The organism is Bacteroides sp. AF39-11AC (assembly GCF_003474285.1).
GTDB lineage: Bacteria > Bacteroidota > Bacteroidia > Bacteroidales > Bacteroidaceae > Bacteroides.
Genome location: NZ_QROH01000010.1, coordinates 230,686 through 278,505, shown reverse-complemented (window position 1 = coordinate 278,505; position 47,820 = coordinate 230,686). Strand labels below are relative to the sequence as shown.

Below are 47,820 nucleotides of genomic sequence, written 5' to 3'. Positions count from 1 at the left end.
GTGTTAATATTTCGCTCAAAATCATCAAAATAATAACGTTTACCTGCGGCAAAAGGAAGCGTGGAAGAAGAAACAGTCAGTGCACTATAATCGCGTAAATTGTCGGCTCCATACTCATATTCGCGGGTACAACCGGTATGTACTATCGCAGAAGGGAGATTATTCTTATAGTAATTTACCTGTTGAAGAGCAGACGAGTATCCTGATATCGGAGTTATTGCCGATAGAGGAGCACCTGATGCATTGTAACTATAACTTCCGATATCCGACTTTGCCTTAATGGTACGTCCACTATTGTAAGACACAGTAACCGGAGTCTTTCCCGAAAGAGTAGAACTTAGCAGACATCCTTCTGCATCATAGGCAAAAGTTTCAGTAAGCCCGCTACCACCGAACTTTTCGATGCGTTGCGTCAGCAAGCCACCCTGGTTGTATTGATAACTGAAAGTAGCCAGAGAGTTACTGATACCTTTATACTTTCCTAACTGATCATAAGTATAAGTAGTTTGTTTATTTCCGCAATTCACATCGCTGGTCAACAATCCCTGATCATTATAACTTTTAGCTTCCCACAATTTGACGGAAGTTGCATTGTCAGCGATGGAAATAAGATTGTGAGAAGCATCATAACCAAATTTCTGCACAAGGCCCGACGGACTGGTATATGTAAGCAAACGTCCTTTACTGTCGTAGGTATAACTTTTAGTGAGTGCCTGATCCTTAATAGTCTTCACTTCTTTCTGTAATAACCCTGCAGTCGTATAGGTATAAGCAGATTGATGACCGGAGACCCCGTTATTTATCAATTGCCCTTTATTATTATAGGTATAAGACAACGTACGTTCTCCATCTGCCACACTGACAAGACGCCCCGCCAAATCATAAGTATAAGTCGTAACGTTATCATTCGCATCTCTCTTTGTAGCCAGTTCATCAAAACCATTATACGTATAAGTCGTAGTACCCGAAGCAGCGTTGCTGACACTGGTACACAAGCCATAAGTGTTATAGGTAGAGGTCACCGGATAGCCGGGCGAACTTACCTTTACCACACGACCGGCTGCATCATAAGTATAAGTCGTGGTGCCTGTGGCGTCGCTCTGTGACACAATATTCCATTGAGCGTCATATACGAAGGTTTCCGTACTCTCTTTGTCCGTCACAGTACGGTGCGTTTCGGTCTGTTTGTTGTAAGTATGATAAACCTGTTTGTTCAAAGCAGTTCCGTCTGCCGAACGATGGTCTTCCTGTGTCAGACGTTGGTAACCGTCGTAAGTATAATCTACAGTCGCAAGCAGACTCAAAGCACCGTTGCCACACAACGTTTCCTCTTTCACCGGCAGGCCTATTGCATTATAGCTACTGCGTAAATGCTGCCACTTACTTCCGGGTTGCAATTCGCTCTGCAGCAATGTACGTCCGTAGCAGTCGACTGTAGTTTCAGAGGTCAGTACTCCGTCATAGAACTTTTGCTGACGATACAAACTGGCAGATGTTCCCGTCACTGAATGACCGGTCCATGAATACCGATATTCCGTAGGCACCTGCTCGTGGGAAAGGGATTTTTTCAGTCGACCGAACGTGTCGTACTGATAAGTAGCGGTTCGCCCGTCGGGAGCTGTTTCCGAAAGCGGATTTCCATAAAAGTCCTGCACAACCTGCGTCACCAACCCTACGGGATCGGTATCCTTTTTCACATAGCGGGCATCATCATATTCATAGCTATGAGTACGCGCTTTCCCGTCGGCTGATACGGTTTCCGAAGTCAAGAGCCCCAAAGTGGCATCATAAGAATATCGTTTCGTCATGCCGTGCTCGGTTTCAGTCAATAAATCGCCATAACTGTTGTAGCCAAATGTTTTCTCTTCACCCACAATAGAGACGCCAGAGCAACTGAAGGTTTTCTTATAACCGCTCATGCGGCAAGGGAATGAAGAAACATTAGCACACGACACATAGCTCATGGTTTCGGAAACATCGCGAGAAGCTTCCGTTCCTCCACGATAAGAGGTGGAACGGCTAGTCAGGTTACCCGACGCATCGTAAGCATAACTTATATTCGTATCTATCCCTTTCAATCTATCCGCCACACTGCAAACTGTGATATAAAAAAAACCGTATTTCCCATATGTGCTTTTGAATGACGGCCAATAGCTGCGACCTAAATACACAGCCTCTGATTCGCGCCGATCAGATGACTGATAATAATACGGATATCCCGAATAATAAATCAGATTATATTCATCAGTCACCTTATCTCTTGAAATAAGATCTTGACAGATAATCGTCCTAAAACCCTGAAATGCCCAACGATCTTTCATCGCATAAACCGGCGAGGTATATGTGTACTTCTTGTTTTCCACCAATGAAGTATCAAAGAGACTCCCCAGCTTAACAGTACTTACCGTATTGAAAGTAGGTATATCCTTATTCCAGCTTGCATAGTTCCCATTGTAGAATTTCGGGTCACGTGAGGCAGTGGTTACCAGCTGGTAATCGATGTCCCGCTTCGTACCGTCACCATTCTTTATTCCGGTAACCACATCCGAAGTACTCTGATGGGAAGGACACAGTAACTTCAGAGAAGTAGATCCTGTCAGCCAGGAAGGATGACTGGAATCAAAGGGATGAGAGCGGAACTCACAAACATTCACAAGATCACACTTGCCATCACCTGAAAAATCGGCAGCAATTGGATAGAAGTAAGATGGGTATATATAGTACTTTCCATCACGGGTATATACACCTTCCTTCCCGGGTGTTCCGCCCGTCTCCTGAGAGAGATAGAGATCATACTCCAAGCTGGAACTTCGTGTATTGAAATCAGGAGCATAGTTTATATACACCCAGTCTCCTCCCGACACGTAGCCTGTCTGGCTTTCTATACATGACGCTATATTGTCACTCCCCACGCAGATGACATCTGTCAGTCCATCACCATTGAAATCTCCCGTCCTAAATGAGTTGTATTTATTGTTGGTAAATTTATTGGAAATATACTGATATGTGAAATTCTTCCCATCACCAGTATTATAATAAATATTCGCCTGACTATTGTTAGGCTGAACTTCATTATATCCTTCCAGCAGAAGAAAATCCAAATACCGGTCGTCATTAAAATAACCACATAGTAACACACAATTGGGACCAAGCATATAATTTCTGGCAAAACTGCGTTCCAGTATCACGGCATTCTTTGCCGGACTGCACACTTTAACCGTGCCCCCATCGTCGCACACAATGATGTCCTGACATCCGTCGCCGTCCACATCACCTATCATATAAGTATAGAATACACTGAACTGAGATAACGCATACCTTGTTCCGGTAGTATATCCATCTTCAAAGTAAACATTGTCTATCACCAGTTCGTCCTTTCCATCACCATTCACATCGGCCATAGCCACAATATTAGGAGTGCCAACAGTACTGACGGATGGTTTATAACTCTGTTTGGTAAAATTAGGAACATTGTTATTACTCAAGGAAGCTTGCCAGTATTCGTACCCCGATGATGTACTAAAAAAAAGGTCATCCAGCCCATCGCCATTAAAGTCACCCGCAACAGCCTTCAGAGGTTTATATTGATTGGAAAAAGTCGCCATGGTCAGTTCATTGGAGAACCCGTTAGGATTGCCGTAGCGATAAACCACCAGATAATCTCTGGGAGCTCCGGCTGATTTATTCTCTGTAGAAAGATCATAAATAGTCAGCAAGTCCATACAGCCGTCGCCATTAAAGTCGCCCTGCACAAACTCCGAGTTCTGCGAATAAGTATAGGAAGCATTAAACAAGCGTTTACCCGTATCTCCCCATTCAATGCGCATAGGATTCAGTGCTTCAGTACCGCCTTCACCATACTCTGTTATGGTATAGAGCCGTGGATACTGATTTGTGTATTCATCTGTTGGTTTCAGGTAATCAAACGTATAGCGACGCATAACTGTAGCATCTGTCTTTACTGTTATTTCTCTCAAAATCTTATCTCGCTTCACTTGGCAGCCAGAAATATACCCACTCTGGGCGTCCACATATCGCTGGTAGTTGAGCAAGATTTTATTTTCATGCGCGAAATTATGGCTTGCATGAAGCGTATAAGTAATGGAAGTAAGCCAAACATCTCCGTTGGTCAAATCTTGCTCATATTGATAACTGATATAATTTCCATGTACGTCTTCTTGTGCAGCCAGATACCAAGCAATATAAGCAGTATTTGAAGATGATTTCTGAAAAGCGTTTGTACCATTATAATCACCATAGTAAAGCCGACCTCCATTTTTCTGTTGTACCACAAAATATTGAGGGTTACCCGTAGTACCATTGTGCAGAGTGATACGTGAAAAGTCATCGATTTCTTTCAGATAATTGTTGGAACTGCCATTTTTTATCAACCGTATGCCATCCAGTTCAAATATGGCGTTAGTAAAAGATACAGCACTGTTTGAACCATCGTAGAAACTGCGCTTTCCATTTCTTGTAATAGAAGAGATGCACGACAGATTCATACCATACCCCAAGATTCCCTCACCGGCTAAACTATTATAAATAATACTTAGTTCAGGTGTCATTCCTGCCTGCCCCTGAGGTAAAGATAACGGAATGGTAAAAGCAGAAGAGCCGTTGGCATTCACTTTAAAGGTATAAGGAGTACTTCCTACAGGCAGACTTTCATTAAGTGCATAGTTACCGGGAGTAGTATATACAAGATTTCCGATACTGCTAGAATTAACAGCGGAACGCTCCCCACTAAAAGTACGAGGAATCGGTGTAATCGATGATTGCATACGAAATGTACGATTGCCTGCATTATCATACGCATAATTTATACTTTGTGATACTGCAGTAGCAGATATCAAAAACAAAGCAATAATAATAAGTAAAATTTTATTCTTCATAATTTCTTGATTTTAATAAATATCCTGATGTTTAAAAGAGACCTCTCTGGATTGAATATCTTTGTATTGGTCGAGACAGCCGGATATTTTATCCGGCTGAATGAGTAACTGAGAGGACTCTTGTATGACAACACCCTTTACAGTGTCATCGCATTTGCCCCCAACGCTCCCGCAATAGCTGAAGCCACCGCGATAACCACTTTCAGGATCATATCCCATACTGATTTCTTGATTGCCATGTTTCACACCTCCTTTCGTGTTCTTTTTTGGATGATTTCAAGCATGATCCGCCCTGGTGGCGCTACAATGCACCACAATTAAGTTGATACTTCTCATGTGTTTCTGATTAAATAGTTTAGTTGATAAAAATAAGTAACTTACCGGTAAAAAAAGAAATAGTTTAGTTAGTCTGTAATGGTTTAGTTCCGTGTACGTGTTTGCGTTGTATCTTTAACCCAGCGGATCGTCCTCTATGCCCCCGTCACCGCCGGAACCACCATTACCGGAGCCGCCGCCGGAACCGCCTGCCTGACTTGTTCCGTAGGGAATACATTTCACTCCGGTCACCATCGAACGGGTAGCTACGGTACGGTCCGGATTCTTGGTGTAGCAAGGCAGGAAGCGCACGGTCATGGTGGCTTGCGCAGCCGATACCTTGTCGGCGCTTTCCACACCTTTGCCGTTCGACTTCATGGTCATGCGAAATGTGCCGAAGCCGTCCAGGGTTACACTTTCCGAGGATTGCAGGTGAGTGGTCAATACCCTCACCAGGTTGTCGATAACATTTTTCGTGTCGTCTTTGGAGAGGGAAGAGTATTCTGCAATCTCCTGGGCAATCTGGTCTGTTGACACGTTGCCTTTCAGCACGACGCGCGGATAGAATAGTTTTTTGCCGTCCTTATTTGCCAATATGGATTGGGCTGTTTTGTAAAGTACTGCCATAATTTAGTAAAGTTTTAAATGTGTTGATGAATGATTTATTGTTTGTGTCTTAAGCTTAACCACATTGCAAAGATAAGCCTTATTGTGTGAACTGAAAAATAAAAAAGGCCGTTTTTCTTCATGAATTTCAGCCTGTGCTATTCACGTTTCGTGGCTTCCTTTTGCTTGATACATAAACTCAATAGATATCTTCCGGGCTGCCGTATTTTGCCATGACTTTCCCGCAGATCGAAGAATCCCTTCCATATGGGATGCCCGATAATGCCGAAGTTACTCTTCAGGACAATGACATATTGCTCCCCCGGAGGAATATGAAACTGGCGGAGATTGAAAATAAGACCGTCCGGATTGCGAGCCAGGCCGTCAGCCGGTGGTTGCAGGCGAGCCACGTCTTCATCGGTCCATTCCCTCCGGTGAGGCTTGTCGTTACCGGATGTAGTTTGTGTGTGAACGCCGGGAGCTCCCCCGGAAGAAATTAATTCCTCCTCCTCTTCCTCCGCGGACATTTCGTCCGCGTTCTGAGTTCCCCCGGCGGGGGAACTATTGAGGAGGGGTTTTTCTATTCTATGCTGTGCTATGCTATTCTGTGCTATGCTATGTGTACCGGATGTTACATTTTCGGGCTTAATTGTTACACTTTCGCCCTTGGATGTTACATTTTCAACTTCAGACTCCGTGTTCTGCTCTGTGAATGAATCGGGAGCGTCGTCAATAAGATTATACCGCTTTTCTATTGCGGAAGATTTCCGGCGTTTGGTGCTGAAAAGGTATTGCCTTTGTATCTCGCTGCTGGTGAGTATGCCGAACTCGTTGAAGAGCCCGGGATGGAAGATGCCGTATTCGGCAGCAAGGGTAAGGATGCGTTTTACGTCACCGGCTGTTTGGTTGTAGAGGCTTGTGGAAATGTCTTCGTAGAAGAGTTCGTCTGCACGGACGTAGTAACCCTCTCCGCCGTAGATGCAGGAGAGGGCGCCAAATAATGTGGCAAGTGAGCCTTCGCCTTCGCGCTTCATAATGCGGCGTACCAGGCGGTTTTGCATGAAGTCTATATCGATGGGGAAATAATCGAGTCCCCGTTTTTTTATTCTACACATGTGTTTGGGTGTTTAGTTTTTAGTGAAAAATGAATTAATCTATGGCTATTTCTCTAAGACTCCTCCGTTTTCGGGCTATACTTTCTCTTACCACTTGGCGGGCGTGGAGGATGAGGGTCATACGGAGACTGTAGTCATTGGTTTCGGTTATCACGGGGTAGTTGCGTGTATCATTTACTATCTGTGTATGATGGTAACGCTTCCTACAGGTTGCCTTGCGGCATTCTTTGCAGTAATTATCCGGATTCTGTGTACGTTTGTTGATGTAGAAGGCTTCAAGTGGGAGTTTCTTCAGGCAGCATCCGCAGGTGCGGAGAGATTTTTTGTTTTTCTGTTCCATAAATGAGTATGATTTAGATGATTTGATTTAGTTTCTTGGATCTATATATCTGTCGTGCTGGATCTATATACCTGATGTGTTGCATCTTTATGTCCTGTGTGTCGGATCTATATATCCTGTACATTGGATCTATATGCCTGACATGGAGGCTCTCTACTTTTTGGTTTAAAAGATTGGCTTTTCATAATTTGATTGCATTTATTTGCGTTTTAAAAACAGAATGATTGTTTTCTCTCTTGCAAATATATTTGATTTTAATATAGCAAACAAATGGTTTTAGATATTAATTTTATGAAAATACGTAAGTGCATGTCAATGAGGTATCAATGTAGTCTGATTTATTTACATCGATAAGTTTGGAAGGGAAAAAGGAATGTTTTGTGTGGTGCAGGGAAGATTATACCTCGCTTGGGCGCAATCCGAATGATCTGCAACTCATCTTCTCGACTTTTACTTCCCACACTTTTACGTTGCGCACAGCAGGTTCGCTGTATTTGAATTCATCGCTCGTATATTGTTGCATGATGATGTCGAGTATACGTCGCTTTTCGTCCATATCTTCGATGAAACGGACGTTTCCGTGGCACATCACGCTACGCGACTTCATGCTGTAGCTACATGCCACATGGCGGTGCATGTATACCAGCTCGTGTCCTTCGCAGAAGGTGATGCAAACGCGCGGGTGGCGTTCTGCCATTGCTACTTTGCCGCCTTCGGGACCGGAATGCAGATAGATGATGCCGTCCCGGTAAGCAAAGTTCATGGGGACTACGTAGGGATTACCTTCCGGATCGGTGATACCTACCGTACAGTAAGGGCATTTGCGGATGATTGCTTCAATCTCCGCTGTGTCGGTGATTGCGATTGTCTTCATAGGGCTGAATAGGAGTTTTATTCGGCGCAAAGGTAATCATTTTATTCACAAACGCCAGCCGGCGGTTGAAGAAGCGTGCGAAAAGCCCGACAATCAATGCGGCGATGATTGTGCCTTCGCGTACGCCCTCTATGGTTCCGGCTAATAGCAGGGAAGCTGCACAGGCCAGAAGTGCCAGTGTGGTGTCGAAGCCGATTTTGGTAATTCCGAATTCTTTTCCGGTGCGCAGGGTGATGGCTTTTACAAAGGCTTCACCGGACAGCATCACTACATTGGCTATCACTTCCATACTCACTCCCAGTCCGAGTATGGCGCAGCCGGTCACCAGTGATAGAATCTGTGAAGCGTATCCCGCAGGGGTGAAACCCGACAGCAGTGCCATCGAACAGTCTATGAAGAAACTGAAAAGTATCGCTACGGGGATTTGCAGAAATTGTTCTTTCCTGAAATCCTTTTTCAGCAGTGCTATTTGTCCGGCTATCAGCACGGCATTCAGCAACAGCGTGAATTGCCCCAGTGTAATGGGGAATTTCAGACTGAGCGTATAGGGAAGGCTCGATATAGGTGAGGAACCCAGATTTGCTTTAATAATCAAACTAATACCGAATGCATTTACAAATAAACCCGCGATGAAAAACAGATAACGGGCTGTTAATTCTCTTTTTGCCATTTTTAATAAATTCCTTCAACAAGTAAAAATTCTCTTTTTAAACTGCTGCAAAGTTACGGCAACTATCTGCCGTTTCACGGTTCAAAAATCGAAGCAGGTTGTTCAAAATGTGGGATTTTCTTGTGTCAGAGCTTTTCATATGCTATCTTTGTACTTCAAAAACGGAACTTTATGAGTGAAGAATACCTGTTCCATACCCGTCGCCGGACGGATCTTCTTTCCTATCCCTGCAGGGCGGAGAAGGGAGAATTTCTGTTTTGTCTGCAGGGAGAGGTGCAGATTTATATAAACCAACAGAAGTATGCGTTGTCTGCCGGAAGTGTGATACTGGTATTTCCCGGACAGATTACGCTTTATAAAGATGCTACAGAAGATTTGGAACTGACGGTCTTTGCCTTTTCCAGTCAGTTCAGGCATGAGATTTTCTATTCGTTGCCTTCGGATAAAGTGTCTTTTATGCGCGAGCATAATTACAGTTCATTCCAGGGTGAGGAGTGGGACGGAGTGCGAAATCACTATCTGGAACTGTTACGCCGGAAGTCTGCGGATGATGGGAATGTGTACCAGCGCGAACTGATTGTTTATTGTTGCCGGATGCTGTTTTATGAGATTTGTAATCAGTCCGAAAGACTTTACCGGGAGACGAAGCCGAATCATCTGCGCTGGCGGTTGAAGGACCGGTTTATTGCGTTGGTAATAGAATCTTTCAGGGAACAGCGGTCGGTAGATTATTATGCAGATAAGCTTTGCGTCACGGGCAGGCATCTGAGTAAGACGATACAACAGACAGTGGGGTGCACAGCGAAGGAATGGATAGACGATTACGTGATACTTGAGCTGAAAGTGACGCTTCACTCTACAGCGCTTTCCATACAGGAGATAGCGAATCAGTTTAATTTTCCGGATCAATCATATTTAGGAAGATACTTCAAGCACCATACGGGGATGTCGCCAACGGCTTACAGGGAGAAGAGGGAAGACTTTCCGTCCGCAGATGAATAAAAAAGAAGGTGTGCTTCACGATAACGAAGCACACCTTTCTGCTATTTATATGAACCTGATAACATTACCAGCCCTCATTCTGCTCTATTACCGCACCTGTATTCGTATCGATTACTGTCTGTGGTATCGGGAATAGGTTCCATTTCGTAACCTTGGCCTTGTCCGACTTGAAGTACCCGCCCCAGAAAGGCTGGTCTGCTATGTACATGGCATGACTGTTGAGGCTTTCGATGCCGTCATTGCCCATGCGGAGCAGAGTTACCCATCTTCTTTCTTCACCGAATAACTCACGCACCCGTTCATCGAGGATGTATTGCAGCGTCATATCGTCTGCCGTAGCCAGTTTTGTACATTGTGCACGGTTTCTCAGCTTGTTGATGTCGGTGGCAGCAGCACCTTTGTCGCCTGCACGCAGGTTGGCTTCGGCACGGAGCAACAAGGTTTCTGCCGAACGGTGTGCATACTGGTCGCAATACATGTTAGAGCGGTTACCGCCGTCGGCCAGGTCGTCATATCCCCAGTCGTCAATCGGGGCCAGCTTGGTCCAGACGGGGAAGAGCTCTGTGATCTTTTGGGTATTGTAATCCAGCATTTCGTAAGGAACCGATTTGCCATACATGCTATGCTTCGTATCCATGCACACAAACTGGCGGCGGATGTTGCAGGGCGCATTGCGTATATCATCTTCGTAATCGCCTTCCCAAACATCACTGATCACATAAGTGGTAGGAGCCATATTAGCCACACCGCGTCCGCCTACGTAGGCCGATACGTTTCCGCCCGGATATATGCTTTCGTCGATATTGCCTGCCCATGGTCCGGCTGCTGCTCCGGCTTCGGCATATTCAGCTTTCCATACCACATCGCGGAGAACGGGAGACATTTCACGCGGATAACCTACGAAGTTGTTTCCGCCATATTCATGATAAACTGTATAATCGTTCTGCAAGGTCCACAATGCTTCCGTATTTCCTTCGGCGTAGTCATAGTTGCCTTCCTGGAAGAGGTCGAAAAATACATTGCCGTCTTCATAGTAAGCAGCCACACCATTCTTTGTTGTTCCCCCTCCCGGGATGCTGCGTGTACCGAAGCGCTCCGTCATCAACGGATGCAATGCCATCACTTTGTCGGCATATTCGATGGATTTCCGTAGGCATTCGGCGTCATTGCTCTTGATGGTGGCCAGTGCCAGATAGGCTTCGGCCAGGAAATGGTAAGCGACTCCCTTTGACACGCGCCCGGCTTCCGATGGATAATCGGGCAGTGCCGCAGCGGCAGCTTCCAGGTCGGTAATAGCGAAGTTATACGTTTCTTCGCGGCTGGAACGTACAAAGTCCAGTTTCAATGTCTGATAGAATTGATCTACCAAGGGCACTCCGCCAAACAATTCACCCATTGTCAGGTATCCATAACCGCGGAAAAACATGATTTCACCGTAAGCTTCATTGCGCTGTGCCTCGCTTTCCCAGGGCAGACCTTCCTTATTATAACCTTCTAGTGACTGGTTGGCATAATTCACCATCTGGAACATGGCGTCATAAATCTTGTTGGAATTGCTGTTGGTGCTCGACCAGTTGGCAAAGTTACAGTAGCCATTGCCCGTGCTGCGGAAGTAAGGAGTATCCAGCACATCAGTGCCCAGTCCTTTCAGAAAGTAATCTTGTTGATACCAGTAGCGGATGTGGATGTACAAGTTGGTGATACAAGCCTTCACCTGATCAATCGTTTCGTACGAGTTGTCGGTGGTGTAGATTGTTTTGGGCTTTTCCGTCAGGAATCCCTCATCGTCACAAGACGTCATCAGGCCGAGCATGGAAGCCGCGGCAGCTATGAATATGTATTTTTTTGTTTTCATCTTTAGTGTTTTTAGTAGAGTTAGAATGTTAAATTCAGACCAAACGAAACGGTACGCGACAACGGGTATCCGTAAGTGTAACCGCTACCCAGCGTTTGTTGAACTTCAGGGTCGCCGCCTTCCCATCCGGAGATGGTGAAAAGGTTCTTGCAAGCCATGTAAACCTTCAGATTCCCGATACCTGCTTTCTGTACCCAAGGCTGGCGGAAAGTATAGGACAGGCTGAGGTCTTGCAGACGCACGAAGCCATATCCTTGTAGCGGAGTGTAGCGTCCGTCGGTGTAGTTGATACGCGGATATTTGTTACTCTTGTTTTCGGGAGTCCACCAGCCGTGGTTGAAGTTATTGTCGCCCTGCACGTCGGAAGAAGTACGGAAAGCGTAGTAGTTTACAGCCTGTCCGTAGCCGTTTCCACCGAAGATGCCGGTGAACAACATATACAGTTCAAAGTCCTTGTAGCGGAATGTATTGCCGAAGCTCATGCGGAAGTTTTCTTTCTTGTATCCCAGGATGGTACGGTCGTCGGCTGTAATTTTACCGTCTTCGCTACCGTCCAGGTTGGCAAACTTCACGTCACCCGGTTCTGCACCGTTGGCTGCGATGTATTCGGTATCATCTTCTTGTACGATGCCGATATTTTTGTAGCCATAGATGGCACCCAGCGATTTGCCCAGGAAGAGGGAGTTCACAATATCGTCCTGTCCGTCACCGTAGAGTTCTTTCAGCTTGTTGCGGTTCATATAGAAAGTCAGTGTGGAACCCCAGTTGAAGTCCTTTGTCTGGATGTTGGTGGTATTCAGGTTGACTTCGATACCCCAGTTGTCTACGCGTCCCATGGTAGCTTTCATACTGGTCAGACCGTTAATCATTACCGGGATGTTACGGTTAAATATCTGATTGGTAGTCTTGGAGAAGTATCCATCGAATTCCAGGCGGATACGGTTGTCGAGTACACCCAGGTCGAAGCCATAGTTGAATGATTCGGTTTCTTCCCATCCCAGGTCGGTGTTACCCATGGAGGTGATGCGTTGTCCCCAGCTCACTAATGAAGTGTTACCGAACGGATAGCTGTAACCGCCCGATTGCCCCAGGGTAATTTTTGAAAGGGTTTCGTAAGGAGAAAGGCTTTGGTTGCCGTTCTTACCCCAGGATGCTTTCAGTTTCAGGTAGCTGATGGCTTTGATGTTCTTCATGAATTCCTCGTTGGAGGCAGTCCATGCCACACCTACTGCGGGGAATGTACCCCATTTGTTGTTGGCACCGAATACGCTGGAACCGTCACGGCGTACGGATACGCTCAGGTGGTACGTGTCGTTGTAGTTATAGTTGGCACGGCCCAGATAACCCACGTTGGTGTGGCGTGTATAGCTCAGACCGTTGATTTTCTGTGTGGTTGCCAGGTTCAGTCCGTCGTAGCTTAGATTGGTGTTACCCAGTGCGGCAAAGTCGGAACCGTCGAAGCGGCGGTAGCTGTATTCGTAAGAGTCACGCGTATATACGTAAGTAAGGTCTACATAGTGCTTGCCGAACTGGCGTTGCCAGTTGATAATATTATCTAATACCCATGATGTATTCTTTGTACGTGCACTGTAGCCGTTGGCTGAGGCCAGATAATCGGATACCGCAGATTCGGAATAGCGGTCATCGCCCGTACCTTCTTTCACATAATATCCTTCGTGCGTGAAGTAGTCTCGTTCGATGTTTTCTACGGAGTAGCTGCCGTTCAGGCGGTAAGTCAAACCTTCTACCCAGGGACATTTCACCAATACGTGTCCTTTCATAGAGGTAGTGGCATACGTGTCATGGTCGTCGATAGTACCGCTCTCTACATTCCACATCGGATTGATACGGTAAATACCTTCATTACAGGGGAATTTCTCCAATCCACCGCCATCGGCACGTTCGGCACGACCGTATGGGCTTAAACGGATGGCCTGGTAGAGGTCGTATACGCTGGCTCCCGAATAGTCGTTGTAGGCATAGTTCACTTGTCCGCCCACTTGCAACCAGTTGGTGATGTCCGTTTGGATACGTGCGGTCAATACGGTACGGTCATAGTCGTCACCTTTTACCACGCCTTCCTGGTCGGTATAAGTACCTGAGAGGTAGTAATTCATCTTTTCCGTGGCTCCCGAAACGGATGCTGAATAGTTTTGCATGATTCCGGTACGCGTGGAGTAGTCAAACCAGTCGATGGTATTTCCATTTTTGTAGTTCTCGTATTCGTACTCGCGCATCCATGTAGGATCGGCATCCTCTGCCAGACCACTCAACAGGTTTACTTTCTTTACATAATCTTCGGGACTTAACAAGTCTGGTTTTGCTGCTGCTGTAGAGAAGGCCCAGGAAGTGTTGACGTTGATGACGGGCTTACCCAACTTACCTTTCTTGGTAGTGATCATAATTACACCATTGGCAGCTTGCGAACCGTAGGCGGCGAGTGAAGTAGCATCTTTCAGGATACTCATGCTTTCGATAGTTGTCGGATCAATGTCGCGGAAGCTTCCCATATAGATCACACCGTCCATTACGATCAGTGGATCGGAACCACCATTTACCGATTTCTGACCACGAACCTGCAATGAAGGTGCCTGTCCTGCTCCTTGTTGCTGCGATACCGTGATACCGGTAGCCGTACCACGCAGAATGTCCATTGCGTTGGAGGTGGGCATCAGTGCCAACGGAGTTTCCGAGGCTTTTACGGTAGAAACCGAACCTGTAAAGTTCTTGCGCTTGGTAGTACCATAACCTACCACTACTACTTCATCCAGCATTTCGGCATCTTCTTTCATCTGTATGTCCATTACCTTTCCGGCAACAACAGGTAATTCCTGTGTCTGATAACCGATGTACGAAATAACTAATGTTGCGTTGGGAGTGACACTTAGGGTGAATTTGCCATCCAAATCAGTGATTGTGCCGTTCGATGTACCTTTTTCCAATACGCTGGCACCGATAATGGCTTCTCCTGTTGCATCCTTGATAATACCTGTGACGGTTTGTTTCTGTTGCTGAACTGCATGTACGGAAGTTACACTGTCTTCAGCCATTACTGCGAGGGGCTGAGCTGCGATGAAACCAGTGCAAAGCAATAAGGCTGTGAGGGCCTTCCGGTTTCTTTTGAACGAGTTTTCTTTCATCGTTTTTCTTTTTTTATTAGACTAAATAAGGTGATTGAATTAGTAATCCGGATAAATCGGCTCCCTCAATGAGAGGCCGGTTACCTAAAAAACTTGGAGAATTTCTTCTTTTCATTAATATTAGATTTTTTAGTTTTTATACTTTTGTCATTGCAAAATTAGATGCTAAAAGGAAAGCCATAGATAGAAAAATAGGCAAGTAGAATACAAAAATCGTTCAAGACGAATTATTGGTTGGTTTATGTTGAATTTTTAGTGCATCTTTGGGACTACTTCGTAAGGAACTATATACAGGTTTCAGGTTATTACTTTTAAAATAAAACAGATTCAAATGAAGAACACTCTGCTATTTCTGGGGCTGGTTATTCTTTTGGTTGCAAAATCGGAAGCACAACCCTATACGATTAAAAGACTGGGGGTAGAAGACGGGCTATCCAGCAATTACGTGGTGGGGATTACCCAGGATAAACAAGGATGTATGTGGTTTGCCACCGAGGGTGGGTTGAATAAATTTGATGGCAGGCAGTTTACGGTTTATAAAAAATATACCTCGAAGTTGAGTGCCAATGAACTGAACTGTGTGTGTGCCGATCCGCGCGACAATAAAGTGTGGATAGCTACCCAACGTGAAGGCCTGTGCGTGTTCGATTGTGATGCGGATACGTTCACTGTATACAGGGCGGGGGATGGCACTATTGCAACCAATGATATTACCAATATCATTCCTTCCTTCGATAAAAAAGGGTTATGGATTACCACTTATCATGTAGGTATCCATTATTATGATATCGAAACCGGGAAATTCACTCATTACTATGAACACAATGTGAAAGGACTGGGTGGATTGAAAAACTATATAGCCTGTGATGACGGTCGGGGAAATCTGTATGTCGGGCATGATGGCAAGGGGATGAGTGTCATTTCATTAAAAGATCATACAATAAAAAGGTATCAGCACGTTTCCGATGATCCGGATAGCCTTCCGGGAGGACTTGTCGTTGCCTTGTGTGTAGATGAACAAAGGAATATATGGGTAGGTACTAACAAAGGACTATCCATCTTTAATCCTGTAACCGAGAAGTTCACCACTTTCAGGCATATTCCGGGCGATGAGAACTCGTTGCTTTCCAATCAGGTGCTGGATATAAAACAGATGAGGGACGGGCGGTTGTGGATCTGCACCAATATGGGTGGTGTCAGTATACTTGATATGCAACAGAATGCATTTACTTCACCAACCCATATACATTTTCAGAATATACCTGCTACCAATGATGTACACGGTCTGTCGGGGCCTAATGCCAAATGTGCTTTTCAAGATAGCTTCGGGAACATCTGGCTGGGAAATTACCGGGGAGGAGTCGATTTTATAAGTTATGCACAGCCCATTTTTAATATGTTGCCCTACACGGTGGAAAGAGACGGTAAACAGAGTAGTAAGCAAGTTTGGGGATTGTTTGCAAAAGATGATAAAGTGTTGGTTGGTGGCGAAGGTGAGTTTGCTGTTTTTCAGAAGAATAAGCTGATAGATACTTTTTTATTGCGTTCTTATCAGACTCAATCCAATACTCATATTAATGTTGTGTACAAAGATTCTCAGGACCGGCTGTGGATGGGGACTTATCTGAACGGCATTCTTTTGTATGACCCGCAAAACAGGAAAATGACCCGTATCGGTAAAACGTCTCACGAGGAAACCCTGAATGTTCATTGTTTCTATGAAGATAAAAACGGGAGTATCTGGGTTGGGACGGAGAGCGGACTTTATATCTATGAAAACGGAAAGCTGGAAGTGGCAGGTTTCATTCAAAGTCAGCTGCCGGATACAAAGATACATGGTATCTTGCGGGATAAAGAAGATAAACTGTGGATAGGAACATTCGGCAAAGGTATTTCGGTATTCGATCCGAACAATAAGCTTATATATAATTTCGTGGTTGAAAATGGTTTCTGTTCGAATGCCGTCAACCATATGATGCAGGATTCCCGACAAAGGATATTAGTTGCTACGCGTGAGGGAGTGGTACTTTTCCATGATACGGCCAACCCGGAGGAGTATGAAATCTTTAAAGAACGGAATGGCCTGGAAAACAGTCAGGTGCGTGCTATTACTGAGGATAAGCTTCATCAAATATGGATCAGTACGAATGGTGGAGTCTCCCGGCTGGATGAGGCGAAGAAGGTGTTTTATAATTATAGCCATCACGACGGAGTGCCTATGGGTGATTTTATGAATGGGTCTACCTGCATGACTTCTGATGGCACCATGTATTTTGGTTCACAGAATGGTGCGTGTTATTTTAATCCCAAGGATATTCCTACTAATCGTGAGGTATCTTCTATTGCCATTACCCGTTTTTGTACGTATCACCGTATGAAAGAGAGTCATGACGAGGAATTGCCGATGCCTATTGCCGATGGGGAGATAAATTTGCCGTATAATCAGAATACATTCAAGATATCTTTCAATGTACTGGACTATACTCAAAGCCCGCAAGTAGAATTTACTTATATGCTGGAGGGGTTAGAAAAAGCCTGGTATAATACGCAAGGAGAGAATCAGGTAACTTTCCGTAATATTTCTCCCGGTACGTATGTCTTTAAAGTAAAGACACGTATTCGCAACCAGGAATGGGATGAGAAAGAGGCTTCGCTGGTGATTCATATACGGCCACCGTTCTGGCTCACATGGTATGCCAAACTGGTTTATGTATTGCTCTTTGTCCTGGCCCTCTATGGATTACTTAATTTCTATAAGCATAAGATAGATTTGGAAAGCTCATTGAATCTGGAACGCAGAAAAAGTCAGAATGACTTGGAACTGAACAATGAAAGGCTGCGTTTCTATACCAATATCACGCACGAGTTGCGTACACCGCTGACACTGATTCTGGGGCCATTGGAAGATCTGCTGAGTGACGGTACTCTGTCTCCCAAGCATGCCAATAAGATCAGTATCATTCACGATAGTGCTACCCGCCTGCTGAATCTAATCAATCGTATTCTGGAGTTCCGTAAAACAGAGACTCAAAACCGGAAACTGACAGTGGCAAGGGGAAATCTGGCGCAACTGGTACAGGAAATCGGGTTACGTTATAAAGAACTGAACCCCAACAATAAGGTGACTTACCACATCCATATTGAAACCGAAGATGCCGAGCTGTTCTATGATGTGGATATGATCACCATCATATTGGATAATTTATTGAGTAATGCCGTCAAATATACTTCGGAAGGAGAGATAACACTGACCTTGCGTTCGGTAGAGGAAATGCAGATAAAATATACGGAAATCAGTGTGAAAGACACCGGGCATGGCATTGAGCCGGAAGCATTGCCGCATATCTTCGACCGCTATTATCAGGCTAAAAGTAAGTTTCAGGCATCAGGTTCAGGTATTGGTCTGGCACTGGTGAAAGGGCTTACTGATTTGCACGAAGGTACGCTGAAAGTGGAGAGTACACCGGAAGTGGGAACCACCTTTACTTTGCGCCTGCTGACGGAAAACACTTATCCCAATGCCATTCATGTGGAGAGCAAGGTGAAAAAACTGCCCATTCCAACGGAGGATATAGCCGGAATGGAACCTGCTTTGGACGGATGTCCCATTGTGCTCGTGGTGGAGGATAACTCTGATATCCGTGAGTATATAAAAAGTTCGTTTGCTGATATTTATGAAGTGATTACTGCCAAAGACGGACAAGAGGGTTGGGAATTGGCACAAGCGCGGATTCCGAATGTTATAGTATCGGACATCATGATGCCGATTATGGATGGAGTGGAGCTTTGTAAGAAAGTAAAAGAGGATATGCGTACCAGTCATATTCCGGTAATCCTGCTGACGGCCAAGGATTCTTTGCATGACAAGGAGGAAGGCTATGCCTCGGGTGCGGATGCTTATCTGACAAAACCATTCAGTGCAAGACTGCTACATAGCTGCATTAATAACTTGCTGGAAACACGCAAGAAGATTGCTTCGCAATTATTGCTGGCCGATGTGAAACCAGCTCAGGAACAAGCTGTAAATTCATTGAACAGGCTGGATAATGAGTTTATGCAGAAAATTACGCAGATCATCGAGGAGAACATAGAGATGGAAAAGATGGATGTGGCTTTCATTGCAGACAAAATGTGTATGAGCCATTCTACCCTATATCGAAAAATTAAAGGCTTGGCAGATATGTCGGCCAATGAGTTTATTCGTAAGGTAAAGATGCGTAAAAGTGTGGAGATGTTGATATCCGGTGAATATACAATTTCAGAGATTTCCTATATGACGGGATTTAGTAGCGTGGCTTATTTCCGGCAATGTTTCAAGAATGAGTATGGGGTGTCACCTTCCGGATATGTAAAGCAGAAACAATAATAATGTATGAAGGCGCGGATTCCGCGCCTTCATACATTATTTAGTCTACCAAAGCAAAGTCCAGTTGTTTCTTCTCCAGGTTGGCACGTGCTACCTTGATGGTAATTGCATCGCCCAAGCTGTATGTGCGGTGTTTACGGCGTCCGCGCAGGCAGTAATTCTTTTCATCAAACTCGTAATAGTCATCATCGAGGTCGCGGATAGGTATCATACCTTCACACTTGTTTTCGTTCAGCTCTACGTACAGACCCCACTCCGTTACGCCGGAGATTACACCGTCGAATATCTGTCCCAGACGTTCCGTCATAAACTCTACCTGTTTGTACTTCACAGAAGCCCGTTCGGCATTGGCGGCTATCTGCTCCATGTTGCTGGAATGGTCGCAAAGATCTTCGTACTTAGTTTCGGAAACACTGCGTCCGCCATCCAGGTATTTGGTGAGCAGGCGGTGTACCATCATATCCGGGAACCGGCGGATGGGGGAGGTGAAATGTGTATAGTAATCGAATGCCAATCCGTAGTGCCCGATGTTATGCGTGGAATAACGCGCTTTCTGCATGGCACGGATGGATACGGTTTCGATAAGGTTCTCTTCTTTCTTCCCTTGAATATCATCCAGTAAGTGGTTGATGGACTTGGATACATCCGTCTTCGTACCGCTGGTGCGCAGTTTGTAGCCGAATCGGGCAATGAATTGCGCCAGGTTATCCAGCTTTTCCGGGTCCGGAAGATCGTGGATACGATAAGGGAATACCTTTGCTTTCTTGTTTTTCGGTACGCGACCGATCTTCTCGGCTACGGTACGGTTGGCAAGCAGCATGAACTCTTCTACCAGCTTATTGGCATCCTGGGACACTTTGAAGTAAACGCTGATGGGTTTGCCTTTTGCGTCTATCTCGAACTTCACTTCGTAGCGGTCGAAGTTGATGGCTCCGGATACGAAACGCTTTTGGCGTAATGCCTTGGCTATGGTATCCAGCATCAGGATTTCTTCCTTGAAGTCACCTTCTTTAGTTTCAATCACCTGTTGTGCTTCCTCGTAAGTGAAGCGGCGGTCGGACTTGATTACCGTATGTACTACGCGTGAATCCTTCACATCTCCTTTTTCATTGATCTCAAAGATGACCGAGTATGCCAGTTTCTCTTCATCGGGACGCAGGGAGCAGATGAAGTTACAGAGGCGTTCGGGAAGCATCGGGATGGTACGGTCTACCAGATAAACAGATGTGGCACGCTTTTCAGCTTCTTTATCGATGATGCTGCCCTCGGTGACGTAGTGGGTGACATCGGCAATGTGTACACCTACTTCCCACAAGCCATCCTTTATTTTACGGATAGAGAGAGCATCGTCGAAGTCCTTGGCATCTTTCGGGTCGATGGTGAAAGTAGTCACATTCCGGAAGTCCTCGCGCTTGGCAATCTCTTCGGCAGAAATCTCGGCAGGGATTCTGTCCGCAGCTTTTTCTACGGATGAAGGGTAAACGTAAGGTAAACCGAATTCGGCGAGGATAGCGTGCATCTCGGTGGTATTGTCGCCTGCTTTACCCAGAATGTCGATGACTTGCCCGATGGGGTTTTTGGCTTTGTCGGGCCATTCCACCACTTTCACGATGGCCTTATCACCTGTCTTTCCGCCTTTCAGCTTCTCTTTCGGGATAAAGATATCGTTGGCAAGCGTACGGTTTTCCGTTACGAGGAAAGCATATGAACTGCCTACTTCCAATGTACCGACAAAGGTATCGTTGGCGCGTTCCAGTATTTCGATGACTTCCCCTTCGGCTTCACGTCCACGACGCTTGGCATAGAAGGAGATGCGTACTTTGTCATTGTTCATTGCGTGTGCCGAGTTACGTTCGGCAACGAATATCGGATCGCCGCCACCTTCGGGAATGAAAGAGTTCTTTCCGTTACTTTTGCGCTGGAAGGTACCCACCATTTCTACACCGTGGTTGTTCAGTTTATACTTGCTTTTATCCACTTCGGTGATGTAGTCGTCCAGCAACAGGTCACTCAGGATATCCCTGCACAACATCTTCAGTGGATGCGTGGTGAGGTGAAGTTGTTCAAATATGTATTTTAGAGACAGTACTTCGTCGGGTTTTGAATGGAAAAAATCCATTAGCGCGGCGATGAGTTCTTTTTTCTTCATCCGTTTGCCGGCTTTCTTTTCTTTGTTCTTGGTCATATATTTAAAAGTTTTTAGTTACGAGTTGTAGGTTACAAGTATAAAAACTGCTACAATAAGTATTGGACTGCATAGTACTTGTAGCTTGTAGCTCGTAACCTGTAGCTAACTCACGCCTACAAAGTAAACAAATAATTGCTATCAGTCGTTCAATCTACCCCCAAAATATTCTTTGTTGGTAGAAAATAACCGGTAAATTGCAGAAGCAAACGGATTTATGTACTATATTTGCAACGATTTATAAAAACGGCTGGATGATGGAACAAGCGTTGGATAAGCAAAACACCGAACGGGAAAAAGGTATTTACCGGGTGACCGTGGTGGGTAGCATTGTAAACTTCCTCTTGCTTGTGTTCAAGTTCTTTGCCGCTTTTTTCGGTCATAGTGCTGCTATGCTGGCAGATGCGGTTCATTCATTGTCGGACTTTGTCACTGACATTATAGTGATTGTATTTGTACGCATATCTGCCAAGCCCGAGGATGAAAGCCACGATTACGGGCACGGAAAGTACGAGACATTGGCTACGGCTATTATCGGTATTCTGTTGCTGTTTGTGGGATTTGGCATTCTCTGGAGCGGTGCATCGTCCATTTATCGTTTCTTGCAGGGAGATTCTTTGCAGGAACCGGGTATCCTGGCGCTGGCAGCGGCGTTGATATCCATTGTTTCAAAGGAAGTTCTTTATCACTATACAGTATTCAAGGGGAAGAAATTGAACTCACAGGCGGTGATTGCCAATGCGTGGCACCACCGGAGTGATGCACTTTCTTCCATCGGTACAGCTATCGGTATTGGTGGTGCTATTTTGCTGGGACCCCATTGGCGGGTACTCGACCCGATAGCGGCAGTGGTGGTGAGCTTCTTTATAATGAAAGTCTCTATCCGGTTGCTTATACCTTGTGTAGATGAACTACTGGAGAAATCGTTGCCTGCCGAGGTGGAAGACCGGATACAGGAGATCATTCTGTCGTTTCCCGGTGTCAGTTCACCGCATCATTTGCGCACACGCCGTATTGGGAGCTATTGTGCCATCGAAGTACATGTGCGTATGGATGGCAAGATTCCTTTGGAAGAGGCACACCGGACAGCGACGGAAATAGAGAACAAGCTGAAAGAGATGTTCGGTAGGGGTACACATGTGGGTATTCATGTCGAACCGTTGAAATAGTGACAAGCGGTTAGTGATAAATGATTAGCAGGTTTCCTGTGCTAATCACTTGTCACTAAACACTAATCACTCTATACATTTGTTTAACGTAAAGAGTAACGGGTGGAAAGTATATTAATTACAGGAGCCAGCGGATTTATTGGAAGTTTCATCGTGGAAGAAGCGTTGAAGCGGAAGTTCGGCGTGTGGGCGGGTATCCGTTCTAGCAGTAGCCGGGAGTATTTGCGCAACCGTAAGATACATATCCTTGAACTGGACTTTGCACATCCCAATGAACTGCGTGCCCAACTTTCCGGACACAAAGGAACGTATAACAAGTTTGATTATATCATCCATTGTGCCGGTGTAACCAAGTGTACCGATAAACGGGAATTCGACCGGGTGAATTATTTGCAGACGAAATATTTCGTCGATACTCTTCGCGAGCTGAACATGATACCGAAACAGTTTATTTATATTAGTACGCTGAGCGTATTCGGTCCTATTCATGAGAAAACTTACCAACCGATTACAGAGGAAGATTCGCCCCTGCCCAATACCGCTTACGGATTGAGCAAACTCAAAGCCGAGCTTTATTTGCAAAGTATTCCCGGCTTCCCCTATGTTATTTATCGTCCTACGGGAGTATATGGCCCGCGTGAAAAAGATTACTACCTGATGGCTAAGTCCATCAAGCAACATACGGATTTTGCAGTCGGTTTCCGCCGTCAGGATCTGACATTTATTTATGTGAAAGATATTGTGCAGGCTGTGTTCCTCGGCATCGAGAAACAGGTATGCCGCCGTGCCTATTTCCTGGCAGACGGTCAGGTGTATCGTAGCCGTGCTTTTTCCGATTTGATACGGAAAGAATTGGGTAATCCGTTTGTAATTCGGGTGATATGTCCGTTAATTGTGCTGAAAGTTGTATCTTTGCTCGCTGAATCCTGGGCAAGGTGGAACAAGATACCAAGTACGCTCAATTCTGATAAGTATAACATAATGAAACAACGCAATTGGCAATGTGACATTACCCCGGCTGTAAAAGAGTTGGGATTTGCGCCCCGGTATAATCTGGAGCAAGGCGTGAAGGAAACCGTTGCCTGGTATAAGAACGAGGGATGGCTTTAGATTTATTTAAAAAGGTAGAAACCCGGAAAGGGTTGTTTGCAGTCGAGAAGATAACACTTATATATAATCTGTTGACTTCTATTTTGATCTTGTTTCTTTTCCAGGAAATGGATCATCCTGTACAGATGCTGATTGATCGTGCCATGATTGCCGGCATGACATTCCTGTTGATGTATCTTTACCGGCTGGCACCCTGTAAGTTCTCTGCTTTTGTGCGTATTGCCATCCAGATGTCCCTGCTCTCTTATTGGTACCCCGATACATTTGAGTTTAACCGGATATTCCCGAACCTTGACCATGTTTTTGCTTCGGCCGAACAGTGGCTGTTCAACGGACAACCGGCAGTATGGTTCTGTCTTCGTTTTCCGCAGATGTGGGTGAGTGAGCCGTTTAATATGGGGTATTTCTTCTACTATCCGATGATTCTGATTGTGGTGCTCTGGTACTTTATCTACCGTTTTCAGTACTTCGAAAAGTTATCATTCGTGTTGGTCACTTCGTTCTTTATCTATTATCTGGTTTATATCTTTGTTCCGGTGGCAGGCCCGCAATTCTATTTTCCGGCTATCGGAGATGATAATGTGGCGCAAGGGGTGTTCCCTTCCATCGGAGATTACTTCAACCATAATCAGGAGTTGCTGCCCGGACCGGGATACGACCATGGGTTCTTCTACAACCTGGTAGAGGGGTCACAGCAAATTGGTGAGCGTCCTACGGCGGCTTTTCCCAGTTCACATGTGGGTATCTCCACGCTCCTGATGATTATGGCATGGCGTGGCAGTCGCTGGCTGTTTGCATGTCTGTTTCCATTTTATATACTGCTTTGCTGTGCCACAGTGTATATCCAGGCACATTATCTCATCGACTCGATTGTAGGGTTCATCTCAGCTTTCGGCCTGTATGTGGTGGTGACGTGGATGTTTAAGAGATGGTTCGCACAGCCAATGTTTAAGTAACTGTGTGATAGAATCCCCCTTTGAATATATTTAAGACAGTAACGGACTGATTGTATCGAATATACGAAACAACTCTTCTTTCGTTTCTGCCCGTAGCATAGCGATGCGTGTATCCCGGAAATTGGGTATTCCCTTAAACAACGGACTTGCTGCCAGATGGCGGCGTACATGCAGAATCCCTCTTCGTTCATCCAACAGATTGACGCTGTCTACTACTTCCTGACGTAATACACTCAATTTCCACTCCGCACTCAGCGGAGGCAATTCCTCGCCTGTTTCCAGATAATGCCTTACTTCCTTGAATATCCACGGACGGCCGAAGCTGGCGCGGCCTATCATGATTGCGTCTACTCCGTAAAGCTCAAAACATTCTTTTGCCCTTTGAGGGGTAGTGACATCTCCGTTACCGATAATGGGAATGTGTATCCGCGGGTTCTTCTTCACCTCACCGATAAGTGTCCAGTCTGCTTCACCGGTGTACATTTGTGCACGGGTACGCCCATGAATGGTGAGGGCGGCAATACCGCAATCCTGTAACTGCTCGGCAAGATCTACGATGATTTTATTGTTGGCATCCCAGCCCAAACGGGTTTTTACGGTGACGGGTATCTTTACGGCATCTACTACGGCACGGGTAATTTCAAGCATCTTGGGAATATTCTGTAACATACCTGCACCTGCACCCTTGCCTGCTACGCGCTTTACGGGACAGCCAAAGTTAATATCAAGAATATCCGGTCGTGCTTCTTCCACAATACGTGCGGCTTCCACCATGGTCTCTGTGTCTTTACCATATATCTGTATGGCTACGGGGCGTTCTTCGTCACTGATATTCAGTTTCTGCTCGGTTTTGCTGACGGAACGTATCAGGGCATCTGCCGATACAAATTCAGTGTACACCATATTGGCGCCAAACTTCTTGCACATCAGTCGGAATGCGGGGTCGGTGACGTCCTCCATCGGAGCTAAAAATATGGGGCGTTCGCCCAGATCTATGTGGCCTATCTTCATGGATGAATTGAACTAAATGATTATTTCGCTGCAAAAATACGGAAAAAAGCCTACCTTTGTATCATTCATTTATTTAACTATTATAGAATTATGAGAAAAGGTTTGGTTTTAGTAGTGATGTGTGTAGCCATGCTGTTTGCTGCTGCACCTTCTGTTTCTGCACAGGCTCCAAATGACGAGTACAAGGCTACATTGGAAAAAATGCTTGAATTATCCGGTTCTATGGCATCTGCAAAGGCTATGGTACCACAGATGATAGCTATGTTGAAACAACAGTCGCCTTCGGCTTCAACCGCTTTCTGGGATGGTTTCCAGAAGAAGTGGGAAACTAAATTCGGAAGTAAGCTGGCGGAACTTTATGCTCCTGTCTATCAGAAGTATCTCACATTGGATGATTTGAAGAAAATCGTTGCTTTTTATGAAACACCTGTCGGAAAGAAGCTGGGTGCATCTACGCCTGCTATGATGACCGAAGGTATGCAGATCGGACAACAGCTGGGCATGGAGATTGCCACAGAACTCCAGAAAGACCTGGATGCACAGGGAAACAAATGATAATTAGTGATTTTTTTGATTTAAGTATAAATGAACCTTACTATAAAAGATTTTGAAATCATGGCACCCGTCGGCTCGCGCGAATCACTCGCAGCGGCTATCCAGGCGGGTGCCGATTCCATCTATTTCGGCATTGAGAACCTGAATATGCGTGCCCGTTCGGCGAATACTTTCACCGTCGACGACCTGAAGGAAATAGCGCATACGTGCGATGAGCACGGGATGAAAAGTTATCTCACCGTTAATACCATTATTTACGACCAAGACCTGGCGCTGATGCGTACCATTGTAGATGCGGCAAAAGCAGCCGGTATCTCTGCAGTGATTGCTGCGGATGTGGCTGTGATGAGTTATGCACGGCAGATAGATCAGGAAGTGCATCTCTCCACACAATTGAATATTTCGAATGTGGAAGCACTGCGCTTTTATGCACAGTTTGCTGACGTAGTGGTGTTGGCACGCGAATTGAATCTGGAACAGGTAGCCGAGATTTACCGTCATATCTGCGAAGAGAATATCTGCGGACCAAACGGAAAACCTATCCGTATCGAGATGTTTTGCCACGGTGCACTTTGCATGGCAGTGTCCGGAAAATGTTATCTTTCACTTCACGAGATGAACCACTCGGCTAACCGTGGTGCCTGTATGCAAGTGTGCCGCCGCTCTTACACGGTACGTGATAAAGAGACGGATGTGGAACTGGAAGTGGACAATCAGTATATCATGTCTCCCAAAGACCTGAAAACCATCCATTTTATGAATAAGATGCTGGATGCAGGCGTGCGGGTATTCAAAATAGAAGGGCGTGCCCGTGGACCGGAGTATGTCCGTACGGTAGTGGAGTGCTATAAAGAGGCAATCCGCTCTTATCTGGACGGTACGTTTACCGATGAAAAGATTGCTGCATGGGATGAACGATTGAAAACAGTATTCAACCGTGGCTTCTGGGATGGCTATTATCTGGGACAACGCCTTGGCGAGTGGACAAAGAACTACGGTTCTGCGGCTACGGAACGGAAAATATATGTAGGCAAAGGCATTAGATATTTCTCCAATATCGGTGTGGCAGAATTTTTGGTAGAAGCTGCGGAGTTGAATGTGGGGGATAAGTTACTGATTACCGGTCCCACTACAGGTGCAGTGTTTACTACGCTCGATGAGGCCCGTGTTGATCTGAAACCTGTGCAAACGGTGAAGAAAGGGCAGCATTTCTCGATGAAAGCGGACAAAATACGTCCCAGTGACAAACTTTACAAGTTGGTTTCTACGGAAGAATTAAAGAAATTCAAAGGACTGGATATTGAAAAAACTCGCGGATGATACACTTATGATACACTATTGGTGTTTATGCCGTTTTTAGGGATAAAGTGTATCATAAGTGTATCACAGTGTATCATAAGTGTATCACAAGTGTTTCATAAATGTATCACAAGTGTCTCATAAGTGTCTCACAAGTGTCTCGTAAATGTATCACATGTGTCTCATAAGTGTCTCATCTTGGGATTAAAGAGTATAGTATGGAAAAATATATCTATGAGTTGGAAATGAAGGTGCGGGATTACGAATGTGACCTGCAAGGTATTGTGAATAATGCGAATTACCAGCATTATCTGGAACATACGCGCCATGAATTTCTGTTGTCAACAGGCGTGAGTTTCGCCAAGTTGCATGAACAGGGAGTAGACCCGGTAGTGGCACGCATCAATATGGCATTTAAAACTCCACTAAAGAGTGGCGATGAGTTCATTTCCAAACTTTACATGAAAAAGGAAAGTATTAAGTATGTTTTCTATCAGGATATCTTCCGGAAAAGTGATGATAAAATAGCGATTAAAGCGGTGGTTGAAACGGTCTGTGTGGTGAACGGACGTTTGAGCGACAGTGAACTGTTTGATAAAATCTTTGAACCCTATCTTACCGCTAATCACTAAGCACTCTCCCACTAATCACTCACTTACATGAACAACGATGAACGTATTTGCAGTATAGCACTTACACTTTGCCCCGGTATAGGACATATCGGGGCAAAGCGTTTAATAGACGGTATGGGTAGTGCTGCCGAAGTCTTCCGTCAGCGTAAAGAATTGCCCGAGCTCCTTCCCGGTGTAAGTCCCGCTGTGGCTGCTGCACTTGATAACCCCGCAGCTTTTCTACGTGCCGAACATGAGATGGAATTTGTGGAGAAGAATCGCCTGACCTGCCTTACGTTAAAAGACGAATCTTATCCTTCTCGCTTGCGTGAGTGTGAAGATGCTCCGGTAGTTCTATTCTTCAAGGGTAATACTGATTTCAACCGTCTTCGCGTTATTGATATGGTAGGCACCCGCAATGCTACGGAATATGGCAAACAGTTTTGTGAAGACTTTCTTCGTGATTTGTCTGCTTCCTGTCCCGATGTCCTGGTTGTGAGTGGCCTGGCTTATGGCATTGATATTCATTCACATCGTGCGGCGCTGGCTAACCATCTTTCCACAGTGGCGGTTCTGGCCCATGGACTGGACCGTATATATCCTTATGTCCATCGTAAAACAGCTATTGATATGTTAGAGAATGGTGGCCTTCTTACCGAGTTTCTAACAGAGACCAATCCTGACCGCCACAATTTTGTAAGTCGTAATCGTATTGTAGCAGGTATGAGCGATGCTACCATTGTGGTAGAATCAGCCGATAAAGGCGGTTCTCTTATTACGGCGGACCTTGCCGTAGGCTATCACCGTGATTGTTTTGCTGTCCCGGGACGCATTTCTGATGCTTCTTCGAGGGGATGTAATTTGCTGATACGTGATAATAAAGCTGCTCTCATCCAGTCTGCCGCAGATTTTATAGAAGCTATGGGCTGGAAGTCTGCCGGAGAATCGGCTAAGCCGGAAGGTATCCAACGGGATCTTTTCCCCGAACTGAGTGAAGAAGAGGAGCGTATTGTCGGCATTCTTACCCGCCAAGGAGATCTGCATGTCAATGCACTGGTAGTAGAAGCCGATATTCCCGTAAACCGTATGACTGGTTTGCTTTTTGAATTAGAGATGAAAGGGGTGGTAAAGGCATTAGTGGGAGGAATGTATCATTTGTTGGCATAGGTAATACTATGAATTATTTTTTTTCTATTTTTGTTCCCATAATCAGATCACAGTGCTATGAAATACTTATTCTTTTATTTGTTTCTATTCCTGGGCGAACTGACAGTTACTGCACAGCATATGTTTTTTAGGCAATTCCCTTTCTTGAACCAGTTATCTTCTAATGAAATACAAGACATTCATCAAGATAGAGAAGGGTTTCTTTGGATTGCTACAACGAATGGTTTGGCAAGATATGACGGCTATAGGCTATTGAATTTCCGTTCCGACTATAGAAATCAGAATCTGTTGGCAGATAATGCGATTATAAATATAGATGATAATAGTTTATATGTGTGGATTGCTAGCTGGGGAGGAATAAATTTGTATGATAAACAAACGTGCCGTATTCTTCCTTTTCCAGATAAAAGATTTCAAAATCATCCTGTTAATTATGTGGCAGTCGATCAAGCAGAAAATGTTTGGGTTGCTTCTGATGGGAGAATATACAGATGTGATTCGACTGCACATATTGTGAAAGAATATGACCTTGTAACTTCAGCAGGAAAAAATCAAGGTGGCATACAATCCATCTATATAGATAAGAAGAACCGGATTTGGATAATAGCTACAACAGGGGTATTTGGATATGATTCAACAATGGATGTTTTTATACATTATCCATGTCCTAAAATAGAGGCAGCAGCCTATGTTATGTATCAAGATAGTTCTGATAACTATTGGCTTGGAACATGGGGAGGTGGATTATGGCAATTTTTCCCGGATAAGGAAGGGGAAGAGTGTTATAAGCAATATAAGATGATTGATTCAAATATAAATTGGGCAGAATCGACAATTTATAGTATAGAGCAAGATGATACATTCGGCTATTTATGGATGCTTTCTTATGCAGGACTTTATGTATTTAAGTATACAGATGCGGGGGTATTAGAAATGGTGGATATTCACAATTTAATTGATACACATATGATGTACACTCGCATATGTAAAGATAGAGAGGGGAATTTATGGTTAGGGTCTTATGATACAGGTTATACAATTCTTTTTAATAATCCTAATGTGGGTAATTTCCCTTTACTCCAGCTAAAGAAAAAACTTGGTTGGGATACTAATATCCTAAATCTTTCTTTAGATAATGATAGTATCATGTGGTTTGAGCAGGATAGACATGGATTGTGTTTGTATAATTTGTCACATGATTTATTTGTTGATAGTGGTATTGGAGAGGTTAATATAATAAAGAAGTCTCTTCATAAACCAGGAGTATGGGTTAATTCAAGAAATGAGCCGCATGTGATGAGGTTGACTCAAAAAGATATGAAAGTACAAGTAGAAGAAGATATTTTTGTTGCTGAGGGGGGAGTTGGCGATTTAATTGAGGATAATGAAGGGAATCTTTGGATATCTGTGTGGTACGGTAACTTGAATGTAAAGTGTCCTGATCGTGAATCATTAGTAGTTTCAGAGGAGAATATTCCCAGAATATCTTCTCTGGCAAGTGATATGGAGGGAAAAATTTGGGGAATATCGTATGATAGGCAGATTTATCGTTTAACTTGTACTAATAATCGTATTTTTTGCGAATTAAAAGGGGGGATTTCTATACTTTCAGAAAAGGAAATAGTAGATGGAATTTGTTTTGATAGAGAAGGGTGCTTGTGGTTGAACACTTCTTTAGGGAGAGTTCTCAGGTCCGATAGGACAATGCAAACATTTGAAAATGTACCATTGGATAATGTGATAGATGATTGTACAGTATTGGGGATACTATCAGACAAGGATAATGTGTGGATTATTACTAATAAAAAAGTTCTCCAGTATAATATTAATTCGCAAACTTATCTGAACTATTCTACTGCGGATGAAAATGTAATGGTAGAAGTCTTCCGATATAAGGCGGTTAGCTTAGATGGACAAGGAGGTTTGTATGTAGGTGGGCATAAGGGATTTATAAATATTCGGACTGATAGTGCTTTATCTGTGAATGAAGTAATCTCACACTTACATGTTACAGATATTAAAGTGGAAGATAAAAGTATCTTTTTTGATAATGTTTCAGAGGAAAACACTATAAACCAAATTACTTTGTCTCCGAACGACCGGAATGTTGAAATATTCTTTTCTCCACTTCTGTATTCGACGAAAACTAAATACCGGATGGCATATCGTTTGGAAGGTATGGATAATGATTGGATCTGGTTAGATTATGGTAAATTTTCAATTTTTTATAATCACTTGCCAAAAGGGACATATAAACTTCATTTGAAGCTGGAGTCTGAACGGGGGGAGTGGATAAAGGATGAAGTGATATTGACCATAATTAAAGAACCTGCATATTATGAAACTTGGTTTGCTTATCTTTTGTATATTGTTCTTGTCGCGCTATGTTTCTACCTTGTTGTTTACCTTTATATCCGTCGTATGAAGTTAAAGAGTGAGATTAAATTGAAGGAAGAGCTGACACGAATGAAATTGACTTATTTTACTAATGTTTCTCATGAATTGCTAACTCCTCTTACAGTAATTTCTTGTATTACGGACTATTTTGAGCAAAAAATTCCGACTGCCCGTCAGCAATCTGTGATGCTGAGGGCAAATGTGGATAAATTGAAACGGCTGATACAACAGGTACTTGACTTTCGTAAGATGGATATGGGGAAGCTGAAATTGAATGTTTCAGAGGGAAATATACGAGAGTTTATAGTGAATATCTGCAAGGTTAATTTTATGCCACTTGCTCAAAAGAAAAATATCACGTTAGAGGTTAATGCGGATATGGAGGAATTATGTGGTTATGTAGACTTTGATAAGTTGGATAAAATATTACATAATTTGTTGTCGAATGCTATTAAGTACACACCTGACAATAAATTCATACGTGTTAGAGTGGAAGTTGTTAATGAGGAAAAGCATCGAATGTTAGTCGTAAAAGTGAAGGATGAAGGTATAGGAATCTCCGCTAATGAGATAGAACATATTTTTACCCGTTTTTATAGTAACAAGAAAAATAGAAGAATTGAATCGAATGGCATAGGGCTCTCGTTAACGAAAGACTTGGTCAATATGCATCATGGCACTATAGTGGTAGAGAGTGTTTTAGGACAAGGTTCATGTTTCACGGTAAAACTTCCGATTGATAAAGAAGAATATACTTCAGATGAGTTGCTCAATGAAACAATGGTACTACAAGCTGATATGGATGAAATAGTTGTAGATGATTATGTTTCGATTGGTGATATGGACCAGTTTACCATTTTACTGATTGATGACAATATAGAATTATTGTCTGTTATGAAAGAAATGTTTAAGGAGCGATATAGAGTGCTGACTGCTGTAGACGGGCGGACGGCCTATGATAAGTTGAATAACAATGAAGTGAATGTGATTATCTGTGATGTTATGTTACCGGATATTAACGGTTGGGAACTTTGTACCCGCATAAAAGGTGATTTACGTTTTAATCATATTCCTGTGATTATACTTACAGCGAGGAATGGAGTTGATGATCGAATAGCAAGCTATGAAGCAGGTGCAGATGGATATATAGCCAAGCCATTTGAATTGAAGATACTCTTTGCACGAGTGGATAATTTGGTTAGGGCCTCAAAAATGCGACAAATAACCTTTCGTAAAGAAGAAAAATTGAATTTGGAAAGCCTCGCTTATCCTTCGGCAGATAAGCAATTCTTGCAGTCTATTATTGATAGTATTGAGCGACATTTGGAAGATGTAGAATACGATTTGGAACAGCTATCAGTGGAAGTTCATATGTCCAAATCTACCCTGTACCGTAAAATTAAGTCTATGACTGGAATGACACCTCTGGACTTTGTGCGGAATATAAAAATGAAACATGCTTGTATGATGTTACTCAATCGGACGCAAAATATATCTGAAATAGCTTATGCTATAGGTTTCACCTCACCCAAATATTTCAGTAAATGTTTTAAGGAAGAATTTGGAGTTACTCCAAGTGAATATTTACAGAAACATGATGGTGTTCATGGGTAGAAAACTGCAATTGAACTATTTTGGTCCATCTTCTGACATATAATTATCCCCTTGATTCATATTCCGAAATTTATCTTTGTTCCCAAAATTTTAGGAATAATAAAAAGGGAATATTATGGTAAGAAGTATTAGGAAAAGTACGGTAAGTATTTTATGTTTTTGTTTATTTGTTAATTTATCCTTGGCTTTTTCTCAGGAAAGTGCAAATGGATTGAGATTACATTATGACTATCCCGCAGAATATTTTGAAGAAGCTCTTGTTATTGGGAATGGGACAATGGGAGCTACTGTATATAGTGGAATAAAAAGGGATAAAATCTCACTCAATGATATAACACTCTGGACAGGGGAGCCTGATAGTAAGATTACTGCTCCGAATGCTCACAAAGCTATTCCTGAGATTCGAGCATTACTTGATAAGGATGATTTTCGTGGTGCAGATAAGGCAATGACTAAAGTGCAGGGACATTTTAGTGAGAACTATCAGCCCTTAGGTACTTTAACTATTGAATATTTGGATAATGTGGAAGATATTTCTGCTTACCAAAGATGTCTTAATCTTAGTGATGCTACGGTTCACGCAGAATATCTGAAACAGGGGAAACTGTTTAAAACTGACTATTTCGCTTCTGCACCTGATTCAGTAATTGTGGTTAGACTTCAGTCTGATGATGATAGTGGGATTCATGCAGTCCTTTCTTTCGACTCACCTTTGCCGCATGCGCCAATGGCATTAAATAATGAAATATCTGTTGACGGTTATGCTGCATATCACTCTTATCCTAATTATTATGATGGGACTAAGGATAAGCATTTGTATGATCCGGATCGGGGAATTCATTTCAGAACGCTTATTCGTGTATTGGCACCAGACGGGTTGATAAAAAGTTTCTCTTCAGGTAATATAAAGATAAATGGTAGTAAAGAAGTTCTTATTCTCATAGCAAATGCCACAAGCTTTAATGGTTTTGATAAAGATCCGGTAAAGGAGGGTAGTGACTATCGTAATATTGTGACTAGGCGTATGAACTTTGCTGCTGATAAAACTTATGATGCATTGCGCAAGTCTCATATTGCTGATTATAAATATTATTTTGATCGTGTTAAACTTAATTTGGGAAAGACAGATATGGATATTGCTGCAATGTCTACTGATAAACAGCTACGTCTGTATGCTGATGAACAACAGAATAATCCTGAATTAGAGGCTCTTTACTTTCAGTTTGGACGCTACTTACTTATTTCCAGCTCGCGCACTCCGGGAGTACCCGCTAATTTACAAGGCTTATGGAATGAGAGTATACTTCCTCCCTGGAGTTCTAATTATACGACTAATATTAATCTTGAGGAGAATTACTGGGCTGCTGAAACTGCTAATCTAAGCGAAATGCATCGCCCCTTGATGGATTTTATGGTTAATCTTAGTAAAACTGGTACAAAGACAGCAAAAGCATATTACGGCGTAACTGATGGTTGGTGCTTAGGACATAACTCAGATATTTGGGCTATGACTTGCCCCGTAGGGTTGAGTACTGGTGATCCTTCGTGGGCCTGCTGGACGATGGGTGGAGCATGGTTGTCAACTCATATTTGGGAGCATTATCTTTTTACCCAAAATAAAGATTTCTTAAGAAAAAATTATCCGGTACTAAAGGGAGCCGCTACCTTTTGTCTAAATTGGCTTACCGAAAAAGATGGATATCTCCTGACTTCACCTGGGACTTCTCCTGAGAATAAATATTTGACTCCTGATGGTTATGCAGGAGCTACTTCTTATGGAAATACCTCTGACCTTGCTATGATACGTGAGTGTCTTCTTAATGTTCGGAAGGCTGCTGAAGTTCTTAAATTTGAGAAAAGTTTCAGGAAACAAATAGATAAAGTTCTTGAACGGTTATTTCCTTATCAGATTGGTGAGAATGGTAATTTACAAGAATGGTTTCATGATTGGCGGGATGAAGACCCACAGCATCGTCATCAATCACATCTTTTGGGGCTTTATCCGGGGCATCATATTTCAGTTTCTAAGACTCCGGATTTGGCAAAAGCCTGCGCTCGTACACTTGAAATTAAGGGAGATGAGACTACAGGATGGAGTACTGGTTGGCGTGTGAATCTTTTTGCACGTTTGTGTGATAGTAAGAATGCCTATCATACCTATCGTAAACTTCTTAAATATATTAGTCCTGATAATTATAGAGGTAAAGATGCACATCGTGGAGGGGGGACTTATCCGAATCTGCTTGATGCCCATTCACCATTCCAGATTGATGGTAATTTCGGAGGATGTGCAGGAGTTATTGAAATGCTTATGCAATCATCTTTGAATTCTATAACCCTTCTTCCAGCACTTCCTGAACAATGGAAAGATGGTAGTGTGCAAGGGATTTGTGCCCGTGGCGGTTTTGTTGTTGATATGGAATGGAAAGATAGAAAAGTAATCTCTTTAGTTGTATCTTCAAGAAATGGAGGAAAAACGAAGGTTTGTTTTAACGGCATATCGAAGAATATAAGTCTTAAAGCGAATGAAAAACGAAAGTTGTTGTGATATTCAAAAGAAATTAGTTCTCGGAGAAAAATCCTTTATCATAGTTATCTTGCTTTTAATTGATAGGATAAAATCTATTCATTAGGGTATCAAATAGTGTCATGAATGGATTTTGTCCTATGTGTGACATGTTTTTAAGACCATTCCCTAGCCAAATGTGATTTACTTTGTTTTCAAATCATTAAAATTAATATTATGAAAGTAGTTACTGGATTGATTCTTTTTGTTCAGCTCGATGAAGAAAAATGCGAAATTGAAGTGAAGGTTTCTGCCGAAGGATTACAGAAGGCTTTTATTGTGATAAATGCGTATTAGTTTTATGTATAGAAGACGAATAAAGTAATAACCAGAATATATATATATTTAAAGACTCTAATTTAATATTTAAACTTTAATCTAGTAAGATGATGAAATCAGTATTATTAAAAAACAATCGGCGATTCATTACTGGTCTGCTCTTTTGCACTGGTTTTGTTTGCAGTTATCCGTCTGCTGTCATAGCGAATTCGGATAATTCTTCAGTGCAAACAATCACTCAAAGCAAAATATCCCAGAAACGTACTTTAGTGGGGACAGTAGTTGATGCCTCTACCGGAGAAACTTTGATTGGGGTAAATGTAAAAGTAAACGGAGCAGAAGGCGGTACTATTACAGATGTTGATGGTAAATTCCAGATTGATGTAACTAGTAAGACAGAGTTAGTATTCTCTTATATTGGATATAAGACACAGACTTTAGTGGTAGGTGACCTTGGTGTGATAACCGTAAAAATGGATTCGGACAATGAAATGCTAGATGAAGTTGTAATTGTAGGACAAGGTACACAGAAAAAGGTTTCAGTAACGGGTTCTATTGCTACGGTGAAGGGGGCCACGTTGAAGGCACCTTCTTCTTCTCTGACCAGTTCTTTTGCAGGAAAACTCTCCGGAGTTGTATCTATGGTAAACAGTGGCGAACCGGGATCTACCTCTGAATTCTATATTCGTGGTATTAATACTTTTGGCGGAGTTGCCACCCCGTTAATTCTGTTGGACGGAATCGAAATCTCATCTTCTGATTTAAATCGTATTCCAGCAGAATCTATTGAAAGTTTTTCTTTGTTGAAAGATGCCTCGGCAACAGCCATTTATGGTAATCGTGGTGCAAACGGTGTTATGCTGGTAACAACAAAGAACGGGCAGGAGAATACGAAAGCTACTGTGAATGCTTCATTGGAGGTATCTTATTTTAAGCCCACGAAAGTGACACAGTTTGCAGATGGTGCTACTTTTATGAGAAGTTATAATGAAGCAGCACAAGCAAGAAGTCTGGTTCCGATTTCATCTCCCAAGTATACCGAGGAGCAAATTCTGAATACTGAATCAGGTATTAATCCTTATGTGTATCCCGATGTAGACTGGTTCGATTTAATTTTTAAAAAAGGTAACTTTAACCAACGTGCCAATGTAAATGTACAGGGTGGCGGTTCTCGTGTAACTTATTATATGAGTTTACAAGCTAACCATGATGCCGGGTTGCTTGATGCACCAAAGTACTATTACAACAATAATATCAATAACTGGCAATATAATTTTCAGAATAATATTTCCTATAAATTGACTAGTACTACAACTGTAGATTTACGAATGATGGCTCAGATAGGTAATCTGAAAGGTCCCAACTACTCAACTTCGGATCTGTACAAGTCCGTCATGCGTGCTAACCCTGTTGCTTTTCCTGCTTATTTCCCGCAACAGGAAGGGGATGATGGATTTATCCGTTTTGGTAACATTGAAGTAAAGCCTGGCAAATTTGGACAAAACCCGTATGAATATATGATGAGCTCATACAAAGAAGTTAACTTCAATACTTTGAATACTTCGTTGAGTTTGAATCAAGATTTAAGTTTTATTACTAAGGGATTAACAGCAAAAGCCTTGGTAAATTTTAAAAACTGGTCAGAATCCTCCTATAACCGTTCTATTACATCTTACTTTTATAAAGTAAAAGAAGGTTCTTGGAATCCGGATACAAATGATTATGAAATGCAATTATTACGTACTGGTGATCAGTATTTGAGCCAGTCCGATATAACTCGTAACTCTGATCAAACATTTTATTTTGATGCACGTTTGGACTGGAAACGCAGCTTTTCTGAGCATAATCTGACGGCTATGGTGATGTATATGATGCGTGAATATCGTAATGGTGTATTGCCGAATCGTAATCAGGGGTATTCCGGACGTCTTACGTATGACTATGCTAATCGTTATTTATTTGAGTTTAATTTCGGTTACAATGGTTCTGAACGTTTGGCATCCGGTACTCGTTTTGAATTCTTTCCGGCAGCTTCTGTCGGTTGGGTTGTAAGCTCTGAGAAGTTTTGGGAACCCATATCTAAGTATATTAATCATTTTAAGTTGAGAGCATCCTACGGTTTGGTTGGTAGTGACTCATTTGACGGAAGAGCTCCCCATTTCTTGTATCAAAATGAAGTCACCATGGGCTGGGGGCCTAATTTCTGGACAGGGCTTCCTACGAATGAGACCTCAAAAAGCGGACCGGCATTCGATATCTTGGCTATACAGGATGCAGGATGGGAACATGTGAAGAAATTTAATTTGGGAGTTGATTTATCTTTGTTCAATCAGTTGAATGTTACATTCGAATATTTCCATGATATTCGTGACCGGATTTTGATGGCACGTGCTTCCTGGCCGAATATGTTAGGATATTGGGGATCATTACCTTGGAGTAATATTGGAAAGGTAGAAAATCATGGTGTTGAATTAAGTGTGAACTGGTCGAAGCAGATTGCAAAAGACTTAATGGTAGATTTCCGGGGTAATTTTACATATAATCAGAATGAATATAAATATGTAGATGAACCGAACTATCCGTATGTGTGGCAGACTAAAACGGGTAAGCCTCTGAATACCTTTACCGGCTACATAGCCGAAGGTTTATTCACTAGTGAAGAGGAAGTCGCTAATTGGGCAGACCAATCGCAGTTGGGTACCAATATCATGCCAGGTGATATCAAGTATCGTGACATAAATGGCGATGGTAAGATAACTACTGAAGATCAGGTGTTACTGTCCCCTTATAATCATATACCCCGTATACAATATGGTTTTGGTTTAAATATAATTTATAAGAACTTTGATTTTGGCGTTTTCTTTAATGGATCTGCTAAGCGTAAAATCACCATTAATAGTGGAATTGCTCCATTTCTTGCCAACGGTGGTGATGGAACAGAAGATGAAACCGTGGAAAGGAATTTGATGCAATGGATTGCTGATGATCACTGGTCGGTAGACAATCCTAATCCTAATGCTGGGTTTCCTCGTTTAGGTATTAATAAATCAGATGTTACCAACAATCTTCAGAATAGTTCATATTGGTTGCGTAACGGAAACTTCCTTCGTTTTAAGACATTGGAAATCGGTTACCGTTTGCCATACTGTCGTATTTATTTTAGTGGAGATAACCTGGCAGTATTCAGCCCATTCAAGTTATGGGATCCTGAGCTTGCTTGGAACGCTTATCCTTTACAACGCACTTTTAATTTGGGTGTTCAATTCACATTTTAAATAGAAATCTTTTAATACATTATTGAAATATGAAACTTATATATAAAATAACCAGAATGACACAGGTTCTAATAGCTTCCTGTTGTCTGGTATCATGTGACTATCTGGATGTAATTCCACCGGCTCAGCCTGATTTTAAAGATACGATGAAGGACCAAGAGGCTACGTTGAAGTTCTTATATAGTTGCTATGGTGCAGTTCCACGCTCTACGGTCTATGGTTATAATGCTTTTGAGAGATCTGTGGATGAGACAGCTGCTCCACCTCAATTCTCAAATTATCAGCAGCAAGTGGCTTGGGGAGTTATTTCACCTTCTTATTACAATGGTTGGGGAGGTGATGATGCAAATATTTGGACCCCCAGCTATAATTATATTGGATACATCCATCATTTTCTAAGCCTGATTGATGAACTTCAACCTACGGGAGTAACACAAGAGGATAAGGAAGAATATAAAGCTGAATGTTATTTTTTGGAAGCTTATTATCACTTCCGGGTTTTGCAAGCTTTTGGGCCCTGTCCTATTATTCCCGCTAAAGTAGACCCTAACATTGCAAATACAGAAATTCCCGGACGTTCACACTTTGATTATTGCGTTGATTATATAGTGGGCAAGTTGGAACAGTCAGCTAATGTGCTACCTGCTACACGATCTACTAATTATTTGGGACGTGCCACTTCTACAATGGCTAAGGCTTTGAAAGCCCGTGTGTTGTTATATGCAGCTTCTCCCCTGTGGAACGGTTCATTCCCTCATCCGGAATGGAAGAATGAAGAATATGAGACCCCAGGATATGGAAATGAATTGGTGAGCATGAGTTATAACCGTGAGAAATGGACACGTGCCCTGACTGCTTGTCAAGAAGCATTGACTGCTGCTAAAGAGGCAGGACATCAGCTGTTTGATATAGAGACAGCAAATAAAAAGGCTGAACGCGATGATTTGGGGTTACCATTTATTCCAGGAAAAGAGGAGGATACGGAAGAAAACCGTTTATTTAAAGAACGTGTACGTATGTTCCAATATTTAGTAACTGCTAATGAAGGTGATAGTAATAAAGAACTTATTTGGGCACAACGTATTTCGGAAGACGAAAATAATAAAGGGCAAGGAGTTGAAGAACGTTTACCCAATAAAGTTACGAAAAAGAGTAATGGTATTTATGTAGGAGGTTGGGCGAGTGTCGCGCCTACATTGTATTCTGTACGGCATTTTTATACAGAGAATGGTAAATTGCCAAGCCAAGATGCTGATTTCTGTCCGGAATCAGAGTGGTATACCCGTTTCTATGAAGGGGTGGAAAGTCCTTCATTAACTACAGACAATTTGGACCAGGAAGACGTAAAAAATGATATTATTAAGTTACATGCTAACCGTGAAGCTCGTTTTTATGCCTGGATTGTATTTGACGGCTGCCAATATGCCCAAAAAATAAATAACGGCAGCTCTTTGTGGATGAATTTCAAGAATACCAATACGAATGGATTTAATACAGGAAGTCCGCGTAATTGTGTAGGAACAGGTTATCTTTCTAAGAAGTTCATAGATCCGAATATCTATTTTGGAGCAGATGGTACTCAAACTTATACTGCTTCTAGACGACCAATTATCCGTATGGCAGAGCTTTACTTGAATTTAGCGGAGTGTCATGCAGCATTGGGCAATACAACAGAAGCCCTTGCAAATTTGAATGAAATCCGTCAACGGGCTGGAATCAGTGATTTGACGGAAAATGACCTGACCAGCAGTATGTCCTTGACGGATTGGGTACGTAATGAGCGCTTTGTGGAGCTTTTCGAGGAAGGACACCGTTACTATGACTTGCGTCGTTGGACCACTGCGCCGGAGATGCTTAGAGCCGGCACACGTTATGGCTTGAATGGTTTTAGAGTTAATTCCAGTTTTGAAGATTTCAATAAACCGACATTGATTGACCAACCTTTCAAATGGGATGATAAGTTGTATTTGCTTCCGGTTTGGTCAAGGGAAGGTATGGATGAACTATACAGTAATCCCCAGTTGGTGCAAGCACCAGGTTATTGATTAACTAAAAATAATGCTTTATGAAACTAAAAACAATTTTATTGACAGGTAGCTTGATTGTGTTAGGTGCCTGCGGTGATTCAAAATATGACTTGGATAAATTGGTACCTGAAGTGTATCACAAAATATTGTATGTGAATAATAGTGGTAAACAATCACTGACTCTGTATGATACGGAGGATGATAATAAATATACATTCTCAGTTATCAAATCAGGAAGTGATCCTTATCAGGCAGCCAGTGTTACCGTCAATGTGATGACACAGGCAGAACTTGATAAGGAATATAGTGAACCGGAAGGAATAAACTATCAATTAATAGATGCGAGTTGTTATTCACTGGATGTTACACGTTTGGACTTCTCACCTGCTGACCGTTATAAATTGGTTAATATCTCTCTGAAACCTCAGAATGTGAAAGCCATGATGGAGAATACTCCGGACGCTGTATGGGTACTTCCTCTGCAAGTTAGCAGTGAAACAGATTCCGTCAATGCTGATAGATGTGAGTTGTTCTTGCGACTGGAGGCTGTGGTTTCACCAGCAATTGGATTCACAGATTCGTCTTCAGAATTGGAACAGAAGGAGTATGGTTCTGTATCTACATTTATAGAAAAAATAAAATTCGGTCTTGATGTAGATAATAAGTGGGACTTGGAGTGTCAGTTTGCAGTAGATCAGGACTATGTCGCAGAATATAATCTGAACAACGGTACTTTTTTCAGAACTTTACCTGAAAGGACTTATACAGTGCCGGAAACAATGACACTTATCGAGGGAGTTACTACTGCAGAATTAGAAGTCGCAATAAAAGGAGAGGACTTAGAGCCTGGCGATTATATGTTACCTGTAAGGCTTACAGGGATTTCTCAGTTTGAGGTTTCAGAGGAGAAGGCTCTATGTCTTTTGATCTTCCGCATAATGGGACATAAATTGGAACGTACAGGCTGGACCGCAGAGGCTACCTCTGAAGAATTATCCGGTGAAGGTGCAGTGAACGGAAGGGCTGGGTGTGTATTGGATGATGATCTTTCCACATTCTGGCATTCGAAGTGGCAAAATGGAGAAGATAAACCTCCGTATGAGCTGATTATTGATGCTCAGAAAGAGTATACCTTTACTCAGCTGGCTATGGTACAAAGGGGAAATGGATATACTGATACAGGACTTTGCAAGTATTATGTAAGTTCCGATAAGATAAACTGGATAGAGATCGGAGCTTTCTCCATGGAAGAAATCGCTGATGTTCAGTTTTTTGGAATAAAATCGTCAAAAGGCCGTTACATCAAAATCAGAATAGAAAGTAGTTATAGATACGGCTATTGCTCTTTATCTGAGGTGTATGTTTATGGCTTGGAATAGAAGATAAGTAATAATACTCGAACGGTTAGATCGGAGGTATGTTATAGCACTTTTAACTGCCTCCGATAACAAGACCTGTCTGATATCGCTTTCTTATATACATTTTAATTTACTTGATGAGGGCAGTAACGAACTTACCGGATGGAGAAACTATCGGAATATAATAGTAGGTATAATTAATTGCAATCAAAGAATTATATAATAAAAAGAAAAAATTATGAGTTTATTAAGGAAAGCATGGGTGATACTGATTACTGTTATGATCAGTTCGTGTCATACGGAAACGCTTGATGTCGTTTCTCCTGACGGGAACTTGAAGGTCACAATGGAATTTGCAGAGGAAAGTGCCTATGATGAGATTGTTTTTTCAGTGGATTATAAAGGTGGACGTATTCTTTCCTGTTCAAAACTAGGTTTGGAAACAGACGCACGAAAATTAGCCGGAAACTTGAAATTGAAATCCGTTTCCGATGTAAAGCGTGTAACCGATGACTACAAGATGATAACGGGAAAACGTAGCCATTGTGTGAACGAAGCTTCCGAAAGAGTCTATTCTTTTGAGAATGAATCGGGCCAGATACTGGAAGTTGCATTCAGGGTGTATGATGACGGAGTTGCCTTTAAATACAGAATAAATGCCGTTGCCGATGAGGAACACGTTATTCATGAGTACACCACATATACTGTTCCGGAAGGAGCCAAAAGGTGGATACAGCAGTATGATCCAGGTTACGAAAAGTTTTTTCCGCTATCCACGGATGGAAAGCTTGCCGACCATCCGGAAGTTGACTTTTGGGGCTATCCTGTACTTGTTGAACCGCAGGATTCAGTGTTCATGCTGATAACGGAAGCAAATATCAGGCGTGGGCATTGCGGTTCTTTCCTGTATAATGGCGATCATCGTGATAGTTATCGGGTGCGCCTAGCTGACAAGCAGCCGGTTGGTGATGGTCTGTGGGAATCTCCCTGGCGGCTGCTTATCATAGGAGACTTGTCCGATGTGGTAGAATCTACATTGGTGACCGATGTTTCCGACCCTTCTAAAGTAGAGGATACGGAATGGATAAACCCCGGTATGGTATCGTGGATTTACTGGGCATATAATCATGGTTCCAAAGATTATCAGAGAGTGAAAGAATACATCGACCTGGCTGTCCGCATGAAGTGGCCTTACGATCTGATTGACTGGGAATGGGATGAAATGGGAAATGGAGGTAACCTTCAGGATGCAGTGGAGTATGCTTTGGAGCAGGGCATTAAACCGTTACTATGGTATAATTCGAGCACAAGCTGGCTTGGTCCCGGTCCCTTGTATCGGCTGAATAAGAAAGAGGATCGAGAGAAGGAATATAAATGGTTGAGTGACATAGGGGTTGCCGGTATTAAAGTAGACTTTTTTACGGGTGATAGTGTTACTACCATGAACTATTATATGGATTTACTTGAAGATGCGGTGAAGTATAAACTGATGATTAATCTTCATGGTGCTTCTATCCCTCGCGGCTGGCAACGTACATACCCTCACATGATGTCGGTGGAAGGAGTATATGGTGCAGAGTGGTATAATAACAATCCGATATTAACCGCCCAGGCTGCCGAACATAATGCCACGTTGCCTTTCACAAGAAATGTGGTAGGGTCTATGGACTACACACCGGGAACTTTTTCCGATTCACAATATCCGCATATCACATCGCATGGGCATGAACTTGCATTACCCGTGATTTTTGAGTCGGCTTTGCAGCACATGCCCGATAGACCTTCAACTTATGATAATTTACCGGAAGCGGTAAAACACCTTTTATCGGAACTGCCCACAGCTTGGGATGATACGAAACTTCTAGCTGGTTATCCTGGAATTGAGGTAGTTATGGCACGACGTAAAGGCGATGTATGGTATATTGCAGGTATCAATGGTACCAATGAACCGAGAATGCTTCGTGCGTCTCTGAAAAATATTCCTGTAAGTGGCAAAAAAATCTCTTTGTTCAAAGACGGAACCGATGACAGAAGCTTTGCTATTGAAGAAAATATTTCTTTGTCGGACGGACAAACTGATTTGGAAATAAAATGTTTACCGCGTGGTGGATTTGTGGCTATGATAAAGTGAAGTCTAGGTTATCGTAATGATGGAGAACTTAGAGAGTGAATAAACAGAATATTGTTTGCAGTATACTTGTAATAGAAATCTGTCGCATGTTATAGTGAATATGCATGCGGCAGATTTGCCTTATTAGCGTAGATAGAATTGGTGATGACTCTTAACAGGAAAATATTAAGTTCTGTAAAAGCTTAAAATAGAATGAATTTTGGAGTTTTTTTATACCTTTACCTTTTTATTGTGTATTTTATAATGAATAAGTTGGCTTTTACTTTGCTACTTTAAGAATATGCCTTGGGGATTAACTGGCTTTTGGGATAAGATTAAAAGGTAGCCAATGTATATTGAAGATTGTTATAATTAAACTTAAATCATATTTATATTATGAGAACAGCAAGCAAATTACTTTTTTCTTGTGTGATGCTATTCACATTACTGCCGGACGCTTTTCTTCACGCTTCCGACAGAAAAACTCTTTTCGATAAAGATTGGAAATTCCATTTAGGTATTGTGGCCAATGCCGAACAGCCGGAATATAATGACAGTCGTTGGAGAGTTCTCGATCTTCCTCATGATTGGAGTGTAGAACCTCTGCCTTTTCAAAAAGAAGGTATTACTGCCGGTCCTTTTTCACGTATGAGTGAAGGAGATATCGATACGGGACAGACTGTGGGTGGCGAAGGCTGGTATAGAAAGGAATTAACTCTCTCTGCTGCTGATGCCGGCAAACGTATTGTGCTCTATTTTGAAGGGGTATATAATCAGTCCGAGTTATGGGTAAACGGTAAGAAAGCCAACTTCAATGTTTACGGATATACTTCTTATAAAGTAGACATTACTCCTTACCTGAATGCTCCCGGCACTCCGAACACAATTGCTGTGAGAGCGGTAAATGCCGGACGCAATAGCCGTTGGTATGCCGGTTCAGGTATCTTCCGCCATGTATGGCTGATAAAGACAGATAAGCTTTATCTGGATAAATGGGATACTTTTGTCGATGCTTCCGAACTCCGGAAAAAGGATGCTGTAATTAAATTCTCTACGATTATACATAATGAGGGCCTGCAAAATAAATCAGGTAAAATAGGTATTAAAATATATTCGCCCGACGGAAATGAAGTGTTTTCAACTTCTCAGGGCGTAGAGCTTTCCACGGAAACTCCGGTGGCAACATCTTTCTCCATTAAAAAGCCCGAATTATGGTCAGTAGATACTCCTGTGCTTTACACTGCGGAAGTATCTCTCTCTTCAAACGGAAAGGAATATGATAAGATTTCTGTTCCTTTCGGTATCCGTACCCTCTCTTTCTCAGCAGAGAAAGGCTTTCTGTTGAATGGCAAATCCTTGAAGTTAAAAGGCGGTTGTATACACCATGACAACGGACTCTTGGGAGCCGCTGCCATTGACCGTGCCGAAGAACGGAAAGTGGAACTTATGAAAGCCAACGGTTACAATGCTATCAGATGCTCACACAATCAGGTGTCCGAGCATTTCCTCGATGCCTGCGACAGATTGGGTATGCTGGTAATTCACGAGACCTTCGACCAATGGCAGAAACCAAAACGTGAACAGGACTATCACCAGTTTTTCGATGAATGGAGCGATTATGATTTAGCAGCTTCCGTTCGTCGTGACCGGAACCATCCTTCCATCATTATGTGGAGCATCGGAAATGAGGTGGAACAACGTGCTGATGAACCTGAGGGAGACTTGATCTCTAAAAGACTGGTGAATACTGTCCGTAAGTATGATACTTCTCGCTTCACTACCATCGGCTCCAATGATTTCTGGGACAGACGTCAATACAATTGGGATAAGGATTCTTACCGGGTCTTCAAAAATCTCGATGTGGCCGGCTATAACTATATCTGGCGGAAGTATGAGAGCGATCACGCTGCCTACCCCGATCGTATTATCTACGGTAGTGAGTCTTATCCGAAAGAAGCTGCCCAGAACTGGAATCTGGTGGAGAAACATCCCTATGTAATAGGTGATTTCGTGTGGACTGCCATCGATTACCTGGGTGAGGCCGGATTGGCACATGCCTCGTATTTGGGAGAAGGTGAGCATGACACACAATTCATGGGTTGGCCCTGGTATAATGGTTGGTGTGGTGATATTGACCTTTGCGGTGACAAGAAGCCTCAATCTTATTATCGTGATGTACTGTGGCGCGAACGTCCTATTACTATGGCAGTTCATGCCCCTGTTCCCGAAGGCAAAAAAGAAGTGGTAAACGGATGGGGCTGGCCTAACGAACTGGTAAGTTGGAATTGGAAAGGCTGTGAGGGGCAAACGATGAAAGTGAATGTATACAGTCGCTCCCCGAAAGTGAAGCTTTATCTGAACGATACACTCATTGGAGAGAAAGAGACAGGTAAAGAGGACTATACCGCTACTTTTGAAGTGCCTTATGAACCGGGAACTTTGAAAGCTGTAAATTCAAAGGGTAAGGAAGAGTTTGTGTTAACTACTGCCGGAGAGCCTGTCGCTATTCGTCTGACTGCCGACCGGAATAAGATTAGAGCCTGTAAGAATGACCTTTCTTATGTCAAGATAGAGTTGGTAGACAAAGACGGAAACGTAGTTCCCGATACTTCATTGCCTGTCAAGATTGAGTGTATGGGGAAAGGAACCGTCATTGCAGGTGGAAATGCAGCTTATGATGATATGAAAAGTTTCCGCTCGCTCACCCCCAATACTTTCCGGGGAAGAGCCATCGCTATTGTGCAACCCAATGAAGAGAAGGGTGAAATACAAGTGAAAGTCTCTGCTGAAGGTCTGGAAGATGCTTCAATTGTGATTGTTACTAACTGAAAAAATGATTGTGGATTAGGAACGCGAAAAGTGTTGCAAAATAAGATAAATATTGGAAGATAACTTTTGGCTGTTACACTTTAACTTTGATAAGGAAAACTGCCGTTAGACTATTTGAATTGGG

The 47,820-nt window shown here is 42.9% G+C and carries 27 protein-coding genes; 16 read left to right on the top strand and 11 right to left on the bottom strand.

What is annotated here, in order from left to right; genetic code table 11:
- The 7 genes from DW036_RS21600 to DW036_RS21575 all read right to left on the bottom strand — a co-directional run.
- A partial coding sequence (locus tag DW036_RS21600) for an FG-GAP-like repeat-containing protein (protein ID WP_147401527.1) occupies positions 1 to 4,895 on the bottom strand: 4,895 nt, incomplete at its 3' end.
- Positions 4,896 to 5,032: 137 nt separating this feature from the next.
- Entirely contained in the window at positions 5,033 to 5,128 is a 96-nt protein-coding gene (locus DW036_RS25630) for a smalltalk protein (protein ID WP_158585981.1), read from the bottom strand.
- Positions 5,129 to 5,345: 217 nt separating this feature from the next.
- Positions 5,346 to 5,837, bottom strand: a complete 492-nt coding sequence (locus DW036_RS21595) for an HU family DNA-binding protein (protein WP_118466144.1) — start codon at positions 5,835 to 5,837, stop codon at positions 5,346 to 5,348.
- Between the two features lie 137 nt (positions 5,838 to 5,974).
- Complete coding sequence (locus tag DW036_RS21590; RefSeq protein ID WP_118466143.1) at positions 5,975 to 6,931, bottom strand: DUF4373 domain-containing protein; 957 nt, start codon at positions 6,929 to 6,931, stop codon at positions 5,975 to 5,977.
- 34 nt (positions 6,932 to 6,965) lie between these two features.
- Positions 6,966 to 7,271, bottom strand: coding sequence for a hypothetical protein (locus DW036_RS21585; RefSeq protein ID WP_118466142.1), 306 nt, complete (start codon positions 7,269 to 7,271; stop codon positions 6,966 to 6,968).
- 397 nt (positions 7,272 to 7,668) lie between these two features.
- Positions 7,669 to 8,145, bottom strand: a complete 477-nt coding sequence (locus tag DW036_RS21580; RefSeq protein ID WP_118466141.1) for a pyridoxamine 5'-phosphate oxidase family protein — start codon at positions 8,143 to 8,145, stop codon at positions 7,669 to 7,671.
- Positions 8,108 to 8,815 carry a YitT family protein gene (locus tag DW036_RS21575; protein ID WP_022393091.1) on the bottom strand — a complete coding sequence of 236 codons (708 nt, stop codon included), beginning with the start codon at positions 8,813 to 8,815 and terminating at the stop codon, positions 8,108 to 8,110. Before DW036_RS21575 ends, DW036_RS21580 begins: the two co-directional genes overlap by 38 nt.
- Positions 8,816 to 8,986: 171 nt before the next feature.
- Between DW036_RS21575 and DW036_RS21570 the strand changes: the two genes are divergently transcribed.
- A complete protein-coding gene (locus DW036_RS21570) occupies positions 8,987 to 9,817 on the top strand; it encodes an AraC family transcriptional regulator (RefSeq protein ID WP_118466140.1) in 831 nt (276 codons plus the stop codon).
- Between the two features lie 64 nt (positions 9,818 to 9,881).
- On the opposite strand, the gene DW036_RS21565 is transcribed toward DW036_RS21570, so the two are convergent.
- Positions 9,882 to 11,672, bottom strand: a complete 1,791-nt coding sequence (locus DW036_RS21565; protein ID WP_118466139.1) for a RagB/SusD family nutrient uptake outer membrane protein — start codon at positions 11,670 to 11,672, stop codon at positions 9,882 to 9,884.
- Positions 11,673 to 11,692: 20 nt separating this feature from the next.
- On the bottom strand, positions 11,693 to 14,812 hold the full coding sequence (locus DW036_RS21560; RefSeq protein WP_118466138.1) for a TonB-dependent receptor: 3,120 nt from the start codon (positions 14,810 to 14,812) through the stop codon (positions 11,693 to 11,695).
- A 331-nt stretch (positions 14,813 to 15,143) separates the two neighbouring features.
- Here DW036_RS21560 and DW036_RS21555 point away from each other — a divergent pair, with 331 nt between their 5' ends.
- Complete coding sequence (locus DW036_RS21555; RefSeq protein ID WP_118466137.1) at positions 15,144 to 19,178, top strand: hybrid sensor histidine kinase/response regulator transcription factor; 4,035 nt, start codon at positions 15,144 to 15,146, stop codon at positions 19,176 to 19,178.
- Positions 19,179 to 19,218: 40 nt separating this feature from the next.
- Here DW036_RS21555 and rnr read toward each other — a convergent pair whose 3' ends face one another.
- Positions 19,219 to 21,363, bottom strand: coding sequence for a ribonuclease R (rnr, locus tag DW036_RS21550; RefSeq protein WP_022393085.1), 2,145 nt, complete (start codon positions 21,361 to 21,363; stop codon positions 19,219 to 19,221).
- A gap of 254 nt (positions 21,364 to 21,617) precedes the next feature.
- Between rnr and DW036_RS21545 the strand changes: the two genes are divergently transcribed.
- The 3 genes from DW036_RS21545 (at position 21,618) to DW036_RS21535 (ending at position 24,598) form a co-directional block, all read left to right on the top strand.
- Positions 21,618 to 22,532, top strand: coding sequence for a cation diffusion facilitator family transporter (locus DW036_RS21545; RefSeq protein WP_187374656.1), 915 nt, complete (start codon positions 21,618 to 21,620; stop codon positions 22,530 to 22,532).
- 102 nt (positions 22,533 to 22,634) lie between these two features.
- Positions 22,635 to 23,642: an NAD(P)-dependent oxidoreductase gene (locus DW036_RS21540; protein ID WP_118466136.1), complete on the top strand. Its 1,008-nt coding sequence runs from the start codon at positions 22,635 to 22,637 to the stop codon at positions 23,640 to 23,642.
- A complete protein-coding gene (locus DW036_RS21535) occupies positions 23,633 to 24,598 on the top strand; it encodes a phosphatase PAP2 family protein (protein ID WP_118222462.1) in 966 nt (321 codons plus the stop codon). The genes DW036_RS21540 and DW036_RS21535 overlap by 10 nt, the downstream gene beginning before the upstream one ends.
- 30 nt (positions 24,599 to 24,628) lie before the next feature.
- On the opposite strand, the gene dusB is transcribed toward DW036_RS21535, so the two are convergent.
- Positions 24,629 to 25,609 carry a tRNA dihydrouridine synthase DusB gene (gene dusB / locus DW036_RS21530; protein ID WP_118466135.1) on the bottom strand — a complete coding sequence of 327 codons (981 nt, stop codon included), beginning with the start codon at positions 25,607 to 25,609 and terminating at the stop codon, positions 24,629 to 24,631.
- 90 nt (positions 25,610 to 25,699) lie between these two features.
- Between dusB and DW036_RS21525 the strand changes: the two genes are divergently transcribed.
- From DW036_RS21525 to DW036_RS21475, 11 genes are all read left to right on the top strand, one after another.
- Positions 25,700 to 26,164 carry a DUF2059 domain-containing protein gene (locus tag DW036_RS21525; protein ID WP_022393080.1) on the top strand — a complete coding sequence of 155 codons (465 nt, stop codon included), beginning with the start codon at positions 25,700 to 25,702 and terminating at the stop codon, positions 26,162 to 26,164.
- 30 nt (positions 26,165 to 26,194) lie between these two features.
- Positions 26,195 to 27,484 carry a peptidase U32 family protein gene (locus DW036_RS21520; RefSeq protein WP_118466134.1) on the top strand — a complete coding sequence of 430 codons (1,290 nt, stop codon included), beginning with the start codon at positions 26,195 to 26,197 and terminating at the stop codon, positions 27,482 to 27,484.
- A 197-nt stretch (positions 27,485 to 27,681) separates the two neighbouring features.
- A complete protein-coding gene (locus DW036_RS21515; RefSeq protein WP_118420814.1) occupies positions 27,682 to 28,095 on the top strand; it encodes a thioesterase family protein in 414 nt (137 codons plus the stop codon).
- Between the two features lie 27 nt (positions 28,096 to 28,122).
- Entirely contained in the window at positions 28,123 to 29,241 is a 1,119-nt protein-coding gene (gene dprA / locus DW036_RS21510; protein ID WP_118466133.1) for a DNA-processing protein DprA, read from the top strand.
- A 57-nt stretch (positions 29,242 to 29,298) separates the two neighbouring features.
- Positions 29,299 to 33,252, top strand: a complete 3,954-nt coding sequence (locus DW036_RS21505) for a hybrid sensor histidine kinase/response regulator transcription factor (RefSeq protein ID WP_118466132.1) — start codon at positions 29,299 to 29,301, stop codon at positions 33,250 to 33,252.
- 115 nt (positions 33,253 to 33,367) lie between these two features.
- The gene (locus DW036_RS21500) at positions 33,368 to 35,800 is read left to right on the top strand and encodes a glycoside hydrolase N-terminal domain-containing protein (RefSeq protein WP_118466131.1); all 2,433 of its coding nucleotides are present in this window, start codon (positions 33,368 to 33,370) and stop codon (positions 35,798 to 35,800) included.
- A 407-nt stretch (positions 35,801 to 36,207) separates the two neighbouring features.
- Positions 36,208 to 39,372, top strand: a complete 3,165-nt coding sequence (locus DW036_RS21495) for a TonB-dependent receptor (protein WP_118466149.1) — start codon at positions 36,208 to 36,210, stop codon at positions 39,370 to 39,372.
- A 29-nt stretch (positions 39,373 to 39,401) separates the two neighbouring features.
- Positions 39,402 to 41,417: a RagB/SusD family nutrient uptake outer membrane protein gene (locus tag DW036_RS21490; RefSeq protein ID WP_118466130.1), complete on the top strand. Its 2,016-nt coding sequence runs from the start codon at positions 39,402 to 39,404 to the stop codon at positions 41,415 to 41,417.
- A 20-nt stretch (positions 41,418 to 41,437) separates the two neighbouring features.
- A complete protein-coding gene (locus DW036_RS21485; RefSeq protein WP_118466129.1) occupies positions 41,438 to 42,778 on the top strand; it encodes a BT_3987 domain-containing protein in 1,341 nt (446 codons plus the stop codon).
- A gap of 217 nt (positions 42,779 to 42,995) precedes the next feature.
- A complete protein-coding gene (locus tag DW036_RS21480) occupies positions 42,996 to 44,888 on the top strand; it encodes a glycoside hydrolase family 97 protein (RefSeq protein ID WP_118466128.1) in 1,893 nt (630 codons plus the stop codon).
- 375 nt (positions 44,889 to 45,263) lie between these two features.
- On the top strand, positions 45,264 to 47,696 hold the full coding sequence (locus DW036_RS21475; protein WP_118466127.1) for a glycoside hydrolase family 2 TIM barrel-domain containing protein: 2,433 nt from the start codon (positions 45,264 to 45,266) through the stop codon (positions 47,694 to 47,696).
- Positions 47,697 to 47,820: the final 124 nt, after the last annotated feature.

Coding starts and splice junctions, on each gene's coding strand:
- DW036_RS21595 (WP_118466144.1), bottom strand. CDS start 5,837: ATGGCAGTACTTTACAAAACAGCCCAATCCATATTGGCAAATAAGGAC.
- DW036_RS21590 (WP_118466143.1), bottom strand. CDS start 6,931: ATGTGTAGAATAAAAAAACGGGGACTCGATTATTTCCCCATCGATATA.
- DW036_RS21585 (WP_118466142.1), bottom strand. CDS start 7,271: ATGGAACAGAAAAACAAAAAATCTCTCCGCACCTGCGGATGCTGCCTG.
- DW036_RS21580 (WP_118466141.1), bottom strand. CDS start 8,145: ATGAAGACAATCGCAATCACCGACACAGCGGAGATTGAAGCAATCATC.
- DW036_RS21575 (WP_022393091.1), bottom strand. CDS start 8,815: ATGGCAAAAAGAGAATTAACAGCCCGTTATCTGTTTTTCATCGCGGGT.
- DW036_RS21570 (WP_118466140.1), top strand. CDS start 8,987: ATGAGTGAAGAATACCTGTTCCATACCCGTCGCCGGACGGATCTTCTT.
- DW036_RS21565 (WP_118466139.1), bottom strand. CDS start 11,672: ATGAAAACAAAAAAATACATATTCATAGCTGCCGCGGCTTCCATGCTC.
- DW036_RS21560 (WP_118466138.1), bottom strand. CDS start 14,812: ATGAAAGAAAACTCGTTCAAAAGAAACCGGAAGGCCCTCACAGCCTTA.
- DW036_RS21555 (WP_118466137.1), top strand. CDS start 15,144: ATGAAGAACACTCTGCTATTTCTGGGGCTGGTTATTCTTTTGGTTGCA.
- rnr (WP_022393085.1), bottom strand. CDS start 21,363: ATGACCAAGAACAAAGAAAAGAAAGCCGGCAAACGGATGAAGAAAAAA.
- DW036_RS21545 (WP_187374656.1), top strand. CDS start 21,618: ATGATGGAACAAGCGTTGGATAAGCAAAACACCGAACGGGAAAAAGGT.
- DW036_RS21535 (WP_118222462.1), top strand. CDS start 23,633: ATGGCTTTAGATTTATTTAAAAAGGTAGAAACCCGGAAAGGGTTGTTT.
- dusB (WP_118466135.1), bottom strand. CDS start 25,609: ATGAAGATAGGCCACATAGATCTGGGCGAACGCCCCATATTTTTAGCT.
- DW036_RS21525 (WP_022393080.1), top strand. CDS start 25,700: ATGAGAAAAGGTTTGGTTTTAGTAGTGATGTGTGTAGCCATGCTGTTT.
- DW036_RS21520 (WP_118466134.1), top strand. CDS start 26,195: ATGAACCTTACTATAAAAGATTTTGAAATCATGGCACCCGTCGGCTCG.
- DW036_RS21515 (WP_118420814.1), top strand. CDS start 27,682: ATGGAAAAATATATCTATGAGTTGGAAATGAAGGTGCGGGATTACGAA.
- dprA (WP_118466133.1), top strand. CDS start 28,123: ATGAACAACGATGAACGTATTTGCAGTATAGCACTTACACTTTGCCCC.
- DW036_RS21505 (WP_118466132.1), top strand. CDS start 29,299: ATGAAATACTTATTCTTTTATTTGTTTCTATTCCTGGGCGAACTGACA.
- DW036_RS21500 (WP_118466131.1), top strand. CDS start 33,368: ATGGTAAGAAGTATTAGGAAAAGTACGGTAAGTATTTTATGTTTTTGT.
- DW036_RS21495 (WP_118466149.1), top strand. CDS start 36,208: ATGAAATCAGTATTATTAAAAAACAATCGGCGATTCATTACTGGTCTG.
- DW036_RS21490 (WP_118466130.1), top strand. CDS start 39,402: ATGAAACTTATATATAAAATAACCAGAATGACACAGGTTCTAATAGCT.
- DW036_RS21485 (WP_118466129.1), top strand. CDS start 41,438: ATGAAACTAAAAACAATTTTATTGACAGGTAGCTTGATTGTGTTAGGT.
- DW036_RS21480 (WP_118466128.1), top strand. CDS start 42,996: ATGAGTTTATTAAGGAAAGCATGGGTGATACTGATTACTGTTATGATC.
- DW036_RS21475 (WP_118466127.1), top strand. CDS start 45,264: ATGAGAACAGCAAGCAAATTACTTTTTTCTTGTGTGATGCTATTCACA.